At 35.8% G+C, this 57,671-nt stretch carries 45 protein-coding genes and 1 tRNA gene (1 of these 46 only partly in view); 12 read left to right on the forward strand and 34 right to left on the reverse strand.

The annotated features are described in order from the left end of the window. The 18 genes from E0F91_RS04960 to aspS form a co-directional block, all read right to left on the reverse strand. Positions 1-587 carry the 5' portion of a Gfo/Idh/MocA family protein gene (locus tag E0F91_RS04960; protein WP_132065240.1) on the reverse strand. The gene continues 397 nt to the left of window position 1, outside the view, so the window shows 587 of its 984 coding nt (coding positions 1-587); it begins with the start codon at positions 585-587; its stop codon lies off the left edge, out of view. Positions 588-726: 139 nt separating this feature from the next. After that, positions 727-1,443 carry a DsbA family oxidoreductase gene (locus E0F91_RS04965; RefSeq protein ID WP_132065241.1) on the reverse strand — a complete coding sequence of 239 codons (717 nt, stop codon included), beginning with the start codon at positions 1,441-1,443 and terminating at the stop codon, positions 727-729. Between the two features lie 178 nt (positions 1,444-1,621). Beyond that, positions 1,622-2,992, reverse strand: coding sequence for an NADH-quinone oxidoreductase subunit N (locus E0F91_RS04970; protein WP_132065242.1), 1,371 nt, complete (start codon positions 2,990-2,992; stop codon positions 1,622-1,624). A 13-nt stretch (positions 2,993-3,005) separates the two neighbouring features. Next, entirely contained in the window at positions 3,006-4,448 is a 1,443-nt protein-coding gene (locus E0F91_RS04975) for a complex I subunit 4 family protein (protein WP_132065243.1), read from the reverse strand. Between the two features lie 9 nt (positions 4,449-4,457). After that, positions 4,458-6,341, reverse strand: coding sequence for an NADH-quinone oxidoreductase subunit L (gene nuoL / locus E0F91_RS04980; protein WP_132065244.1), 1,884 nt, complete (start codon positions 6,339-6,341; stop codon positions 4,458-4,460). Between the two features lie 6 nt (positions 6,342-6,347). Then, the gene (gene nuoK / locus E0F91_RS04985) at positions 6,348-6,668 is read right to left on the reverse strand and encodes an NADH-quinone oxidoreductase subunit NuoK (RefSeq protein WP_066079401.1); all 321 of its coding nucleotides are present in this window, start codon (positions 6,666-6,668) and stop codon (positions 6,348-6,350) included. 1 nt (position 6,669) lies between these two features. Next, positions 6,670-7,182: an NADH-quinone oxidoreductase subunit J family protein gene (locus E0F91_RS04990; RefSeq protein WP_073352265.1), complete on the reverse strand. Its 513-nt coding sequence runs from the start codon at positions 7,180-7,182 to the stop codon at positions 6,670-6,672. Next, positions 7,182-7,727 carry a NuoI/complex I 23 kDa subunit family protein gene (locus tag E0F91_RS04995; RefSeq protein ID WP_073352267.1) on the reverse strand — a complete coding sequence of 182 codons (546 nt, stop codon included), beginning with the start codon at positions 7,725-7,727 and terminating at the stop codon, positions 7,182-7,184. Before E0F91_RS04995 ends, E0F91_RS04990 begins: the two co-directional genes overlap by 1 nt. 150 nt (positions 7,728-7,877) lie before the next feature. Further along, positions 7,878-8,930, reverse strand: coding sequence for an NADH-quinone oxidoreductase subunit NuoH (gene nuoH, locus E0F91_RS05000; RefSeq protein ID WP_132065245.1), 1,053 nt, complete (start codon positions 8,928-8,930; stop codon positions 7,878-7,880). Next, a complete protein-coding gene (locus tag E0F91_RS05005; RefSeq protein ID WP_073352270.1) occupies positions 8,923-9,972 on the reverse strand; it encodes an NADH-quinone oxidoreductase subunit G in 1,050 nt (349 codons plus the stop codon). The genes nuoH and E0F91_RS05005 overlap by 8 nt, the downstream gene beginning before the upstream one ends. Before the next feature lie 67 nt (positions 9,973-10,039). Continuing rightward, complete coding sequence (gene nuoF, locus E0F91_RS05010; protein ID WP_132065246.1) at positions 10,040-11,407, reverse strand: NADH-quinone oxidoreductase subunit NuoF; 1,368 nt, start codon at positions 11,405-11,407, stop codon at positions 10,040-10,042. Between the two features lies 1 nt (position 11,408). Beyond that, the gene (locus E0F91_RS05015) at positions 11,409-11,939 is read right to left on the reverse strand and encodes a complex I 24 kDa subunit family protein (protein ID WP_132065247.1); all 531 of its coding nucleotides are present in this window, start codon (positions 11,937-11,939) and stop codon (positions 11,409-11,411) included. 50 nt (positions 11,940-11,989) lie between these two features. Continuing rightward, positions 11,990-13,228 carry an NADH-quinone oxidoreductase subunit D gene (locus E0F91_RS05020; RefSeq protein ID WP_132065248.1) on the reverse strand — a complete coding sequence of 413 codons (1,239 nt, stop codon included), beginning with the start codon at positions 13,226-13,228 and terminating at the stop codon, positions 11,990-11,992. A 35-nt stretch (positions 13,229-13,263) separates the two neighbouring features. Continuing rightward, positions 13,264-13,785 (reverse strand): NADH-quinone oxidoreductase subunit C, encoded by a 522-nt coding sequence (locus E0F91_RS05025; RefSeq protein WP_132065249.1) that lies wholly within the window; start codon positions 13,783-13,785, stop codon positions 13,264-13,266. A 3-nt stretch (positions 13,786-13,788) separates the two neighbouring features. Continuing rightward, positions 13,789-14,337, reverse strand: coding sequence for an NADH-quinone oxidoreductase subunit B (locus tag E0F91_RS05030; RefSeq protein ID WP_066079375.1), 549 nt, complete (start codon positions 14,335-14,337; stop codon positions 13,789-13,791). Between the two features lie 85 nt (positions 14,338-14,422). Beyond that, the gene (locus E0F91_RS05035) at positions 14,423-14,788 is read right to left on the reverse strand and encodes an NADH-quinone oxidoreductase subunit A (RefSeq protein WP_132065250.1); all 366 of its coding nucleotides are present in this window, start codon (positions 14,786-14,788) and stop codon (positions 14,423-14,425) included. 291 nt (positions 14,789-15,079) lie between these two features. Beyond that, a complete protein-coding gene (locus tag E0F91_RS05040) occupies positions 15,080-15,274 on the reverse strand; it encodes a cold-shock protein (protein WP_007137066.1) in 195 nt (64 codons plus the stop codon). 132 nt (positions 15,275-15,406) lie between these two features. Continuing rightward, on the reverse strand, positions 15,407-17,152 hold the full coding sequence (gene aspS, locus E0F91_RS05045) for an aspartate--tRNA ligase (RefSeq protein WP_132065251.1): 1,746 nt from the start codon (positions 17,150-17,152) through the stop codon (positions 15,407-15,409). A 227-nt stretch (positions 17,153-17,379) separates the two neighbouring features. On the opposite strand from aspS, the gene E0F91_RS05050 reads away from it, so the two are divergent. Next, positions 17,380-17,724 carry a toxin-antitoxin system YwqK family antitoxin gene (locus E0F91_RS05050; RefSeq protein WP_113636409.1) on the forward strand — a complete coding sequence of 115 codons (345 nt, stop codon included), beginning with the start codon at positions 17,380-17,382 and terminating at the stop codon, positions 17,722-17,724. A gap of 265 nt (positions 17,725-17,989) precedes the next feature. On the opposite strand, the gene E0F91_RS05055 is transcribed toward E0F91_RS05050, so the two are convergent. The 7 genes from E0F91_RS05055 to E0F91_RS05085 all read right to left on the reverse strand — a co-directional run bounded on the left by E0F91_RS05055 (position 17,990) and on the right by E0F91_RS05085 (position 28,007). Continuing rightward, the gene (locus E0F91_RS05055; protein ID WP_132065252.1) at positions 17,990-19,654 is read right to left on the reverse strand and encodes a sodium/sugar symporter; all 1,665 of its coding nucleotides are present in this window, start codon (positions 19,652-19,654) and stop codon (positions 17,990-17,992) included. 247 nt (positions 19,655-19,901) lie between these two features. After that, on the reverse strand, positions 19,902-20,951 hold the full coding sequence (locus tag E0F91_RS05060) for a UDP-glucose--hexose-1-phosphate uridylyltransferase (RefSeq protein ID WP_132065253.1): 1,050 nt from the start codon (positions 20,949-20,951) through the stop codon (positions 19,902-19,904). After that, entirely contained in the window at positions 20,952-22,121 is a 1,170-nt protein-coding gene (galK, locus tag E0F91_RS05065; RefSeq protein ID WP_132065254.1) for a galactokinase, read from the reverse strand. It abuts the gene before it with no gap. Positions 22,122-22,177: 56 nt separating this feature from the next. Continuing rightward, on the reverse strand, positions 22,178-24,604 hold the full coding sequence (locus tag E0F91_RS05070) for a DUF4982 domain-containing protein (RefSeq protein ID WP_132065255.1): 2,427 nt from the start codon (positions 24,602-24,604) through the stop codon (positions 22,178-22,180). Between the two features lie 192 nt (positions 24,605-24,796). Continuing rightward, positions 24,797-25,846 carry a glycoside hydrolase family 53 protein gene (locus tag E0F91_RS05075; protein WP_132065256.1) on the reverse strand — a complete coding sequence of 350 codons (1,050 nt, stop codon included), beginning with the start codon at positions 25,844-25,846 and terminating at the stop codon, positions 24,797-24,799. 6 nt (positions 25,847-25,852) lie between these two features. Beyond that, positions 25,853-26,953: a glycoside hydrolase family 53 protein gene (locus tag E0F91_RS05080; RefSeq protein WP_132065257.1), complete on the reverse strand. Its 1,101-nt coding sequence runs from the start codon at positions 26,951-26,953 to the stop codon at positions 25,853-25,855. Position 26,954: 1 nt separating this feature from the next. Continuing rightward, positions 26,955-28,007 carry an aldose epimerase family protein gene (locus E0F91_RS05085; protein WP_132065258.1) on the reverse strand — a complete coding sequence of 351 codons (1,053 nt, stop codon included), beginning with the start codon at positions 28,005-28,007 and terminating at the stop codon, positions 26,955-26,957. Between the two features lie 103 nt (positions 28,008-28,110). On the opposite strand from E0F91_RS05085, the gene E0F91_RS05090 reads away from it, so the two are divergent. Together E0F91_RS05090 and E0F91_RS05095 are read left to right on the forward strand one after the other, a co-directional pair. Beyond that, the gene (locus E0F91_RS05090) at positions 28,111-29,109 is read left to right on the forward strand and encodes a GntR family transcriptional regulator (protein ID WP_132065259.1); all 999 of its coding nucleotides are present in this window, start codon (positions 28,111-28,113) and stop codon (positions 29,107-29,109) included. Between the two features lie 195 nt (positions 29,110-29,304). Then, the gene (locus tag E0F91_RS05095; protein WP_132065260.1) at positions 29,305-30,327 is read left to right on the forward strand and encodes a virulence RhuM family protein; all 1,023 of its coding nucleotides are present in this window, start codon (positions 29,305-29,307) and stop codon (positions 30,325-30,327) included. A gap of 104 nt (positions 30,328-30,431) precedes the next feature. Here the strand turns inward: E0F91_RS05095 and E0F91_RS05100 are convergent. Continuing rightward, positions 30,432-30,511, reverse strand: a tRNA-Leu gene (locus E0F91_RS05100). Positions 30,512-30,802: 291 nt separating this feature from the next. On the opposite strand from E0F91_RS05100, the gene E0F91_RS05105 reads away from it, so the two are divergent. The 7 genes from E0F91_RS05105 to bioB all read left to right on the forward strand — a co-directional run bounded on the left by E0F91_RS05105 (position 30,803) and on the right by bioB (position 38,468). After that, entirely contained in the window at positions 30,803-31,744 is a 942-nt protein-coding gene (locus E0F91_RS05105; protein ID WP_132065261.1) for a ribose-phosphate pyrophosphokinase, read from the forward strand. A 43-nt stretch (positions 31,745-31,787) separates the two neighbouring features. Further along, positions 31,788-32,399 carry a 50S ribosomal protein L25/general stress protein Ctc gene (locus E0F91_RS05110; protein WP_073205004.1) on the forward strand — a complete coding sequence of 204 codons (612 nt, stop codon included), beginning with the start codon at positions 31,788-31,790 and terminating at the stop codon, positions 32,397-32,399. A gap of 292 nt (positions 32,400-32,691) precedes the next feature. Next, positions 32,692-33,318 (forward strand): aminoacyl-tRNA hydrolase, encoded by a 627-nt coding sequence (gene pth / locus E0F91_RS05115; RefSeq protein ID WP_132065262.1) that lies wholly within the window; start codon positions 32,692-32,694, stop codon positions 33,316-33,318. 165 nt (positions 33,319-33,483) lie between these two features. Next, complete coding sequence (locus E0F91_RS17670; RefSeq protein ID WP_165930089.1) at positions 33,484-35,520, forward strand: M43 family zinc metalloprotease; 2,037 nt, start codon at positions 33,484-33,486, stop codon at positions 35,518-35,520. Positions 35,521-35,619: 99 nt separating this feature from the next. Then, positions 35,620-36,549: a bifunctional riboflavin kinase/FAD synthetase gene (locus tag E0F91_RS05125; RefSeq protein WP_132065331.1), complete on the forward strand. Its 930-nt coding sequence runs from the start codon at positions 35,620-35,622 to the stop codon at positions 36,547-36,549. Between the two features lie 116 nt (positions 36,550-36,665). After that, positions 36,666-37,121 carry a hypothetical protein gene (locus tag E0F91_RS05130; RefSeq protein ID WP_132065263.1) on the forward strand — a complete coding sequence of 152 codons (456 nt, stop codon included), beginning with the start codon at positions 36,666-36,668 and terminating at the stop codon, positions 37,119-37,121. A gap of 261 nt (positions 37,122-37,382) precedes the next feature. Then, positions 37,383-38,468 (forward strand): biotin synthase BioB, encoded by a 1,086-nt coding sequence (gene bioB, locus E0F91_RS05135; RefSeq protein ID WP_132065264.1) that lies wholly within the window; start codon positions 37,383-37,385, stop codon positions 38,466-38,468. A 63-nt stretch (positions 38,469-38,531) separates the two neighbouring features. On the opposite strand, the gene E0F91_RS05140 is transcribed toward bioB, so the two are convergent. The 3 genes from E0F91_RS05140 to E0F91_RS05150 all read right to left on the reverse strand — a co-directional run bounded on the left by E0F91_RS05140 (position 38,532) and on the right by E0F91_RS05150 (position 50,634). Beyond that, positions 38,532-42,389 (reverse strand): T9SS sorting signal type C domain-containing protein, encoded by a 3,858-nt coding sequence (locus tag E0F91_RS05140; RefSeq protein WP_243698841.1) that lies wholly within the window; start codon positions 42,387-42,389, stop codon positions 38,532-38,534. A 209-nt stretch (positions 42,390-42,598) separates the two neighbouring features. Next, a complete protein-coding gene (locus E0F91_RS05145; RefSeq protein WP_132065265.1) occupies positions 42,599-47,521 on the reverse strand; it encodes a T9SS sorting signal type C domain-containing protein in 4,923 nt (1,640 codons plus the stop codon). A gap of 254 nt (positions 47,522-47,775) precedes the next feature. Next, positions 47,776-50,634, reverse strand: coding sequence for a T9SS sorting signal type C domain-containing protein (locus tag E0F91_RS05150; protein ID WP_132065266.1), 2,859 nt, complete (start codon positions 50,632-50,634; stop codon positions 47,776-47,778). A 301-nt stretch (positions 50,635-50,935) separates the two neighbouring features. Between E0F91_RS05150 and E0F91_RS05155 the strand changes: the two genes are divergently transcribed. Next, positions 50,936-51,424, forward strand: coding sequence for a regulatory protein RecX (locus tag E0F91_RS05155; protein WP_132065267.1), 489 nt, complete (start codon positions 50,936-50,938; stop codon positions 51,422-51,424). Positions 51,425-51,495: 71 nt separating this feature from the next. On the opposite strand, the gene E0F91_RS05160 is transcribed toward E0F91_RS05155, so the two are convergent. The 5 genes from E0F91_RS05160 to E0F91_RS05180 all read right to left on the reverse strand — a co-directional run bounded on the left by E0F91_RS05160 (position 51,496) and on the right by E0F91_RS05180 (position 56,407). Beyond that, a complete protein-coding gene (locus tag E0F91_RS05160) occupies positions 51,496-52,653 on the reverse strand; it encodes a beta-ketoacyl synthase N-terminal-like domain-containing protein (RefSeq protein ID WP_132065268.1) in 1,158 nt (385 codons plus the stop codon). A gap of 155 nt (positions 52,654-52,808) precedes the next feature. Further along, positions 52,809-54,080 (reverse strand): adenosylmethionine--8-amino-7-oxononanoate transaminase, encoded by a 1,272-nt coding sequence (gene bioA / locus E0F91_RS05165; RefSeq protein WP_132065269.1) that lies wholly within the window; start codon positions 54,078-54,080, stop codon positions 52,809-52,811. A gap of 85 nt (positions 54,081-54,165) precedes the next feature. Continuing rightward, the gene (gene bioD / locus E0F91_RS05170; protein WP_132065270.1) at positions 54,166-54,783 is read right to left on the reverse strand and encodes a dethiobiotin synthase; all 618 of its coding nucleotides are present in this window, start codon (positions 54,781-54,783) and stop codon (positions 54,166-54,168) included. 49 nt (positions 54,784-54,832) lie between these two features. Beyond that, positions 54,833-55,219, reverse strand: coding sequence for a GxxExxY protein (locus E0F91_RS05175; RefSeq protein WP_073352315.1), 387 nt, complete (start codon positions 55,217-55,219; stop codon positions 54,833-54,835). Positions 55,220-55,267: 48 nt separating this feature from the next. Beyond that, the gene (locus E0F91_RS05180) at positions 55,268-56,407 is read right to left on the reverse strand and encodes an aminotransferase class I/II-fold pyridoxal phosphate-dependent enzyme (RefSeq protein ID WP_132065271.1); all 1,140 of its coding nucleotides are present in this window, start codon (positions 56,405-56,407) and stop codon (positions 55,268-55,270) included. Between the two features lie 295 nt (positions 56,408-56,702). Here E0F91_RS05180 and E0F91_RS05185 point away from each other — a divergent pair, with 295 nt between their 5' ends. Next, positions 56,703-57,242 (forward strand): hypothetical protein, encoded by a 540-nt coding sequence (locus tag E0F91_RS05185; protein WP_132065272.1) that lies wholly within the window; start codon positions 56,703-56,705, stop codon positions 57,240-57,242. Positions 57,243-57,671: the final 429 nt, after the last annotated feature.

Raw genomic sequence — 57,671 nt, forward strand, 5'->3', positions numbered from 1 at the left:
AATAGATCCAGACCATGACTTGCTAAATCATCAAAATAACCGCCTGAAGCAATAGCGGTATCAGTTCGCCAATTGTATTCTCCAGATAAATCTTTAGCATTTGCCGGTTTACTCAAATGCCATCGTATGTGTCTGATTTCACCAATGCAATCTGTATCAAGCCACGTTTTCACCTGTTCAAAACGAGGCAAAGAACGTCTGTAATAGGCAACAAACAGCGGAATATTTTTTGTTGCAAAAGCAGTACAAATGGCTAGACTGTCTTGGTAATTTGGAGCCAAAGGTTTTTCGATACAACAAATTTTACCAGCTGCAGCAACCTTGAGCCCGTAAAATTTATGAACATCGGGAGGTGTCGCAATGTAAATCGCATCAATTTCAGAATCATTGATTAAATCATCAGCATTTGTGTAATACTTATTAATTCCGTGTCTTTTAGCATAATCTGCAGCTTTGACTGCGTCTCTTCGCATTACTGCGACTACTTCAAAACCATCCGTGTTCTGGTATGCAGGACCACTTTTCAGTTCGGTAACAGCTCCACAGCCCAATATCCCCCAGCGGATTACTTTTGTACGTTCACTCATAATTAATGATTTTTCATTGCTGCTAACAATCAAGCGCTACTACAAATATTTCGCACTAAGAAGAACATTAAGAAATTATATTTCAGTTACACGTAACGCTTCCTGAAACATAATTTCTTAATGATTTATAATTCTATTTTTAATCACAACCATCTATTCCACAGCTTTCTGCATCGGGAGTATTCAGTACCGTAACTTTTGAATCAAATTTGCCTTCTTCCCATACTTTTTCCAATGTTTTCACAAAAGTTTCGACATGTTGCGCACCCGAAACTGCATATTTATTATCGAAAACAAAGAACGGAACACCTTGAACACCGATAGATTGCGCCTCATTAATATCCTGCTGTACTTCATCTGCGTAAGCATTAGAATGCAATACTTCATCAATGGATTCAGCGTGTAGTCCTACTTCCAGTCCCAATGCTCTCAATGTATCCAAATCATTAATATTCTTACCATCCGTTAAGTAGGCTTTAAACAACAACTCTTCTAAATCATTCGCCAAATTATATTTCTTCGCCAAATGCAACAAGCGATGCGCATGCAATGAATTAGCCATAACCGCTTTTTCAAAATGAAAATCCAATCCTGAATTTTTAGCATTTTGCGTCATATCATTAAGCATTCCTTGAGCCCAATCTGCATCTTTTCTATATTTTTCTGCTAAATGCTCGACCATATTATCTTCTGGAGAAGCAATAAAACTTGGGTCCAACTGAAAACTCTTCCATTCAATCTCGACTGCGTCTTTATGTTCAAAATTTTGTAAAGCACCTTCTATTCTTCTTTTTCCTATATAACAAAACGGACACATGATATCGGACCAGATTTGTATTTTTAATGTATTCTGCATCTTCTTTTATTTAATAATGATTAATCATTTGTATATACAAATTTACGAAAAACAAACAGAAAACGAGCATACATTGTATTTATATTATGAATAGACAAATTGGAATTAGTTTACAACAGAACATAAAAAAACCATCAACATTGCTATTGATGGTTTTTGAATTATCTTAAAATTTGGTTTATGCCAATAAATCTAGTACTAAAGAAGGAAACAATCCTAACGCGATATTCAAAACAATAGCTACGACAGCCACTGCATAAATTACAAATGGAGTTGGTTTTTTTTCTTCATTTGTCTCTTTGGAATACATTGCCAAAATCAATTTAAAATAGTAACCCACACTTATAATAGAGTTAACTACGGCTACAATTACTAACGCTAAATAACCCGCTTCAATCGTTTGGCTAAATAAAACCAACTTGGCGAAGAATCCAGCAAAAATAGGAATACCTGCCATAGAAAGTAAAGAAGCAGTAAGAATAGCCGCTAACAAAGGATTCGTTTTTCCTAAACCATGAAAATTTACAACATCTTCATTATCTCTATTTTTACAAACGTATAAGATTACACTAAAAGCAGCGATTCCAGATAGCGAATACGCTGAAGCATAATACAACAAACTTCCTGCTGAAGTGGATAGGCTAAGTAAAGTCATTAACATGAATCCTGCATGTGAAATACCGGAGAAAGCCAACATCCTTTTTACATTTGTTTGTCTCAATGCCATAATATTTCCTACGGTCATCGACGCCATAGAAATCACTACAACGACAATTTTGAATGACTCTGACACATCAGCGTTCATAACAGATAATAATTTGTACAAAGTAGCCATCGCAACTACTTTAGCCAAGGTACTCATTAATGCAGTTGTCAATGCTGGAGAACCTTCATATACGTCTGGTGCCCAAAAGTGAAATGGAACTGCAGCCACTTTAAACAACATACCTATTGTTACTAACACGATTCCAATAGGAAACCATACCGGCAACTCCGCTGATTGTGACAACTCACTGATTTCAGTAACATCAAAACTCCCCATTGCTCCATAAATCAAACAGATACCAAAAAGAATGATTCCAGAAGCAAAGGATCCCATTAAGAAATACTTCATTCCCGCCTCGTTACTTTTAAGACTCATACGATCACTAGCAGCAAGTACATAGAGCGAAATAGACAATACTTCGATTCCTAAAAAGAACATGGCTAAGTTTCCAAAAGAAACCATTGCCACCGCCCCAGCCAATAAAAATATTTTTATGGCAATATAATCAGAGATTTTAGATTGGTGATTTTCGTAAAAATTATGTCCTAAAGTCACTAAGAAAATAGTTAGAACAATAAACAAAGACGAAAAAGTAGTCGAAAATTTACTCACAACAATCATATTGTTATAGTAACTTTCTGTTGAATTAAATTCAGAGATAGTCAAACCAAGAACTCCTAACAATCCAATAATTGTAAGTGGCACAATGGCTTTTCGTAAATTAAAAATTTCAAATAAAAGGCATAAAACACCTAATCCTATTATAGCTATTAATGTATTCATTTTTTTACTTGACTTAGTTTATTCGGTTTATTTGAATTAAAATTTCTTCAAGACTTGGTGTGATCAAATCTATAATCGGTTTTGGATACATTCCAAAAAAGAATAACACGGCGATTATTAGTACCAAAGTTATCCCTTCGTTGCTAGTTACATCCGTAAATATTCGTGTATTAGTTTCACCTAACATGGCCTGCTGAAACATTTTCAACATATAATAGGCTCCTAAAATTATCGTGGTTCCTCCTAATATGGCAAACCAAATATTAATTTGCGAAAGACTGTACAAAACGGTAAATTCTCCAACAAAGTTAAACGTAGATGGCAACGCAACTGAAGCCAAAACTAAGATTAAAAACATGGAGGTGAATTTTGGTGTCTGCGAACGAATACCTCCCATTTCAGCAATTACTCTAGTTTCATATCTTCTGAAAATGATCTCCGCAATATAAAACAATCCAACAACTACAAATCCATGAGCAATCATTTGTAAAACTGCTCCACGTAATCCGTCTAGCGTCAAAGTATAGCTACCTGCAGCAATTAAACCCACGTGCGCTAAGGACGAATAGGCCAATAATTTCTTTAAATCTTTTTGTTTTAAAGCCACGATAGATCCGTAAATCACACCTGCAATCCCAAGTCCAATAAAAATATACATATATTCTTTGGCTGCTAATGGCGCCAAAGGCAATTGCCAACGAATAACGCTATACAATCCCATTTTTAACATGATCCCAGATAAAAGCATCGTTCCAACGGTCGGTGCTTTTTGGTACACATTGGCTTGCCAAGTGTGAAATGGAATTAATGGAATCTTTATGGCATACGCCAAGAAAAAAGCTAAGAATATCCATAACTGTTCTGCAGCAGATAAATTTACTTTGTACAAGTCCTCTAATAAAAAGCTTCCCGCTTTTTGATACAAATAAACAAATGCTACTAGCATGAACAAGGAACCTGCTAGGGTGTAAATAAAGAATTTAACAACTGCTTTTTTACGTTCTTCTGCATCTCCGTTACCCCAAATCAAAGCGATGAAGTAAATAGGTATTAAAGATAATTCCCAAAAAATATAATACAATAAACCGTCTGATGCTAAGAATGTCCCCGCCATAGCAAAAGACATAAACAAAATCAAAGCATAAAATGATTTGGAATTTTTAAATTCATTTCCAAAAGAAGAAAATATAATGATAGGAGTTAAAACAGTAGTCAGCAAAACCATAGCCAATGACAATCCATCTGCTTTCAGCGCAAAAGATATATTGGGTTGTGTGATCCACTGATTGATGAAACTAATATTTTCACCTAAATTATAGTGATTTAATAATACAATAGAAGCGCCTGCAGCAGCTAAGCCAAACAACAATGCTACTTTTGAAGCTAGTTTATCACCCGCGAGAAAGGTTGCAAAAGCACCAACTAAAAGAATAATTAAAATAAGAGATACGTTCATAATGAAAAATTATTGAGCTAAAAATAAATAAGAAACAATGGCACAAAGTCCTAAAACAAAGGCAAAAAGATAAAGACCTATACTTCCGTTTTGTACTTTCTTTCCTTGATAACTTATTTCGTTGGTCAGTTTTCCGAATCCGAAAACCAAAGCTGATAAACCTAATTCTACTGTATCTCTGAAAAAACGAGACAAGAAATTAATCGGTTTGACAAAAATAGCATCATAAAATTCATCAACATAATATTTATTGTAAAGCACTTTAGAAAATCCTGTAATCATTGCATCTTCACTTGGGACAGCATTTTGTTTTATGTATTTGGCGTAAGCAATACCAATCCCAACTAATCCGCCAATAATAGCAATAGCCATCAAGATATATTCAGTAGTTCCTAAATGGTGTTCAGCGGTTGCTAACTTAGGTAAAATAGGAGTTAAATACTCATTCAACCAACTATTACCAGGCAAACTAATCAATCCACCGATAGTAGCTAAAAAGGCTAGAACAATCAACGGAATGGTGATTAACGGAGAACTTTCGTGCAAATGGTGTTTTTGTTCCGCAGTTCCTCTAAATTCTTTAAAGAACGTCAAGAACATTAAACGGAACATATAAAAAGCAGTCATTATAGAGGCAATAGAAGCCACAACCCATAACGGTATGTTGTGATGAAACGCCACTAATAAGATTTCATCCTTAGAGAAAAAACCAGAAAACAATGGAACTCCAGAAATAGCTAATGACGCAATAAGCATAGTCGCAAATGTAATTGGCATTGCTTTTTTCAAACCACCCATGTTGCGCATATCTTGTTCTCCGTGCAACGCGTGAATAACGGAACCGGATCCTAAGAACAGACAAGCTTTGAAGAAAGCGTGAGTGATCACATGGAAAACAGCCACTTCATAAGCGCCTAATCCCAAAGCCAAGAACATTAATCCCAATTGTGAAACGGTAGAATAAGCTAATACTTTTTTAATGTCATTTTGAACTAAACCAATTGTTGCCGCTACTAAAGCCGTAACAGCTCCCACTATGGCAATTATATTTTGAACATCAGGAGTCAAATCAAACAAGAAATTTAATCTCGTAATCATAAAAATCCCTGCAGTAACCATCGTTGCTGCGTGGATCAATGCCGAAACTGGCGTTGGACCTGCCATCGCATCCGGCAACCAAGTATATAAGGGTATTTGTGCGGACTTACCACAAGCTCCAATAAACAAAGCAAATGCAGCTACCGAAAGCCAATACATATTAAGGTCCGTTGCACCAGAAATAGCCGTTTTCAATGTGGCAAAATCTAAAGTAGAAAATAACATTCCTAAAATAAAAATCCCAATCAACAACCCTAAATCACCAATACGATTCATAATGAATGCCTTTTTTGCCGCATCATTAAATTCTTGGTTTTTATGCCAGAATCCAATCAACAAATAGGAACAAAGACCAACGCCTTCCCATCCTATAAACATTACTAATAAGTTGCTTCCAATTACTAGTGTAATCATGAAAAATACAAACAGATTCAAATAGGCAAAATATTTATGCATATTCTCATCATCATGCATGTAATTGATCGAATACAAATGAATCAATGAACCAATTCCAGTAACAAATAGCAGCCATAAAACAGATAATTGGTCCAATTGAAATCCAAAATCAACTTTAAAATTACTGATTTGAATCCATTCAAAAAGTGAAATATGAATCCCTTCTGGTATTGCAGCAATTGCTCCAAAGAAATAAAATGTGACCGCAAATGAAACAGCAACAGCAATTGTCCCGATTACTCCGGACAATGTTTTTCCCAAACGCGAACCAAAGAAAATATTTAATAAAAATCCTAAAAAAGGAGCTAATAATAAGAGTAAAGCTAAATTCGTATTCATTATAGTTTATCCTTTTAAGTTTTTTAAATTATCGATAGTAATGGAGCCTAAGTTTCTAAAAATAGAAACTAAAATTGCTAATCCCACGGCAACTTCTGCGGCAGCAACTGCCATCGAGAAAAACACAAAAACTTGTCCTTGCGCATCTTGATGATAAGTCGAAAATGCGACGAACAAAAGATTCACGGCATTCAGCATTATTTCTATCGACATAAATACGATTATGGCATTTCTTCTGTACAATACTCCGAAAACACCAATACAAAAAAGTATTACGCTTAGGAATATATAATTTTCAATACCAATGTGGTTTAAAATATTGTTCATCTTATTTTTGCAATTTTTCTTTTTTAGACAATAATACCGTTCCAATCATAGCCACTAAAAGTAGAATAGAAGCAAATTCAAAAGGAACCATATATTCATTCAATAGTACTTTACCCAATACTTTTATAGACTGATAATCTTCGCCAGTAGTTACATATTCACCAACAATAGGTTTTGAGTTAATGAAGATTGCGATCAATATTAAACAAATTAAGCAAAAAGAAACAATTGCTCCTAAGCGCGTAATCCTAGGTCGGTGCACTTCTTTTTCTTCATTCAAATTCATCAACATAATGGTAAACAGGAATAAAATCATAATGGCTCCAGAATACACAATAATATGAACAATAGCTAAAAACTGGGAGTTTAATAAAAGATAATGACCTGCTATCGAAAAGAAACAAATCACTAAATAAATAGCACTATGAATTGGATTTCTACTGAAGATTGTCAAAAAAGCGGTTGCTAAAGTTACCGCGGATAGTACGCAAAAAATTATAAGTATCGTAGACATTAATTAGCGTTTTTAAGTTGAGCATTTTTCATTGCGATATCTAAAGGCATCACTAATTTATCTTTTCCAAAAATAAAATCTTCTCTTTCGTAACTCGAAGGAACTAATACTTTGGAGGTAGTCAAATAAATTGCATCTTTAGGACAAGCCTCTTCACACAATCCACAAAAAATACAACGCAACATATTAATTTCATAAATAGAAGCATATTTTTCTTCTCTATACAAATGTTTTTCATCGGCTTTGCGTTCTTCCGCCTTCATCGTAATTGCTTCCGCTGGACAAGACAACGCACACAAACCACAAGCCGTGCAATTTTCCCGACCTTCTTCATCACGTTTCAACATGTGTTGACCGCGATAAACAGGACTCATTTCACGTACCTGCTCTGGATATTGAATCGTTACTTTTCTAGTAAACAAATGCTGAATTGTAATTATTAATCCTTTGACAATCGCAACAAGATACATTCTTTCCCAAAAAGTCATCTCCTTGTTAGAGACTAGCTTTTTTCTTCCCGATAAGGATATACTTTCTATACTCATTTTTTATTTTATTTGAAGCTGTTTCCTGCTATCCGTTTCAATCTTTTAATCGCTGCGGCGATTAAAAGGATTTTCACTACTATCAGGGCTAGGGCTTTTTCTGTCTCAATTCTATTTTATCTTGCTATTTCTTGCTCTCCATTTGGATTGTTAAAAACCAAAATACGCCGCAATATCCGATCTTAACATAACAATTCCAGTAATTATAATATTTACAATCGATAATGGAATTAGTATCCTCCAACCCAAATGCATCAATTGATCGTACCTAAATCTTGGAATAGTCCATCGAACCCACATAAAGAAAAATATAAACCCACACAATTTGATAAACAAAGCACCAAATCCCATTATATTGGCAATATTTACACCCCAATTTTCAACAACCCAACTCATTCCCGGATAATTATACCCCCCAAAGAATAAAACTGCTAAAATGGTAGAGGAGATAAACATATTGGCATATTCAGCAAATAAATAGAATCCCATTTTCATCGATGAATATTCCGTGTGGTATCCTCCAATTAATTCTGTTTCACATTCCGCTAAATCAAAAGGTGTTCTGTTGGCTTCTGCGAAAGCACAAATTAAAAAGATAATAAAAGATAAGGGTTGGTAAAAAACATTCCAATCCATCCCCGCTTGTTGCGCCGAAATTTCTCTTAAACTTAAAGTCCCAGTCATCATCAATAAGGCAATCAAGGAAAGTCCCATGGCCACTTCATAAGAAACCATTTGCGAAGCAGCACGAACCGCCCCAATCAAAGAGAATTTATTATTTGAAGCCCAACCCCCAATCATAATTCCATAAACTCCCACGGATACAACTCCAATAAAATACAATAAACCTATATTCAAATCGGTGGCTTGTAATAAAATATCTCTTCCAAACAAGTGCAATCTGTCTCCCCAGGGAATCACAGCACTTGTCATCAAAGCCGTACTCATTGCAATGGCAGGACCTACAAAAAACAAAAAACGATTTGGTGTATTCGGTTCAAATTCCTCTTTCGAGAATAATTTTAAACCATCAGCTAGCGGTTGAAACAATCCAAAAGGACCGGCTCTGTTAGGTCCAACACGATCTTGAAGCCAAGCGGCCACCTTACGTTCCGCCCAAGTGGAATACATTGCCATCAACATTGTTAAAGCAAAAACCGCTACAATAATGACACCTTTTTCTATGATAATAGTACTATCCATTATTGCCCAAACTTTTTTGATTTATAATATCTTCTTCGGTCAATGGAAATTCAGCCATACTGATTTTTTTACGATCTTCTTCTCTACCAATAAGGATATGCGATTCAGTAGCTATTTCAACTTTTTCTAACTTTCTGTTGTATTTGTTTTGATTGATAACCGAGTCTTTTTCAAAAGCTCTTGGCCCTTCAATAATCCAGTCTTTCACTTCTTTGTGATCAAAACGACAACCATTACAAATAAACTCATCTACTTCATGGTATTCGTCTTTTCTTCCAGTAACACGTTGAATTTCGTCACCAAACATCCAAACGGTCGTTTTTCCAGAACAAGTAGGGCAATCTCTGTGTGCGTTATACGGCTTACTGAACCAAACTCTAGATTTAAATCGAAACGTTTTATCAGTCAATGCGCCTACCGGGCATACATCAATCATATTTCCAGAAAACTCATTGTCAACTGCTTTTGAAATACAAGTCGAAATATTAGAATGATCTCCTCTATCCATAACTCCGTGCACACGATCATCCGTTAATTGGTCTGCAACCATCACACAACGGTAGCAAAGAATACAACGATTCATGTGCAACTGAATATTTGGACCAATGTTCTCTGGTTCAAAAGTTCTCTTTTCCTCAATAAAACGAGTTTCTGATTTTCCGTGCTCAAAGCTTAGGTTTTGCAAATCGCATTCTCCTGCTTGATCACAAACTGGGCAGTCTAGCGGGTGATTGATCAACAAAAATTCAGTTACTGATTTCCTTGCTTCTTGCACTCGAGGCGAGGATTTACTATTCACTTCCATTCCGTCCATGCAACCGGTTACACAGGAAGCCATTAATTTTGGCATTGGTCTTGGATCCGCTTCACTTCCTTTAGCAACTTCCACTAAACAACAACGGCATTTTCCACCGCTCCCTTTTAGTTTAGAATAATAACACATTGCTGGCGGAACTACTTCTCCACCTATCATACGTGCAGCCTGCAGGATGGTTGTTCCTGGTTCAACTTCTATTGAATGTCCGTCTATTGTTACTTTCATTATTTAACTCTATTTAACTCCTACGGAGTATCTTATTTCTGAAATCAAAAATCGTTAATCAGCAATCTTAAATCAATTCCTTCGCTACTAAATGCTTTACTTTTTCAAAAGGTTCAGCAACAAAATGATCTCTATTCTTTATTTTTTCTGGGAAGCGAATGTGGTATTCAAATTCTTCTCTAAAGTGACGAATTGCGGCTGCTACGGGCCAAGCTGCTGCGTCACCTAATGGACAAATTGTATTTCCTTCAATTTTACTTTGAATACTCAAAAGCAAATCGATATCTTCTTCACGACCATGACCATTTTCTATTCGGTGCAATACTTTTTCCATCCATCCAGTACCTTCACGACAAGGGGAACATTGTCCACAGCTTTCATGGTGGTAAAAACGAGAGAAATTCCAAGTATTCCTTACGATGCACGAAGTATCATTGTAAACGATAAATCCACCTGATCCTAACATAGAACCTGTAGCAAATCCACCGTCACTCAAGGATTCGTATGACATTAAACGATCCTCACCGTTAGCTGTTTTATAAATTAAATGAGCGGGTAAAACAGGAACAGAACTTCCTCCTGGCACAAATGCTTTCAAAGGTCTGTCAGAACTCATTCCACCTAAATATTCATCAGAATTCATGAATTCATAGACACTTAAACCCAATTCAATTTCGTAAACACCAGGATTTTTAATATGTCCTGAAGCTGAAATTAACTTGGTTCCTGTAGAACGACCAATACCTATTTTAGCATATTCAGCACCTGAATTATTTACAATCCAAGGCACTGCGGCAATAGTCTCTACATTATTCACAACCGTTGGGTTTGACCAAAGTCCTGAAATTGCAGGAAAGGGTGGTTTGATACGAGGATTTCCTCTTTTCCCTTCCAAAGATTCAATCAATGCAGTTTCTTCGCCACAAATATAAGCTCCAGCACCACAATGAACATAAAGTTCTAAATCATAGCCTGAACCCAATATGTTTTTTCCCAAAAACCCAGCAGCTTTTGCTTCGTTTATGGCTCTTTCTAATATTTTATAAACCCACATGTATTCTCCACGAATGTAGATGTAGGAAAGGTTTGCACCCAAAGCATAACTAGAAGTGATCATTCCCTCGATCAATAAATGAGGAATAAATTCCATCAAATAACGATCCTTGAAAGTTCCTGGCTCTGACTCATCCGCATTACAAACTAAGTGTCTTGGTTTTCCTGATTTTTTATCAATAAAACTCCATTTCATTCCAGCTGGAAATCCAGCTCCACCACGACCGCGCAATCCAGAAGTTTTTACTTCCTCAACTACTTCATCCGGTGTTAATGTTTTCAGGGCTTTTTCTACCGATGCATAACCTCCGTTTGCACGGTACACTTCATAGGTTTTAATACCCGGAATATTTACTTTATCTAATAATATTTTTTGTGACATATTATTTATCGTGTAGTATTATTGTATGATTTTTGCAATCTTCTATTAACTGGTCTACTTTTTCTTTAGTCAAATGCTCTTTGTAAAAGTCGCCTAATTGCATCATTGGAGCGTACCCACAAGCACCTAAACATTCAACACCTCTAACTTCAAAAAGACCATCTGCAGTAGGCTCACCCACTTTTACACCTAATTTTTCACAGGTATAATCCATAAGATCCTCTACACCATTCAGACAACATGGAGAAGTTTGGCAAAATTCGAACATGTATTTTCCAATTGGTCTTTGGTTGTACATCGTGTAAAACGATACTACTTCATACACTTCAATTGGCTTAATCAAAAGGATTTCAGCAACCTTATCCATTAATTCTATACTCAACCAATTTTCATGAGCATCTTGAACTTCATGTAAAACAGGCAATAATGCCGATTTTCTTTTGTCTTCAGGATAATAACTAATTAATTCATTAATGCGGGACATCAATGCTTCAGTTATATTTATTTCTTGTTTGTAATGTGTTCTTTCCATTTTTCTTTTCAATCTGAAATCTAAAATCGTTAATCAGCAATCTTAATTCGTTAAGCGTCTAGCTCTCCTGCAATAACATTTAAACTCGACAAAATAACAATCGCATCTGAGAGCAAAGCTCCTTTAATCATTTCTGGATACGCTTGATAGTAAATAAAACAAGGTCTACGGAAATGCAATCTATAAGGTGTTCTACTTCCGTCAGTAACTAGATAAAAACCTAATTCTCCATTTCCACCTTCTACAGGATGATAAACTTCGGCCACTGGAACTGGAACTTCACCCATAACAATTTTGAAATGGTAAATCAACGATTCCATACTCGTGTAAACATCTTCTTTTGGAGGAAGGTAATAATCCGGAACATCAGCATGAAAGTCATTTCCTTCCGGCATTTTAGCTAGCGCTTGTCGAATGATACTCAAGCTCTCCCAAACCTCTGCATTTCGAACACAAAAACGGTCGTAGGTATCACCCGATTTCCCTACAGGAACAATAAAGTCAAAATCTTCATAAGAAGAGTAGGGTTGCGATACTCGAACATCATAATCAACTCCCGCAGCACGTAAATTTGGGCCAGTAAAACCATAAGCCATAGCTTGCTCAGCGGATATTGCTCCTACATTTACCGTTCTATCAATAAATATTCTATTTCTTTCGAATAAGTTTTCAAATTCCTTCCAAGCAGCTGGAAATTCTTCTAAAAACGTATTTAGTAATTCAAATGCTTTTGGCGACCAATCTCTTTCGAAACCACCGATTCGACCCATATTAGTAGTCAAACGTGCTCCACAAATTTCTTCGTAAATTTCGTATACTTTTTCTCTAAATTGGAACACATATAAAAACCCAGTATAGGCTCCCGTATCCACACCAAGGATAGAATTACAGATGATATGATCCGTGATTCTTGCCAATTCCATTACTATAACTCTTAAATATTGCGCTCTTTTAGGAACTTCAATATCCAACAATTTTTCTAATGTCATCCACCAACCCATGTTGTTTATAGGTGATGAACAATAATTCATCCTGTCCGTAAGTGGCGTGATTTGGTAAAAAGGACGGTTTTCAGCAATTTTTTCGAAAGCTCTATGAATGTAACCAATAGTTGGTTCCGCTTCCAGAATTCTTTCACCATCCATCAGCAGGATATTTTGAAAAATACCATGTGTAGCTGGGTGTGTTGGTCCTAAATTCAAGATAGAAAGCTCGCTTCCGTCTTGATTTAGTTGTTCTTTGATTCTTTTAGCATAGCGATGCTCTGGTGGTAATAATAGTTCTGACATTTATTTAATGTGAAAAATTATAATAGTGTGTGTTTTTAATAATTGTCGGTTGTTCTTCCAAAGAAACGATCGTCTTTATCTGTTCTTCCGCTATCTTCCATTGGAAATTCCTTTCGCATTGGAAAAGAAATCATTTCATCCATATTCAAAATACGCTTCAATTGCGGATGACCTATGAAGTTTATTCCATAAAAATCATACGCTTCTCTTTCCATCCAATTGGAGCTTAAGAAAATAGTTGATATTGATTTTATTTCTGGATTTTCACCGTTTATATAAGCTTTAATCTTGATTCTTTTGTTTTCATACCAATTGTGTAAATGATAGACCACTGCAAATTGATGCTCTTCATCATTGTCCGGATAATGAATCCCGCATAAATCTGTTAAAAAATGAAAACGTAATGTTGGATCATTTTTCAAAAAAAGAATCACTGCAGTTATTTTATCCGCAGCGACTTCAAATGAAAATATATCTCTTTCTTGCTTGAATTCAAAAACAGCCGAATCAAATGTTTCAACTAATTTCTCTTGGATTTGTATCGTTTCTAGCGCCATTATTTATTTGATATTATAAGAAGCTAATAATTCTTGGTATTCTGGAGAACTTCTTCTTCTTACCGATTCTGTTCTCACCAACTCTTGCAATTTCATAACACCATCTACAATTTGTTCCGGTCTTGGTGGACAACCTGGAACATAAACATCAACCGGAATCACTTTATCAATCCCTTGCAAAACCGAATACGTGTCAAAGATTCCACCAGATGAAGCACATGCTCCAACTGCGATTACCCAACGAGGTTCTGACATCTGTTCGTAAACCTGGCGTAAAATGGGCGCCATTTTCTTTGAAATCGTTCCCATTACCATTAACATATCTGCTTGACGAGGAGAAAAACTTACTCTTTCAGAACCAAATCGTGCCAAATCGTAATGCGAAGCCATTGTTGCCATAAATTCAATTCCGCAACAAGAAGTAGCGAAAGGCAAAGGCCACAATGAATTTGCACGAGCCATTCCCACTACGTCATTAAGTTTTGTAGCAAAGAAACCTTCACCAACAACACCCTCTGGAGGGGCAACCATATTTATATTTGAATCACTCATTTTTTGTTATTTAGAATTAAAAATTCTGAATTATAAATTATAAAAAACTTTTTATAATTTATAATACAACATTTAAATTAAATTTTTACTCCCACTCCAACGCTTTCTTTTTGATGATATAGAAAAAACCAACCAAAAGCAACAGCATAAAAATCACCATTTTTACCATTCCTTCCATTCCCAACTCCTTGAAATTTATAGCCCAAGGGTAAAGAAAAATAACCTCAACATCAAACAAAACAAATAAAATAGCAACAAGGAAGTATTTTACTGAAAATGGTATTCTAGCATTTCCAACGGACTCAATACCGCATTCGAAGTTTTTATCTTTGTTTTCAGAAGAACGTTTAGGACCTAATTTTCCTGAAACTAATATCGTTCCTACGACAAATCCTACAGCTAAAACAAACTGCATTAAAATAGGAATATAATTTAATTGATCGGATTGCATATGATGGGTTTTTTTGAATAAGAATAAGCGACAAAGATAACTTTCAAATTATTAAATAACAATTAAAACTTAGAAATACATCGCCACTACATCGATGTAAATTTACAATTTTTATTTATTATAAATAACAAACGACGGTTCTATTAAGATGTGTTTAACGTTTAGAGAATTTAACAAAAATAACACATTGCAAGTTTGTGGACTTTTTAGGATAGAAATAAAACAAAAAAAAACGTTTCGAAATAAATCGAAACGTTTTACACATTCTTAGACAAAAAATAAATTTTTTGCTTAGATAACTGCTACTTTCGCAGCAACTTTTCCTTTTCTTCCTTCTTCTTCTTCATAGCTAACTCTATCACCTTCGCGCAATTCTTCCGCGTTGATTCCTGATGCATGAACAAAAATGTCTTTTCCTGTTTCTTCGTCTGTAATGAATCCGTAACCTTTAGATTCATTGAAAAATTTAACTGTACCTGTACGCATTGTAATTGTAATAATAATTTATAATGAGGCAAATGTAATATTTAATATAATACGAAGTACTATCTTATGTTTTTATTTTGTAAAAATATTGATTTTCAACGTTTTCTAACAAATTTAAACGACAAACTACAATTAAACTAATTTAATATGAAGCTCTTTCAGCTGCGATTCATCTATTTTAGATGGAGCATCAATCATAACATCTCTTCCAGAATTATTTTTTGGAAAGGCAATAAAATCTCGAATAGTTTCTTGTCCACCTAAAATTGCGACTAACCTGTCCAGTCCGAAAGCTAAACCACCGTGAGGTGGCGCACCAAATTGGAACGCATCCATTAAAAATCCGAATTGTGCTTTTGCATCTTCTTCGGTGAAACCTAAATATTTGAACATTAACTGTTGTGTGGCTTTATCGTGAATACGAATTGATCCACCACCAATTTCATTTCCATTTAAAACCATATCATACGCATTGGCACGAACTCTACCAGGATCTGTTTCTAATAAGTGCATGTCTTCCGGTTTTGGGGAGGTAAACGGGTGATGCATAGCATGGTAACGACCACTTTCATCATCAAACTCTAATAACGGAAAATCAACTACCCAAAGCGGAGCAAATTCAGCTGGATTTCTCAAGCCTAAGCGAGTTGCTAATTCCATTCGCAATGCGCTCAACTGAGTTCTTGTTTTATCCGTAGGACCAGAAAGCACAAAAATCATATCTCCAGGTTTTGCACCGGTAATTTTTGCCCACTGCGCTAAATCATCTTGATCGTAGAATTTATCAACGGATGATTTATAGGTCCCGTCTTCATTGCATTTTACATAAACCATTCCGGATGCACCTACTTGAGGACGTTTTACCCAGTCAATTAATCCATCTATTTCCTTACGAGTATAGTTTCCAACTCCCGGAACTGCAATACCAACTACAAATTCAGCAGCATTAAAAACAGGGAATTCTTTGTGTTGTGTTACTTCATTTAATTCCCCAAATTCCATTCCGAAACGGATATCCGGTTTGTCATTTCCGTATGTTTTCATCGCATATTCGTAGGTAATTCTTGGGAATTTTTCTACTTCGATGCCTTTTATTTCTTTTAACAAATGTCTTGTCAATCCTTCAAAAACATTCAAAATATCTTCTTGCTCCACAAAAGCCATTTCACAATCGATTTGTGTAAATTCCGGCTGTCTGTCTGCACGTAAATCTTCGTCACGGAAACATTTAACGATTTGGAAATACTTATCCATTCCACCTACCATCAATAATTGCTTGAACGTTTGTGGCGATTGTGGTAATGCATAAAACTGACCTTCATTCATTCTGGAAGGCACCACAAAATCTCTAGCTCCTTCTGGAGTAGATTTAATCAAATAAGGCGTTTCTACTTCACAGAAATCTAAATCTGAAAGATATTTACGCACTTCCATGGCTACTTTATGACGAAACATCAAACTGTTTTTTACCGGATTTCTTCGAATGTCAAGGTAACGGTATTTCATTCGGATGTCTTCCCCACCATCCGTTTCATCCTCGATCGTAAAAGGTGGCGTAAGCGAAGCGTTTAGAATTGTAAGTTCTGATACTAAAATTTCAATTTCACCAGTTGTCATGTTTTTGTTTTTGGCTTCACGCTCAATAACAGTCCCTTTAACTTGGATAACGAATTCACGACCCAATGTTTTAGCCAGTTCAAAAACTGATTTTTCCGAACGACCTTCGTCAAAAATTAACTGCGTAACTCCATAACGGTCGCGTAAATCAACCCAATTCATAAATCCTTTATCACGTGATTTTTGTACCCATCCCGCAAGTGTTACTTCAGTATTAATGTGTGAGGCATTCAATTCGCCACAGTTATGACTTCTATACATGTTCTAAATTTTTGATTATTTTGCCCTTTGGACACCGCTGCAAATTTAGGACTAATTATGAATAATGAATTGAGAAATAAGAAATTTTAGTGATTGGTTTATCAGCAAACTTTATTTCCAATGTTAAGTTTTACTTCAATGTTACCAAATTGTTAACTTAAAGTTTTTTTATTGTAAAATGTTTTATACATTTGTTAAGCTAATATGAATTTAAAAATCCAAACGACATGAAAAAATATATAATATTAACCGCACTACTTTTCTCAGGAATAGCATTCGCTCAAGAAAACAATCCAAAACTAGAAGCTGTAGGTGAATTAGTTAAAACAACCTACTACTTTGAAAACGGAAAAGTACAACAAGAAGGTTTCTTTAAAAACGGAAAATTGGAAGGAGTTTGGACTTCATACGATACAAATGGTAATAAACAATCTGTTGCCACTTATAAAGATGGAGAAAAGACTGGAAAATGGTTTTTCTGGAATGGAAATAACCTAAGTGAAGTAGATTATTCTAATAGTAGAATTGCTTCTGTAAAAACTTGGAAACAAGATGCGTTGGTCAACAACTAAAAAATAAATTAAAATACCACTAAAGCTTTCGTTATTCGAAGGCTTTTTTTGTGACTTCTATTTTTTTGGCCAAGCTATACTTTATAAGATTATTGCGTTCAAAAAAACACTATTTGTAATTCAAAAATAAACCTATTATAAAATCATATAAGTTTTACAGTAGGTTCTTGGTATCATCTAAACTACAAATAGCTACATTATTTTATAAAAAAAGTGAAACTAAACGAATTTAATTTCACTTTTTTCATATTAAACTACAGCCGGTTTATTTCCAGAAAACTGCATAAACCACCACCAATACAATCATTAATGCAAATGAACAGATAGTATAAAGAGGACTCGTTTTGAACAATTCTTTCGTTAATGGAATTCCTTTAGCATCGTTATTCCCTTTATTTTGAATTAAACTAATGGCAACAATTAACAACATCGTTAAAATAGCAGTATAACCCATTTGGTCCATCCATGGCAATGTTGGAAAAACAGATTCAAAATTACTTCCCGCTGCCCATGATTTTGGACCAACTTTAAAGAACATCGCAATTGGGATAGAAACTAATGCACCCCAAATAGCTGCTTTATTAGTTGTTTTTTTCCAAAACAATCCTAATACGAACACAGCTAAAATACCAGGACTTACCACGCCAGTATATTCTTGAATAAATTGAAACGCTTGATCAATTCCACCTAAAAGTGGCGCCATAATTACTGCTATTAACAGTGCAATTCCTCCAGAGATTCGACCTACATTCACCGTCTTTCTATCGTTTGCATTTTTATCAATATACTGTTTGTAAATATCCATCGTAAAAATGGTCGAAGTCGAGTTTAACATCGATGCTAAAGAGGATACAATAGCAGCTGCCAATGCAGCAAACGCCAAACCTTTGAAACCTGCCGGTAAGAAATGCAACAACCACGGGTATGCTTTGTCGGCAGTACCAAAACCAGGCATATTGTCTGCCGCTGCCGCTCCCAATCGAGCCATTATCGCAGGGTCATTTACCATTACATACGCTGCAATTCCTGGAATGACAACAATAAAAGGAATAAGCATTTTTAAAAATGCAGCCAGTAATATCCCTTTTTGGGCTTCACCCAATGATTTGGCAGCTAATGTTCTTTGAATAATATATTGATTAAATCCCCAGTAGTAAATATTAGCAACCCAAAGACCACCAACCAAAACACCAATACCTGGTAGGTTCATATATTCTGGATTAGATTTATCTAAAATCATTACAAAACGATCTGGAGCAGCATAATAAACCGTTTTCATTCCCTCCCATACTCCAGCACCATCGGAAACCGTGTTTAATGCGATATACGTTGTAACCAAACCACCTAATACCAAGAATATAACTTGAATAACATCTGTCCAAGCCACAGCAGAAAGACCACCATATAAAGAATATGCCGCAGCAAAAAGTGCTAATCCTACAACTGCATACATCATGTCAATACCCAATATGGCCTCTATGGCTAAACCTCCTAGATACAAAACCGTAGTAAGATTGACAAAAACATATAAAGCAATCCAAAAAACCGCCAAAATTGTTTTAAGATTTGTTGAAAATCGTTTTTCTACAAATTCAGGAATAGTATAAATCCCTTTTTCGATAAAAATGGGGAGGAAATACTTCCCTACAATGATAAGCGTGAAAGCCGCCATCCACTCGTAAGATGCAATCGCTAATCCTAATGCGAAACCAGAACCTGACATACCGATAAATTGCTCTGCAGAAATATTAGCCGCAATCAATGAAGACCCAATGGCCCACCAAGGCAATGATTTACTTGCCAGGAAATAATCCTCAGCATTTTTTTGGTGACCGTCTTTTTCGCGAGAGACCCATAACCCAACGCCTAAAATAAGTACTGCATAGGCAGTAAAAACTAAATAATCGATAAACCCAAATTCTGTTGTCATACTATTGTATTAATATTAATGAAGTATTTCAAATTAATAATTAGGCTAAGCCCTAATCCTCTGCACCCATTTCCGAGTAGCTGTAATCATTTATTAAAGAGCTTATTGTGTTTTTTAACCAAGAACCGTATCGGCATTATCCCAAATTACAGAAGCCTAAATAACGTTTCGTTCTCATCTTTCAACAATGATATATGCTAATTTTTGTCTGCTATTTTTCAAAAGCGTACATCATCTCTTGTAACTATTATTTATTTTTATAGTGTGTAATGGATAGCCCTCTTAAAATAGCAGCACTTTTCTCTGCTGTAATATCACGCTGTGATTCACCCATCATTTCATAACCTACCATAAATTTCTTTATAGTTGCCGAGCGCAACAATGGCGGATAAAAATGCATGTGAAAATGCCATTCTGGATGCAATTTACCGTCTGTAGGCGACTGATGAATTCCGGATGAATACGGAAATGACGTTTCAAAAAGATTATCGTATTTAGTGGTTAACTGTTTTAAAATAACAGCAAAATCAGTCACTTCCGTTTCCGTGAAATCAGTTATTTTACTCACATTTCGCTTGCTGACAATGATCGTTTCATACGGCCAAATGGCCCAAAAAGGAACTAATGCCACAAAATGTTCATTCTCAATAACAATGCGTTCGTCCAGTTTCAACTCTTCTTTTACATAATCTTCTAAAAGTGTTTTGTTGTGTGTATCAAAATACGTTTTCAGATTATTTTGCGTTTTCTCAACTTCAGTTGGCAAAGAGGATTGCGCCCAAATTTGTCCATGCGGATGCGGATTGCTGCAACCCATCACACTTCCTTTGTTTTCAAAAATCTGAACATGGTTGATGTAATCCACATTACCTAAATCCGTGTATTCTTTTTGCCAGGTATGAATGATATTTTCAATCGCTTCGACTGGCATTTCTGGCAAGGTCAAATTGTGTTTTGGCGAAAAGCAAACCACTCTTGAAATTCCTCTTTCTGGTTTTGCCCTAAAAAAAGTTTCGTTCCTATTTTCTTCAAAAGCTATTTCTTCTTGCTTTAAAGCGGCAAAATCATTTTCAAATACGAATGAATTTTCATAATCCGGGTTGACCATTCCATTCGCTCGAACATTTCCCGGACACAAGTAACAAGTCGGGTCATATTCCGGCAATGCATCCGAAGTTACTGTTTCATTTTGCCCTTGCCAAGGTCGTTTGGAACGGTGTGGAGAAACCAAAACCCATTCGTTAATTAACGGATTATAACGTCTGTGAGGATCTTCGTTGATGTCAAAATTTTTCATTTATTTCGCTATATAAAGTGATGTTCCGTTTCCAATTTTGACATCATAAATTTTTAATTCTATTCCAAATTCGTCCTGATACAACTTTGACAATTTGTTTTTCAAGGCTTCTTCTTGTCCTTTTTTGATCAAATTAATAGTACAGCCGCCAAAACCCCCGCCCATTAATCGCGAACCTATCACTGATGTATCTTCTTTAACGGTTTTTACTAAAAAATCTAATTCGGCACAACTTACTTCATAATCCACTGATAAACCTTCGTGCGTTTCGAACATTAATTGTCCTAAAATTTCAATATTTCCAGCATCCAAAGCATCACAAGCCAGTTTCACGCGATTAATTTCTTTCACCACAAAAAGGCTCCTTTTGAAAACATTCGCCGTCATTTTGTCTTTCAAACTTAAAATTTGCTCTTCGTTGCAATCTCTAAAACTACTAATTTCTGGGAAATTAGCACTAATTATCGAAATTCCTTCTTCACATTCTTCTCTTCTAGTATTGTAAGCCGAGCTAAATAAGGAATGCTTAACATTACTATCAAATAAAACTAAGGAATAATCATTAAAATTAGCATCATGATATTCGAATTCCAGTGTCTTGCAATCAATTTTTATGACTTTATTTTCTAAACCCATCACACTGGAAAACTGGTCCATAATTCCGCAATTGATTCCTACCCAATGTTCCGCTTTTTGTCCCATTAGCGCAATATCAATGGGTTTAATTTTCAAATCGAAGAGTTCATTTAAACCAAATAAAAAACCACATTCTAAAGCCGCTGAAGAAGACAAACCAGATCCCACCGGAATGTTACTACTGAAAACACAATTGAAACCCTCTACGGAATAACCATTCATTTTCAGCTGATTCAAAACACCACGCAAGTAATTTGTCCAAACACTTTCCGACTGCTTTTGATCCTCGTTTAAATCAACTTGGAACTCATCATTTAAATCGATAGCCACAATTTTAGCTGTATCCGAATTGTTTTTTTCGAAAGTAAAACAAATGATTTTATCGATAGCTGCTGGCAAAACATAGCCGTCATTATAATCGATATGTTCTCCAATAATATTGATTCTACCTGGAGAAAGAACTATTTTTGATGGTTCTGAGCCAAAAGTCTGCTGAAAAAAATCAGTTGTTTTGTGTATTAAAATGTCATTCATGATTTTAAAATTATCCATTCCCTTTTTAGGAACTCGCTGTTATTGTTGTTTTTATACTATTTCTTGGCATTCAAGATCAATTTACCGCTCTTAAGGCCAGAACCATTTACTTCAAGTTTTATATCGCCTGCAGTTAAAGTCGATTTTACGAGCACTACCAATTTACCGCTAAACAATTTCATGCTGTCTTTATGAAACATTTCAAGCGAAGTGGCATCGCCATTGCAGGCAGCTCTGTAAGTACCCGCTCCTGAAACTTTAAATTTCAATTGGTTGGTTGCTGTTGGACAAAGAATTCCATTTTTATCCACTACAGATACGGTTACAAAAGAAATATCTTCTCCGTTGGCACTGATGGTTTTTCGATCTGCTTCTAAAACAATTTGGTACGGTTTTCCAGCGGTTTTAACCTCTTCTTCAGCAACAGCTTTACCATTGTCATCATAAGCCACAACTTTTACTGTCCCAGGCTCATATTTTACATCCATCCACATCAAACGATAGCGATTTTGTGGCGTGTTCTTATTTTTTGTCTTCACGCCCATGCTTTTTCCATTAATAAAAAGTTCGGCGCTGCTGTAGCTCGTGTAAACAAAAACGGGAGTTGTTTCTCCTTCACGGCCTTCCCAGTTCCAATGTGGTAAGATGTGTAGCGTTGATTCTTTGGTATTCCAACGGCTTCGGTATAAATAATAACGGTCTTTAGGTAAACCCGCTAAATCGTTTATTCCAAAATAAGAACTTCGAGACGGCCAGCTTTCATCATAAGGTGTAGGTTCTCCTAAATAATCAAAACCCGTCCAAACAAACTCGCCAATGACCCAAGGTTTTTCATCTTGAAGCACAAAATCTTCATCAGGTACATTCGACCAACTGCAGGCTTCCAAATCATACGAAGAAGATTGAAAATCTGGATATTGCTTGTTTTTTTCTTGAACCACAGGGAATTTATAAATCCCTCTAGAACTAACCGTTGAAGCCGTTTCCGAACCCAAAATAAATCCTTGCGGAAATTTTTTATAGGCTTCATCGTATAAATGTACGCGGTAATTCAGTCCCGGAATATCAAGCAAAGCACCAAAACCAGATTCAATAGTTGCTTTTACTTGATCCATTCCCACCGTTACGGGACGTGTTGGATCTTCTCTATGGAATAGCTCTTGCAGCCATTTGGCACGTTTCACTCCTTCTTCGCCCCATTGATCAGGCACTTCGTTACCGGAACTCCACATCACAATTGAAGGATGATTTCTTGTGGCCTGTACTAAATTAACGATGTCTTTTTCCGCATAATCCTCAAAAAAACGATGGTATCCATTTTCAACTTTTGGCTTTGCCCATTCATCAAAACTCTCTGCTAAAAATAGAAATCCCATTTCATCCGCTAGTTCCAATTGCTCAAAAGAAGGCATGTTATGCGAACTGCGAATCGCATTACAACCCATGTCTTTTAATATCGTCATTTGCCTGCGCAACGCCGCTTTATTTACCGCAACGCCAAGCGGACCCAAATCATGGTGCAGACACACGCCTTTAAATTTGGTTATCTTTCCATTAAGACTGAAGCCTTTATTAGCCTCATATTTTATTTCCCGAATTCCAAAACGTGTTGTGATTTCATCTTTGAGTTCTGTTCCAGCATACAATTGCGAAACTGCTTTATACAAATAAGGCGTTTCAGGGCTCCATAGTTTTGGGTTTGCTACTTTTATATTTTGGTCAAATTCATTTCCGAATTGTTGCGTCGACTCTTCTGAACTTAGTTGACGTCCTTCGGAATCAAAAACAGTCGTGACTAAACGCGTGTTTTCACCCGATGCTTTTGTCTTTATATTTACTTTAGCCACTTCCTCACTAATAAAAGGTGTCGTTATAAACTGTCCCCATTGATCGATGCTTTCGTTGTTTTTTATAATAACACTTACATTTCGATACAAACCTGTACCAGGATACCAGCGGGACGCAAATTCTTTATTGGTTAGTTTTACTGACAAAGTATTGGCACCTTCATGAGCGAATTGGGAAACATCAAAATAGAAATAACTATAACCATACGCCCATTCTCCCACTTTTTTTCCGTTTAAATAGATTTGAGGCTCGCTCATCGCACCTTCAAAAAGTAATAGTATTTTTTTATCTTTTGAATCTTTAGGCAACGTAAATGTATTGCGGTACCACGCTGTTCCTATATGAGGTAGCGCGCCTGTTCGTCCTGTTTTTTCGGTAGCTATTGTTTCTCCGTTTTGAACAATGGCAACCTTCTGTATGTCTACATTTTTATCAAAAGGTCCATAAATTGCCCAATCGTGTGGTACGGTTACGGATTCCCATTTCGAGTCATTAAAATTTACTTTAGATGCCTCTTCAAAATCACCTTTTTGAAATTTCCAATTGGCATTAAGCACTTTAACTTCTCTTGATTGAGAGAAAGCTACTGGTGTAAATGCTAAAATTGCAAACAGAAAACATATCAATTTCTTCATTTTTATAATAAATTAGAATTTATTTTTTTGAAACATATAAGTCATTTAAGCTTTTAATTTGAATAATTAAAGTGAAAATCATAATGCATTTAAGTACTATCTGATGGCTTTGTAAAGAATAATATCGGTCTATACTCTCTTTTACCTTTGACATAACTCAACTGTTTTTAAACACTTAAATGACTTAAATGTTTACAATTCTTTAAATGCATCTAAAGCAGGCGAAGGTTTTCCGTCTTTTTGCCAAGCGCTCAAGGAATAACCGCTCCAAGATTTGGCTCCTTGCGGTTCCCAATACAAAACGCCTAAACCTTTATTATTAGGAACTGCTCTCACGGCTTTGATAGTTGCAGCGAGCAGTTCTTTAGTGTTTTGCACTTCTTCATCAATGCCGCCAACCTCTACAATCATCACTTCTTTGTTGTATCTAGCAACCATATCATTAAGATTATAAGCTAAATCCGCAATGGTTTCTGTGTAATCTTTTTTAATCCAAAAAGGATAATACGATAATCCAATCACATCGTATTTTACATTATTTGCTGTAGCATTATCAAAAAACCAACGAAATTTTTCGTTATTGTTCCCCTCATCAACGTGTACAATTACTTTGATTTTAGCATCAATAGCTTTTGTAGCTTCATACCCTTTGTTAAGTAATTGTGCCAATTGGTTCCAATTTTTCGTGCTTCCTTCCGGCCACAACATTCCTCCTGGAATTTCATTTCCTACTTGAACCCATTCTGGAGTAACTCCAACTGCTTTTAAAGCACTCAAAACGTCAAAAGTATGGTCGTACACATCCGTCATCAACTCCGAAAAGGTATGATTTTCCCAGGCTTTTGGTTTAAATTGTTTAGCAGGATCAGCCCATGAATCGCTATAATGAAAATCGATCATGATGCGCATTCCCATTTTTTGCGCACGCAAAGCCATGACAACCGTTTCTTCCTTGCTGCAATGTCCACTCGCTTTATCATCATTTGGATTGACCCAAACTCTTAGACGAATAGTATTCATTCCTCTATCTTTCAGTAACTGCAAACAATCTTTTTCGGTGCCATCGGTATCATAAAATTTATATCCTGTGGCTTCCATTTGCGGCAACCATCCTACATCAGCTCCTTTTGAAAAAGAATTCTTAGCAGTTGCTTGCACATTTTTAGTTGTACTGCAAGAAAAAAGTAGTGAAACCAGTACAGAAGTAACAACGAATCGGAAGTGTATCGGTAAGTTTTTCATTTTAAATTATCTATTAAACGCCTGAAAAACAGGCAATGCTTTATTATTAAAATCATAAAATGCCTGGTTTTCAAAAGTGGAACCATTTGCGGCTTGATTCCCTTTGAAAGAAATCCATTCTCCTCCCCAATACGCAAATCCCAAACCGTACTCTGACTCTTTAACGAGTGTTTTTATTGCCAAAACAAAGTTTTTTTGTCCATCAGGAGTCGCTGGATAACCCGAAACGAGTTGCGAATCTAAACCCACTATATTATTCGTCCAGTCATTATAACCTAAAGTAAAAGGATAAGCGGTTTCAGCAATAATCACTTTTTTACTGTATGTTTTTCCTAATGTATTAATGGCAGTTTTTATAACTTCTAAATCTTTTCCGTGCCAAATAGGATAATACGACAGCCCAATGTAATCGTAATCTACACTTTTAATTTTGTTAAAAAACCAATTCGTGTCCGAAGCTTTCACACCTGCATAATGAATCATGATTTTAGTGTTTGGTGCTTTGGTGCGAATAGTTGCGCTGGCAGTTGCCAATAAAGAAATGCTTTGTACTTCCTGATTGATTAAATTTCCTTGCGGCCAAAGGAATCCGCTATTAATTTCGTTCCCAATCTGGATAATATCTGGATTAATTTCCGTGAGAATTGTCGACGTGTAATTAGCCACCGCCGATTTTAAATCGGTAAACGACAAATTTTTCCATTCTGCTGGCGTCGTTTGGGCCGCAGGATCAGCCCAAGTATCCGAGTAATGTACTGTTAACCAAACTTTCAGTCCAGCTTGTTTGACGCGTTGCGAAAGCGCCTTAACTTCGGCCATTCCAGAACGTCCATTTGCTGGATTTTTCCAAAGACGGATGCGCACCGTGTTACAACCAGCATTTTTCAGAGTTGTAATCATATCTTCTGCTTGGTTGTTGCTGTTGTATAAAACCGTACCTGATGTTTCTATTTCCGGTAAAAAAGAAAGATCAGCAGCTCTAATAAAAGAATCTACGGCAACCGGCGGCTCCACTGCTGGAGTTTCACCTGTCTCATTACTAGTAGAACAGGAAATAAAAAATACGAAAAGGGATAAAAACCCTGAAATTAAAATGTTTCTTTTCATCTTAAAAAGATTGAAATTTATAAATGGTTTTATGATAATATAACTCTCCTTTTCTCAAAACAGAAGACGGAAAATGTTCGTGATTGGGCGCATCAGGGAAATTTTGGGTCTCAAAACAAATGCCGCTTGTGGGATGATAACTAGCATTTTCTTTCCCCTTTATTGTATTAAAGCAATTTCCGCCAACATAGATGTGAACTGCGGGCTGATTCGTATAAACAGACATTTTCAAAGTTTTGTCACTATTAAATAGAGATGCTGCGTATTCTTTTTCCTTATTTAAAATAAAAGTAGTGTCAATTTTTGACGGACAGGTTCTCGCCGCGGTAAAATCAAAAGGACAATTAGCAACATTGAGAAACCGTCCTGTTGGAATTCCCGAAGCTGTGGTTTCTAATATTCGTTGAGAATTTACACGCATTTCCTGATTTACAACGCTGGATTGATGCCCATCAAGATTGAAATAACTATGGTGCGTTAAGTTTATAATAGTATCTTCTGTTGTGCTGGCAATGTATTCTATGATTAATTCATTCTCGTCTGAGAGCATATAAGTCAAATCAACCGACAGTTCACCCGGAAAATGCTCCTCATCATCCGCACTTACGCACGTAAAAGTTACGGAAGGATTTTTGCCTTCACTGTATTTTTTTAATTTCCAATTTTTTTGGCTAAAGCCAATCGATCCGCCATGCAATGAATTCCCGTTGTTGTTTTTATTAAGGGAAATTGTTTTTCCGTTCAGTTTGAATTCACCTTCATTTATTCTTCCGGCAAATCGTCCTACGGTTGCGCCCAGATAAGGCGCACTCTCTAAATTAAAGGACTGCATATAGGCGTCCAAAGTGTCAAAACCTAAAACTACATCTACAAAATCTCCGTTTTTCAATGGAACTTTTAAGGAAGTAAGTGTAGCGCCAAAACCCATCACTTTCATTTGAATACCATTTTTATTTGCAAGTTCACAAATAGAAACCTCTTCCCCATCTGGCATGAAACCAAATGATTCCATTGCAGAATTGGATTTAAAATGTGATATGTGTTTTATTTTCATGATTTAATTATGAAATGTGAAAAACCAAAAGTAAATTAATTGCTATTATTAACATACCAGTACCTACCAGTTTTTTGTATATTGCCAAGAAATTCACTGCTGTATGAAAATAATTTCGATTCAGAACAACCTTGGAGTTCCTAAATACCGACAAATAATTAGTTCCGTCGAGAAGGCAATAGAAGATGAAAACCTACAAAAAGGAGACAAACTCCCCTCCGTAAACAAAGTTTGCCTTGAATTCTCCTTGTCCCGTGATACGGTTTTGCAAGCCTATGAAGAATTGAAAAAAAGAGGAATAATTTATGCTATTCCCGGTAAAGGATATTATGTAAAAAGCGTTGAAATCACCATAAAACAAAGGATATTTTTACTTTTTGACGAATTAAATATTTTCAAGGAAGACTTATATAATTCTTTTCTGGAAAACATTGGAAATAATGTTCAAGTTGACATTTTCTTTCATCATTTTAATACGCCCGTTTTCCAAAAACTAATTAATGACAGTAACGGAAATTACACTAAATACATTATTATGCCAACCAATTTAGCCGAGGCAGCATCAGCTATAAAAACCCTACCAGTTAACGAAGTATACATATTAGATCAAACCAATCCCGAACTAAAATCGTATCCGGCCGTATATCAGAATTTCGTAAAAGACATTTATGACGGATTATTGAAAGGAAAATCCAAGCTGAACAAATATGAAAAACTAATTATGATATTCCCGGGATTCCGCGAACCGCTAGGAATGAAAATTGGCTTTCATAATTTTTGTAAAGACTATGATTTTAGTTGTGATATTATTACCGAGTTTAGAAACAGGGAAATCAAGAAAGGGGAAGTTTACATCATTCCGAGCGATAGAGATTTAGTACGCGTTATTGAAAAAGCAAAGATTCAAAAACTACAATTAGGCAGTGATTACGGTATTATCTCATACAATGAAACACCACTAAAAAAAGTAGTTGAAAACGGAATCACAACAATTTCAACCAATTTTGAGGTAATGGGAAAGGTATTGGCAGAAATGATTTTAAAAGGCAAAAAAGAACAAATTGAGAACAAAAGCGCTTTGATTATTAGGAATTCGCTGTGACATAAAACCAAAAAAACCGCTTCGAAAGAGCTGTTTTTGTAACCGGAGCCGAAGAAATATATAATCCAAATTACTTTATTTTCAAAACTACATCGATTAATGGATATGTAGCAATAATACCCTATTTTTACCTAACTTTTTAAATTAGAGAATTCCAAGGTTGAAGAATAAAAGTAAAATCTAAAATGTACTTTCGTGAGTGAATTAACACCAAATAATAATAACTTTATCTTATATACTGCACCAAATGGCAGTATAAAAATAGAGGCATTTATTCAAGGAGAAACCATTTGGCTAACACAACAGAAAATAGCTGATTTATTTGACGTGGATAGGACAGTCGTGACCAAACACTTGAAAAACATTTTTCAAGAGAATGAATTACTAAAAGAGGCAACAAGTGCAAAATTTGCACAAGTTCAAACAGAAGGTGACAGAGAAGTAAAACGCAATATTGAATACTACAATTTAGATGCAATTATTTCAGTTGGATACCGTGTAAACTCAAGCAAAGCAACCCAGTTTCGTATTTGGGCAACAAACACCCTTAAAGAGTACATCATCAAAGGGTTTGCCATGGATGATGAACGTTTAAAGCAAGGGACTAGTACTTTTGACAAAGATTATTTTAAAGAACTACTGGATAGAGTTCGTTCTATTCGAACAAGTGAACGTAGAATATACCAACAAATCACTGATATATTTGCAGAATGTAGCATAGATTACAACCCAAAAGCAGAAGTAACCAAGAACTTTTACGCTACCATTCAAAACAAATTCCATTTTGCTATTACAGGGAAAACAGCAGCCGAAATCATTTATATAAAAGCGGATAGTTCAAAACCACAAATGGGATTGACAACTTTCAAAAATTCCCCAAACGGAAGAATTTTAAAATTGGACACTGGAATAGCCAAAAACTATCTCGAAGAAAAAGAAATTAAACAACTGGAACGTACCGTTTCTGGGTATTTTGATTACATCGAAAATCTTATTGAACGAAGAAACACCTTTACAATGGCAGCCTTAGCAGAAAGCGTGAACAAGTTCCTAAGTTTTAACGAATATAAAGTTTTAGAAGGTTTGGGAACAATTTCGCACCAACAAGCGATAAATAGAGCATCCAACGAATACGATAATTTTAATAAAACACAAAAAATAAACTCTGATTTTGATAAGCAGATTAAAGGTTTGGATAATTTGGATAAAAGGAATTAAAGAGTGAGTTTGTAAAATTTTGAGAAACAATAAAACTCAGCAACCTTTTAGCCACCCTTAAAAAGCAAAAAGCCTCTTAATCAAATGATTAAGAAGCTTTTAAGTACCCGGAGCCGGAGTCGAACCGGCACGGTTTCCCACAGGTGTTTGAGACCAGCGCGTCTACCAATTCCGCCATCCGGGCTTAGCAGACATGAAATAACAACAGTTATTTCAACGCAATAAAAGATGTGATTGTGTTTAAATCAACCATCAATTCCTTTAACACGGTGCAAATGTAAAAAATAATATTAAATGTTCAACTAAAAATACTTAATTTTTTCCTTTCAGAGTTGAATAAATTTTATAAATTTGCACCTCGTTAAAACGACACACACACAACTAACTACACCCGAGGCTAATACAAACATAAAGCTATTGACAAATCAAATAGCCGAACTGTATGGAGTGCAGCGGAATAAAAACAACAAATTAAATGTCACACCTAGAACCAGAAGCTAAAATTTTTGCTTGTTCACAAAGTGTCTATCTTGCTGAGAAAATAGCAAAGGAATACGGAATCCCATTAGGGAAAATCACCATGTCAAAATACAGCGACGGTGAGTTTCAACCTTCTTATGAAGAGTCTATCAGAGGATTGCGCGTATTTATTGTATGTTCGACTTTTCCAACGGCAGATAATTTGATGGAAATGTTACTAATGATTGATGCTGCAAAACGTGCTTCGGCAAGACACATTACAGCAGTAATTCCTTACTTTGGTTGGGCAAGACAAGATAGAAAAGACAAGCCAAGAGTTCCGATAGGAGCTAAACTAGTAGCTAATTTATTAGATGCAGCAGGCGCAACAAGAGTAATGACCATGGATTTGCACGCCGATCAAATTCAAGGATTCTTTGAAAAACCGGTAGACCATCTTTTTGCCTCAACCATCTTTTTGCCTTATGTGAAAAGTTTAGGTTTAGACAATTTGACTATTGCTTCTCCAGATATGGGAGGTTCAAAAAGAGCATATGCGTATTCTAAATTTTTAGAATCGGATGTGGTAATTTGCTACAAACAAAGAAAAGAAGCCAACATTATCGACACCATGGAATTAATTGGTGAGGTAAAAGGTAGAAATGTAATCTTAGTAGATGACATGATTGATACCGGAGGCACTTTGGCGAAAGCCGCAGATTTAATGATCGAAAAAGGAGCATTGAGCGTAAGAGCGATTTGTACCCACGCGATTTTATCTGGCGATGCTTACGAAAAAATAGAAAATTCTAAATTATTAGAATTAATCGTTACCGATTCTATTCCGTTAAAGAAAGAATCTAACAAAATAAGAGTGTTGAGTTGTGCGCCACTTTTTGCTGAAGTTATGCACATGGTACATCATAACAATTCCATTAGTGGAAAGTTTATAATGTAACTCCAAACAAGTAATATTATTTAATAACTATATTTTTTTTACAATGAAATCGATTACAATTAAAGGATCAGAAAGAGAAAGCGTGGGTAAAGTTGCGACTAAAGCCCTACGTAATGCTGGATTGGTTCCTTGCGTATTATACGGAGGAAATCAGGCAGTTCATTTCTCAGCAGAAGTTATGGCTTTCAAAAACTTGGTTTACACTCCAAACGCTCACACAGTTGAGATCGATCTTGGAAAAGGAAAATCATTTAACGCTATTTTACAAGATATCCAGGTTCACCCGGTATCTGACAAGATTTTACACATTGACTTCTTTCAATTATTTGATGACAAAGAAATCACTATGGAAGTTCCTGTAAAAGTAGTTGGAACATCTAAAGGAGTTCTTGCAGGTGGTGTTTTGCGTTTGAACACGCGTAAACTTAAAGTAAAAGCTTTACCAAAAAATCTTCCTGATTTTATTGAAGCTGACATTACTCCACTTGAAATGGGGAACAAATTGTACGTTACTAAATTAGTTAACGAAAACTACAAATTGATTCACCCTGACAACACTGTTGTTGCTCAAGTAAGAATCTCTCGTGCAGCTATGAAAGCAGCTCAAGAAGCAGCAAAAGCAGCGAAAGCTCCTGCAAAAGGAAAGAAAAAATAATCTTTTTTCAATCAAATTTAAAAGCATCAGTTGTAAAACTGGTGCTTTTTTTATGATTTTTAATGGCTACTTATTTTGCATTTTTAGGAGCAACACTCCTAAGATATTACACCCTAATCGTCCCGCTTTTCGTTGCAATCTTTTTGCACGCTAAAAAGCGAGCAATAAGGATTTTCACTACAATCTGGGCTACTCTACACTTTTATTATTCTTTATATAATTCCTCCCTAACATATGGAAATTATCTAAATATGTAATAGTCAAATCATGTAATTAAGTTTACTTTTGCAATATGATAAAATGGATTTCAAATTTAATCTCATCACCCAAAATAGAAGACAATACAGCTAATATGAAGAAATTTTTAATAGTTGGACTTGGTAATATAGGCGCTGAATACGTCAATACAAGACACAACATCGGATTTAAAATAGTGGATTTCTTGGCTAAGAAAGAAGGAATCAATTTCGAAACCGTAAAACTAGGTGCACTTGCGGAATACAAATTCAAAGGAAGAACTTTTCTGCTTTTGAAACCCAACACTTATATGAATTTAAGCGGAAAAGCCGTGCAATACTGGATGGACAAGGAAAATATTCCGCTTGAAAACATTCTGGTAATTACCGATGATTTAAATCTTTCTTTTGGAACCATTCGCATCCGACAAAAAGGAAGTGATGGCGGACACAACGGACTCAAAAACATCAACTTAGTACTGAACACACAAACCTACGCCCGATTCCGTTTTGGCATCAGCGATGAATTCAAAAAAGGAAAACAAGTAGATTACGTTCTTGGCGACTGGGATGATACAGAAAAAACAGCACTTCCGGAACGACTAGAAGTTGGATCAGAGATTATAAAATCTTTTGGAACCGCAGGTTTAGAAAACACCATGACTGCTTATAATGGAAAATAAAAACGCCTAATGTTAATCCAAGAGAAAAATTATTTAATTTTACACAAGAGTACTAATTAAACTCAAACAATCAACTACTTACATAGAAAATTACAGCCAGAATCCCATTAAGAGATCACACCAATAATTCCGCTGATTTCCTTAAATTCAAAAAATACTGACACCATGAAAAAAATTACTTTTCTTTTATTATCAACACTCCTTTTTATGGTCAACGCTACCTTTGCCCAGGTCAGTAACACGCAAGAGGTTGTGCTTTTTGGTAAAAAGAAAGTAATCAAAGAAGGATCCATAATTCGTTGTGCCACCACGGAATATGAAGAATATTTAAAATCTAAAAATCCTAACCGATTGTCTACCATTGAATTTGAAAAATGGATTGCTCCAAAAGTTAACTTGGAGAAAAACAAACCAGTAAATTCGCCTAAAGAATTTAAAACAAATGCTGTTATAACCATTCCTGTAGTTGTGCACGTGATTCACAACGGAGACTTATTAGGTGCAGATGAAAATATATTTGATGAGCAAGTAATTTCTCAAATTCAAGTACTAAATGAAGACTTTAGAAAAAAACTAAACACTCCGGGCTATAACACCAATCCCGTAGGAGCCGATGTAGAAATTGAATTCGCTCTAGCAAAACGAGATCCTGCAGGCGTTTTATCAAACGGAATAAACCATGTGAATTTAGAGCAAGAAAACTGGTCTACCGACGACATTAATACTATTGTAAAACCACAAACACAGTGGGATCCTGAAAAATACTTAAACATTTGGGTAGTAAAATTTACGAGTACAGAACTTTTGGGGTATGCTCAGTTCCCAAGTGCATCTGGACTTTCTGGCATAAGCGCAGATCCTGGGACAGCTGCTACCGATGGGGTCGTGATTGGATATGCTTTTTTTGGATCCTCCAGCTACTTTCCTGGTGGAACTTATGTAACAAATTATGACAAAGGAAGAACTACTTCACATGAAGTAGGACATTGGCTCGGCTTAAGACATATTTGGGGAGACGGAGGATGTGATATTGATGATTTTTGTAATGACACACCCAATGCGGGTCAAGCAAATGAAGGCTGCCCAACAGGTGTTGATTCCTGCCCCACTTCGCCTGGCTTAGACATGATTGAAAATTATATGGACTACACCAATGATGCTTGTATGAACATATTTACGGCAGATCAAAAAACGCGTATGATCACCGTTATGAATAATTCTGTAAGAAGAGTAGCTTTAAAAACTTCTGATGCGCTTATTCCAGGCGTTGTATTTGCAAATGATGCGGCTACAACTGTTGTAAACTTGAACATTAGTCCTTGTAGTAATTCTTTTCTACCAGTTATCAAAATAGTGAACAAAGGAAGCTCAAGATTAACTGCGGCTTCAATCTCTTATGGAGTTGACAATATAAACTTGCAAACGTATAACTGGACCGGCAATCTTGCCAACAACGAATCCCAAAACATCACCTTAAACAACGTGACTACAAGTGGAGGAAATCATAATTTTACTGCAACAATCATTAGCGCAAATGCAACTACAGATCAAAATTCGAATAACAATAGCAACACAGTAAATTTTGATATTACCAAAAACTATGCTACCAACACGGTGACTTTTTCTTTACAATTAGACCGTTTTGGAACAGAAACCACCTGGGAACTTACTAATGCAACAGGAACTAAACTGTATCAAGGTGGCCCATATACTGATACGCCAACAAACAGTCCACTTCCCGCACCTATAAACACTAGTTTCAACCTACCAAATAATGGCTGTTATACCCTTACTATTTTTGATACTGAAATGGATGGTCTTTGTTGTGATTACGGAATTGGTTCATATACGCTATCAACGCCATCAGACGAAATTATTGCTACTGGCGGGCAATTTGGCGAAGTAGAATCTAGGAGTTTTATAATTGGATCACTAGCTACAGCCGACTTAACAAACTCAAAATCTGTCTATCTGTATCCCAATCCTACATCAAATATATTGAATCTTGTTATTGAAAATAAATTAGAAACTCCAGAATCCTATACCATTATCAATAGTTTAGGTCAAATCATAAAAACAAAAAAGATAGAAACAGAGGAGGATCTACGCATAAACGTTTCTACTTTGTCTCAAGGCATTTATTTTTTAAAATTATCTAAAAATCAAACCGAAACAAGCACAGTTAAGTTCATTAAGAAATAAAATAACCCCTAATTAACTAAAAAAGGATTGAAGTTTTCAATCCTTTTTTAGTTATATCAAATGGATACCTTAAATTTGCGGTATTATAAAACACTTGCTTTGAATATTTTTCATTCTATAAACGATTTCAGTTCCACAAAAAAAACAATTATTACGTTAGGAACCTTTGACGGAGTTCACATTGGCCACAAAAAAATTCTGGAAAGAGTAATTCAAAACACGGATAATGAAAAATACGAAAGCCTAGTGCTTACTTTTTTTCCGCATCCCCGAATGGTTTTACAAGAACATTCAGACATACAGTTGCTCAACACCATCGATGAAAAAATAGATTTACTAAGAGAAATAGGCCTTGAAAATTTAGTCATCCATCCTTTTGACGAAACATTTTCAAGATTGACTGCCGAGGAATTTGTAAAGACGATTCTTGTCGACCGCTTTAAAATCCACAAAATCATTATCGGTCATGACCATAGATTTGGTAGAAATCGAACAGCAAACATTGATGATCTGATTGCTTTTGGTGAACAATATGATTTTGAAGTTGAACAAATATCTGTTCAAGAAATTAACGATATATCGGTAAGTTCTACAAAAATCAGAAATGCCCTATTGGAAGGAAATATGGCTTTGGCCAATGAATATTTAGGATACAATTACTTTCTTACCGGAACTATTATCAAAGGCAAACAATTAGGTAGAACGATCGGATTCCCAACCGCAAACTTAAAAATTGAAGAAAACTACAAACTGATTCCTAAAAATGGAGCATATATTGTAAAAAGCATTTTGGAACAAAAGACTGTTTTTGGAATAATGAATATTGGATTTAATCCAACAGTTAACGGACAAGTTCAGTCTATTGAAATCCATTATTTAGATTTTGATGAAGATATTTATAACGAACCTATTTGTGTTTCTATACTGCAAAGAATTCGTTCAGAACAAAAATTTGAATCGGTTGATCTCTTGAAAGAACAACTTGAAAAAGACAAAAAAAGTGCACTTACCTTCGTGAGCAATTTATAATTTCACAATAAATTCTTTCTTTTTTTGATAAAAAATTCCCTTTTTTTCTTTAATTTTGAGTGTCATACATTTTTTATCTAAAAAAATATGATTTGTAAACTTTTAAAATTAGTGATATGAAACTTCCAAAAGAATTAATAAACGGAATTATTATAATAGTAGGCATTGGACTTTATTTCTTAGCTATGGAACTACTTGGCCTTGCAGATATTTATTTTCTACGTGTGTTTAATGTATTGTTTATTTTCTACGGGACCAATAGAACTCTAAATTCAAATTATGTTGAAGGAAAAACAAGTTTAGCTACAAATGCTGTTGCTGGACTTTTTACCGCATTAACAGGCGTCCTTTTGAGCATTGCTGCATTAATTATTTACAGTTATGCCAGAGGGGGTGAAGCTTATATAGCATCACTATCTAAAACATTCTTATTTGGCGGCGAACCCTCAGTAATGACCTATTCCATCTCCTTGTTGTTTGAAGGAATTTCTTCAGCTGTTATTGTGACCTTTATGTTATTATTGTATTGGGATAACCGTTTTTCGCCAAATAAAAACGGCGCCAAGTCTTAAATTATCAATAGAAATGAAGCCTTTTTATTTTAAAACCGTACAAATGCAAGCCTTGTATTAAATTGCTGTAAACAACCGCATTTAAAAATCTGTACTGTTGGTTAGAAAACTAAGTAAAGAATCTATACCAGCGAATTCTTTCAGTAATACAATAGTCTTTCATAAAATATAGCTTCTGCATTTACCCTAGTGTTTTCAATTGTTTAACATTGGTTCTTTAGAACAATTTAACTACTTTTGACACATTATAAAATCGTATCAATGAGCATTACAAAACACAATTGGACCAAAGAAGAAATTATTGCACTATATAACAAACCTATGATGGACTTGCTTTACGAGGCAGCTTCAATTCATAGAGAGCATCACGATCCTAACGTGGTTCAAGTTTCGACTTTATTGTCAATAAAAACAGGTGGCTGTCCAGAAGATTGCGGGTATTGTCCGCAAGCGGCACGGTACCATACTGACATTGAAGGAAATGATTTAATGTCTGTTAGTCAAGTAAAAGCACAAGCTTTACGTGCAAAATCAAGTGGTTCGTCCCGCGTTTGTATGGGAGCAGCATGGAGAAACGTAAAAGATGGTCCTGAATTTGATCAAGTTTTAGAGATGGTTCGTACCATTAACAAACTAGATATGGAAGTGTGTTGTACCCTTGGGATGATCACGGAAAACCAAGCACACCGTTTGGCTGAAGCAGGCTTGTATGCCTATAATCATAATTTAGACACCTCTGAAGAATATTATAAAGAAGTTATTTCGACACGCGGATTTGAAGACCGCTTGCAAACCATAGCCAATGTTCGTAAAACGAACGTTACCGTTTGTAGCGGTGGAATCATTGGAATGGGCGAAAGCATTGAAGACAGAGCAGGAATGCTAGTGGCGCTTTCTACATTAAATCCACAACCTGAATCAGTTCCAATTAACGCTTTGGTAGCCGTAGAAGGAACTCCAATGGAAGAAGAAAAACCAGTTGAAATATGGGAAATGATCCGAATGGTAGCTACTACCAGAATTATCATGCCAGAAACCCAAGTTCGTTTATCTGCTGGCAGAATGAACATGAGTCGCGAAGGTCAGGCTATGTGTTTCTTTGCTGGTGCCAACTCCATTTTTGCCGGAGACAAACTGTTGACAACTCCAAATCCTGACGTAAACGAAGACATGAAAATGTTTGAAATGTTAGGTTTAAATCCTCAAAAACCGTTTACAAAAGTTTCTCAACCACAAACCGTTGAGGCTGAAAACTCTCAATTTGCTCCACTTGGTGAAAAACCAAAATGGTCAAGACCTGGACATACTATCGAAAAAAACATTGAGGCTTCTGGTAAAGAAAAATAATAGTTTTTTTTAAATCAATACTAAAAACCATCTTGTTGAAGCAAGATGGTTTTTTTATGAAAATTAGTAGCGCACTTTCTTAGTAACAGACCGCCCGTTTTGCAAAACTATTTTTACCATTACTATTTGATGAGTCACAAACCAATTAGTTATAGAATAATCGGTCTTATTTATACCGTTTTTGTGGTATATTTTTTTTCCTTCTAAACTATAAATTGTAATCTCCTTGATGAGTTCCTTTGTTGAATTTACTCGCAATTCTTTGTTTTTACTCGAAACAAAAATGGACTCTGTATCCTTTTCAGCATCATTTACAGTCAAGGTTTTATCTCTAAAAAGTAAAACAAAACGATCATCAAAAGTCCCAATTGCAGTGGTAAAAATATAACTTGCCTCGTTTAGGCCCTTAACAGTATTACTCCACTTATCTTCTATAAAAACATTTTGATTTTTCAAAAGCCCATCAGTTTCATCGATTTCAATTGTAAAGTTCCCCGCCAGTGCACTAGTGAATCCCAATTTAATTTCATCTGTTGTATCAAAGGGTAAAGTCCTGCCTTGTATCACTAAATTCTTCTCTTGATTAATGCTGTAAAAATCTAAATACTGATTCCCATCAAAACTTTCTCCATCAATAGAAGGATCAAAATCATTTGTAGCTCCAGCTGCATACCCAATCAAAATTTGTTTGAAAGCTCCTTCGCTATTCGATAAATTGAGCCAAATACGATGTTTTTCCATCTCACTGGATTTCTTTATTTTTGGTGCACTAAATTTAAAAAAATTAGTATTTTGACCCACAAGTCGCATGGTATTATTAAAAACAACATTCCCGCCACCATTACTACTTGTGATAAAAAAAGATTGTCCAGAAGCTATTTTTCCGTCCGGCTTAGCATTATTAATACCAGAATTTATGGCTGCACTTGTACCTACACCTCCCAATAAATTATAAACCGCATAATCATTAGAAGTATAAACATTTTTAGTAATTGCAGTATTATGTGTCCAAAGATAGATAGTCCCATCCATAATATCTTTATTCCTATTTATGAACGAATCTGCGTTTATGGCTGAAGGATACGGATTTCCTATAAGATTTGATGTGTCTGTTACACTAATTGGAGCGAATACGTCGCCATTATTTGGAACTCCGACAAAAAACGCTTCATGCCTTGCCGCGACAGTTTCTGAAAAAGTGTTGGGACCACGAATAATATAGCCTTTACCTACTGTCATACTTGTCGTTGGAGTCTCATTCAACCAAGAATTATTAGCTGCATCAAAAGAATAAAACTTGTCCGATGGCGTATTAGGAGAAACATCCATTAATTTTTGACTTGATACTGATGCTGACCAATAGGTATAATCTGTTGATAGTATTGGAGTTGTTTTTCTTTTCAGATGAATAATTCCAGAGTTCGTAACCTGATCTTCGGATTGATACAAGGCTGCGTTATTCTCTAAAATTAAGGTACCTGAGCCAGAATAGTCAAATACCAAACCCAACGTATTGCCTTCGGGAATTGTAACTGTTTTTCCAGAACTAATTGTACAGGAACACGAATTTACCGTTGTAAGTGCCGGATAATTTTCGTTGAAAAGAAGTGACTTTTCAGCGGAAGGTGTTCCGTTAGTCCAAGAAATTCCATTCCAATTAGAGCTATTGGTACAAAGCTTAATACGAGCCAAACGATGCTTCGCTACACCAGAAACAGAATTAAAATTACCTCCAATCATCACTTTATTACTTGGTGTAAAACAAATACTAAATAACGTATTGTTTAAATTCACACTAAAGGTAGCATCATAGATTCCAGTGGAAAGAAGACGCACCATTCGCCTGACTGTCGTTCCATTATAATTCCCAGCAAACGTTCCTCCAATCAACAATCGGTCATCCGGCTGGACAAGAATTGCCCTAATTTCTCCGCTACTAAAACCAGTTCCGGTTGTAAATGACGTATCTAAACTAGCGTCACTGTTCAATCTCAGGATTCTTTTGGCGGAAACGCCTTTGTAATTTAAAAATACGCCACCCACAATTAGCTTGTTATCTGATTGTAATGCAATTGTGTAGACATTTTTATCAAAACCAACACCTATTGAAAATCCCGAATCTATACTTCCATCTGTATTCAACCGAACCATCCTATTGTGAGACAACCCATTAAAAAGAGTAAACTGGCCACCCAAAACAATTTTTCCGTCTGGTTGTAACAAAATACAGTCTACAATAGCATCCGCACCAGAACCAATGGCAAAACCAGAATCCAAAGTTCCATCAGGTAATAATCGAACAATTCTATTGATTAAAATACCATTATAACTGGTGAAATTTCCCGATACAATTATTTTACCATCCGGCTGTAACGCCAAAGCATATACCTGATTATTGAAACCCGCACCAATCGCAAAAGCCGCATCAATTTCTCCATTCGCTTGAATTCTGACAATTCTATTTCTTACGACATCATTGTAATTTGTAAAAACACCGGCAATAACAATTTTGCCATCAGGCTGCACTACAGCAGTTTTTATAGAATTATTGGCTCCCGCAGCAGCAGTATTAAAAGAAGAATCAAGAATTCCTTGTTCGGACAACCGCATTACTCTGTTGCAAATGGCTCCATTGAATTTAGTGAAATTCCCAAAAACCATCGTTTTATTATCTGCTATAGCAATTACTTTTAAAACCGAATTATTAAAACCCACTCCAGCGGTAAGGTAACCGATATCTAAAGTTCCAAAACCATCAATTCTAGCTAGACGCCCTTGAGTTTGGGAATCAAAAACTAAAAACGAACCACCAATATACCACGAGTTTGCTACATCCTCTGTAATCGCATTCACTGTGCCAGTTGAGGGTCCAGATCCAATATCGAATGCTGGATTTATCACTCCATTAGCCTCTAACAAGATGATCTTATTAACATCAGTTCCATTATAAGAGTCATTTAACGAGCCTCCAATCATTATAGCACCGGCGGCGCTTACATTAATAATTTCAACTGTACCGCTACTAAATCCTGATCCGGAAATAAAAGAACTGTCGACCGATCCGTTGAAGTTCAACCGAATTATTTTATTAGCCGTAACACCATTAAAATTTAAAAAGGAACCTCCTACCAAAATCTTTCCATCCGTTTGCGTTGTAAGTGCTGATACGTTGGCATCAAAACCCGTTCCTACAACAAAAGTAGCATCAACAGAACCATTGGCGTTCAATCGCATTATTCTACCACAGGCAACACCATTAAACGAAGTAAAGGAACCGCCCAAAAGAATTTTTCCGTCTTGCTGTATATGGACTTCCTCTACCAATGAGCTGGCACCAACTCCCATTGCGAATGTTAGATCGAAATTTCCATTTGGTAAAATTCTAGCCATTCGGTTTGCAGTAGCTGAACCATACTTTGTAAAGCTACCAACTATGATAATACTACCATCAGACTGTAGAGCTAAGTCATACACTATTCCTGTGCCTACTGCAATCGCAGTATCAAAAGTAGGATCCCGAGAGCCATCAGGATTCAATCGGATTATTTTTCCGGCGCTAGATCCATTAAAAGCTGTAAAGTTCCCCCCTACAATTATTTTCCCATCCGGTTGTATTAAACTACAATACACATTAGCCTGAAAACCGGTACTCAATGTAAAGGAAGGATCTTTAGAACCATCCGGCAGTAATCGACATAAATAGGGAGTTGCACCTCCATTAAAATTCAAAAAATCGCCTCCCACAATCAGTTTTCCATCAGCCTGCAACGCCGTTGTTCTGACTGTTCCATCAAAACCGTCGCCCTGTAAACCGTCATCATAGGTATTGAATGCTGCATCTACCTTTCCTTGTTGAGAATAAGCGAGATTTAAGGTCGAATAGAGAAATGCAATCACGAAGTAAAGTAGTTTTGTTTTCAAATTTAGAGTGGCTTTAAAAATCTATTAGCAATAGCGATAGTATCAGAACTAAAGTATTTTTAATAAAAGTAAAGACAATCTTTCCTATTCACAATACCCACATTTAGTGATATTTACATTTAAATAAAAAGAATTTTTGTACAAAAAAAACCCATTCTGTACAAAACAAAATGGGATACCTATTTGACTTTAAAAATAATTTATACCTGTTAAAAAATAACTTTTTTTGTGGTCACTTGACCGTTACTTAAGGTTACTTTGACAATGCCGGCTTGTTTGCTTAAAGGAATATTTGAGGTGCGGAATTCCTGGCTATTTACAGCTTTTTTCTCAAATATTTTTCTGCCTAGTAAATCAAAAACAGCAATTTGAGAAACATTCTCAGTAACAGACTTTACTTTTAATTCATTTCGATCTTTAGCGATAAAAACACCACTCTCATTTAATTCAAAATCAGCCGATGCTAATGTTTTATCCGTATAACGCAATACAAAACGCTCATTGAAAGTTCCTTTTTCAGTTTCGAAAGTATAAGGATCTTCTTTTAAATTATGAATTACATCTAACACTTTATCTTCTAAATAAATGTTTTGATTGTCTGAAAACAGTCCATCTACTTTATCGATGCTTATTGTTGTAGTCCCTGAGGCATTTGTACTGTATCCGATAGGAATCCTATCGGTATCTACAAAAGGCAAACTTTTACTTTGAATAGCCATTTTAGACAATCCAATAAAACTATACAATGCAAATACTTGATCTTCGTCATACACATAACTATCATAGCCTGGGTCAAAATCATCAGTAGAATTAGACCCATAACCAACTAATGTACCCGTTACATCTCCGACACCTTTTTGTAATTTTAGCCAAATTCTATGACTTTCTTCTGCTGTATTTTTAGTCTTCTTCTGTCTGTAAAAATTAGTATTGTTAGCTACAATTCGCATACTATTATCAAAAGTCACATTACCTGCCACATCATTTTCAATAAAGAAACCTTGACCAGATGCAATATATTGACTTGGATCCGTCAAATTACCTGTTCCAGAACCTACTCCAACTCCTCCAAATAAATTATAGGTAGCATAATCCGATGCTAAATAATCATTACCCAACAGCGTATGATTGTGTGTCCAAAAATATAAAGTTCCTGTAATAGTTTGGTTAATTGTTCCAGTCCCTAAAAGATTGGCATTGATAAATGCATCAGCATCAATTGCCGAAGGATAAGGATTTCCTATTAATCTTTCTCCAACACCATCCGAGGCTCTCACCGTAACTGGAATATCAATTGTACCGTTGTTAGGGACTCCGATAAATCGTAAGGAATCATCCACTGCTGGCATTCCAGGCGGAATTAGCGTTCCTTCTGCTCGAATCGCATATCCTATTCCCGGTGCAAAAACAGTGGTGGCTGCATTCACATTAGCCCAATCATTATTGTAATCAAAATACTTATCGAGTTGGGTATTAGGCGAAAAATCAAGTAATGTTTGTGTACCCTTTGTTGGCGATGACCAATATGTAAAATCATCTACCACAATAGGAGTAGTATTTCTTTGTACGGTAATGCGCCCTGCATTAGTTCCCGTAAAAGTGGTTTGTACCAAACTTGCATTGTTTTTTAACATCATTGTACCTGGAAGAACTACAGTAATGGCATCATCAAGGTTTAAGGAAACGGAATCGTCTACAGTTAAATCCCCATTGTTTACGTTAAATTTATTAGCTACATCTATATCGCTTACAATAGTATAACTTCCTGCAATTCCAGAAAAAAGAAGATTGTAATAATTTCCGCCCGCTACAGTTTGACCTACACCATAATAATCTATAGTTCCAGAAGGGAATGATAATCCATTTGAAGCGCCCGAAAAACGTATTGTACCATCCATCGCGTCAACAATAGTATATGCCAAAGTTCCGTTTTTCATATCTAGTACAGCTTCTGCTTCGGTAATATTTAAAATCGTGGATGTTAAATTAAAACCATTCATGTTGAATATCGCCGTGCCAGCAGTTGTAATATTTAATTTATTACCGGTAGTAATATTTCCTGATGCTGTTTGAGTTCCAGAAGTGTTTTGCAATTCTAAGGAAGGAATACCATTATACGTTCCAGCAACAATGGTTTGACCTCCCAAAGGATTATTAAAAACTACTGTAGAATTCCAAGTTTTCGCAACAGGAATTGGCAATACAGTAGTATTGGCCGTTAGAATTTGTCCGCTACCTGAATTTGAAAAAGCCCCTCCGCCAGTCAATACAAAACTGGACATATCAAGCACCGATGATGGATTGCTTATGTTTAGCAAATTATTGACTGTGATTCCTATTACGGCTGTAACAGTTGCAATTGCGTTTGAATTAGTCAAATCATGAAAAGTAGAAGCTGTTGTTCCTCCAATAAGTTGCGGTAAAGTGCCATTAAAATTTACGGTACTGCTGTTAGGTACAAACGTTCCTTCATTGTCCCAATTGCCGCTTACGCTTAATGTGGTTGTCCCAGTTAAAGATAAAGTTGCGCCATTAGAAATAGTTACATTTCGAACGCTCCCATTAGCTCCTAATGCTGGTTGATTCACTGAGGCCGATGTAATTGTGACATCAGTGGTAACGGATGGTAGTATTCCTCCACACCAATTTGCGGGTGTATTCCAATTAGAACTGATACTGCCAATCCAAGTCCCTTCTATACAAGAAACGTTCACATTCAAAATACCAGTTGTTGTAGAACCAAATCGGACCCCATTACTATTTGTTGCTTCCGATACAGTACCACCCCAAGATCCTGTACTCTGTAATACGGTCCCAAAAGTCAAGGATTGCGAGGAAGAAAATCCAGAGGAAAACAAGGCAACAGCTGAGCCAGTAATTTTTAAATCTCCCAATATAGTTGTGGCTGCAGGGAAGGTTTTATTTCCAGCACCACTAAGAGTCAAGTGTCCGTAGGTAAGCGTTGCAACTGTTTGAGCATTTCCAGCATATTCCACCGTACTTAAAGCTGCTAAATTAGTATTCGTAAACGAAGGTAATGTGCTTGTAGCAGTAGCTCTTAATAATCCACCATTATTTACAGTAAGTAAAGAACCTCCGGACAATTCAAAACCACCATTGTCCAAAGTCGCCCCAGTTGCAATTGTAAGAGGCGATGAAGCGCCAAAAACTTTTGCACCGTTTACTGTTATGATTCCTGTATTCAAAACCGAAACTCCACCCGTTGCTGCAAATGGAGTTCTCCATTCTAATCCTGAAACCTGTGAGACTGTTCTATTGTATTGTAGCGTAGCTGCAGAGCCATAATTTGGTATTGCCGAAACCGTAGCAGTTCCTTCCATTGAAAGTACGCCATTGACTGTAGGAATACCATTTAGCGTTTTTAATCCAGAATTTGAAAATATCAAATTAGTAAACGTTGATGCAGTTGCCAATGTCTGTGCCACTCCACCAAAATTTACTGTTCCTGTTCCAGAAACAAAATTTGTACCGGTACCATTCCAAGCAGTAGTACTAGTTGCATTTACATTAAGCCTGCTGGAACCACCGTTTACTATTCCGTTTGATAAGGTTACAATACCCGACACAGAATGAATCAACCCTGAACCTAAGTTTAAAGTTCCTCCAATTCCATTGATTGTTAGTGGACCACCGCTGACAGGACCAGTAAAAGTTGCTGTACCGGCTGTTTTTACCATAGCTATTGTTCCTGTTGTTGTGAAAGAGCCAATGTTTTGCCCTACTGTCCCAGCAATTGTAACGCCACCTGCAGTTCCAGTAACACTACCACCGTTATTGATAAGATCTCCATTTAAAGTCAACAATATATTAGATAAAAGTAGTTTACCGCCACTGTTTACGGTCAATGGAACTGAATTATTAAACGTTTTGGGCGCATTCAGTGTTAAATTTTGTGTAGTGTTAATCACAACTCCTCCCGAAGCAGTAAACGGGCTAACCCATTCCTCTGAGGTTACTGGTCTAGCATTTGTGGTATTGTATTCTAATGTTGCAGTAGGACCGTACGTTACAACTCCCGCTCCTGTTACAAAAATAGTTGCTATTCCTGCTAACGTAAGCTTTCCATTTACCGTAGGTGTCGTTGCAAATGTTTTTCTGCCTGTACCTGATACTATTAAATTGTTATAAACGAGGGCTGCAGCGGTTTGATTGCCATTTCTGTAATATTCTACAGTTCCAGTTCCTGCGATAAATGTCCCTCCTGTTCCTGAAATACCTCCCCCTATTCTTAATATACTAGAACCGCAATTCAATATTCCGCTTCCTGCTGATCTTGTCCAAGTTCCTGAAAAGGTATGCGTTCCAGATACTAAATCTAAAGTTCCGCCAGATCCGTTAATAGTTAATCCACCTCCACTGACATTTCCAGTAAATGTCGCTACACCACCCGTTTTTAACATGCTTACAACTCCCGTGGTTGTAAATCCTTGTATCGTTTGGTTTGCAGTACCTGTAAACTGAACTAATGAACTGTTTAATACTACCGACCCAGAAGTACTATAATTTCCTCCCAACAACAATCTTCCCGCACCAGTTAAAGTAAAATTTCCAGAATTATTGAAATTTCCAGATGCAATCGTTAAGCGACCAGTAGTCAGCGTAAAACTACCTGAATTTGTAAAATTACCTGTCAACGCTACAATCCCAGATGTTCCTGTCACCGTTCCGTTATTTATAAAAAACCCAGTAGTCGTAAGTGTTCTATTGGCTATGTTTAAAGTTGCTCCGGCATTTATAGTAACATTTACAATGCTAGTGCTTGTTCCAACTGTAACTACATTTGCTCCTGTAGTTGCAATAACAACATCATCGCCGGAAACTGGCGCAACACCGCCAATCCATGTAGAACCTGTAGACCATGTTCCGCCTGTAGCGGTACTCGTTCTAGTGGCAGCATTTATAAATGAAAAAGTAAAAAACAAAACAGCAACAAATGCTAGTTTCCTATTGTTTTTACTACCAATTTTTGCTAAAAACAAAAGACTTAATGATTGCGAAGTATCGATTGAAGTATGCCGATGAACCGTATTATTTATGCAATTTTTATTTTGGAAAGAAATTAGATTTGGTATCAAAAAAAAAGAAAAATGAGGCAATAACTTCTTGATCATGGTTTAATTTGGAGATTAAATGAAAAATCTTTCTTAAAATGGTATTTAGAAAAAGATCATTCTCACAAAAACACACAAAATTATCATGAAAACAAAATTAAGGCGTTAAAAAGCAATTATATTCGTTGAAATACATCTTTTAGGGGTCAAACAGCACATAAACTCTTCCCAAGATTAAAATTTAAGAAAATGAACAAAAAAAACCCATTTTGATTTAACAAAATGGGTTTGTAAATTACCACAACGATGTGATTTTAATAAATCAATTTTGTCGTTACTGTCTGACCATTTTGCAATTGTGTTTTTACAATTAAAACCTGCTCACTAGACCCTAAATTTGGAATTACTAATTCCGTTGCATCAACATTTTTGTTCGCATATATTTGTTTACCAAGCACATCATAAATCAAGACTTTATCGATAGATTCTACTGCGGAATTAATCTTAATTTGCTTATTTTTTATCGATACCAAAACCTGCATTGAGGTATCATCAAAATCTCCAACACTTAACGTTTTATCCGCATATCGCAATACAAAACGATCATCAAAAGTTCCTGTAGAAGTTTGAAAAGTATAGCCCGATTTCTTAAGATCATGAATACTGCTGTTTAGTTTATCTTCCAAGTAAATGTTTTGAGACGTGAATAATCCATCTACCTCGTCAATACTGATAGTAAAACTACCTTCAATTGCGGAACTGTATCCTAATGGCACAACATCATTTTCTTCAAATGGCAATGCTCGTCCTTGTATGGTTAACGTTTCATCATCAGTGATACTATAAAAATCGACAAATTCATTTCCATTAAAACTTACTCCATCAAAAAACGGATCATATGCATTTGTAGCCCCTGTAATATAACCGACTAATAGTTGTTTGAAAGCACCTTGCGAATTAGTAAGATTCAACCATACTCGGTGATTTTCGTAAGCATTTGTTACATCAGATTTACTGCTCGCTGTTCTAAAAAACTGACTATTATCCCCTGTTAGAGTTCCAACACCTACTCGCATACTGTTTTCAAATTTTACTGTACCAGCAACTGAATTAATCCCTGCAAAAAAAGATTGGCCTGAGGCAATTTTTCCTGATGGCTTACTTCCTGCTTTAGTATGGTCTGTCACAATATTTGTAGTAGAAACTACCGTAACACCTCCAGTCAAATTATAGGTAGCATAGTCATCAGAGGTGTAAGCTAAAGCTCCAGATCCTTGCGAACCATTTGTAATATTTCCCACATCTTGAATTGCAGTATTGTGCGTCCAAAAATATAACGTTCCTTCTAAAATCGAACTATTACCCCTTAAAAACTCATTGGCATCTAATGCTGATGGATAGGGGTTACCCAAGAGCGCTGACGACTCAGAATTTGCAGGTGTAGCAGGGATTGGAACAGTAATTAAACCATTATTTGGAACCCCAAAGAAAGACGCCTGATGAAGTCCTGGCGGCGTAGGTGATACATAATCAGCCCCTCGTATTATATAACCAACTCCATTCATCATGGGTAAATTTGGATCTTCCTGCTTCCAGTCATAAGAAGCTACATCAAAAGAATAAAATTTATCTAAAGGTGTTTGTGGAGAAACATCTCGTAATTTCTGACCTAGGACGGGTGAAGACCAATAGATATAATCAAATGGTTTGTAGGGTGAGGCTTGCCGTTGATAGGTGATTTTACCTGAATTTGTATTTGTTATACTATTTGCTGTTTGAACTAGACTTGCATTATTTTCAAAAGTCAATTTACCAGACCCTAAAACTTTAACATCATTTGTTACAGTCAAAGTATGCCCCAAAGTAGGATTTATATATTTGAATACAACGCTTGCTCCACTATTAACTGTACAGTCACAACCAATCACATCTTTTGTAGAATTATAATTTCCCGCAAAAATAATCCTTGAAGTAATGCTTGGTTCTCCATTTAACCAACCACTACCGTTCCATGTGGTTGAGGATTTATCTACTATCGTAACAACAGGTGAAATCACAGATTCACAGGTCCCATTATTCACTGCGAAATAATAATCGCCCGCTACTAAATCAGATATTGTCATTGTTGTAGCCGTGATTGGATAAGATTTAGTAATATATCCTGTTTGCTTCAAGGTTCCTGAAGATGGTAAACCACTCAATACAACACTACCTGATGGAATAGTACAAGTGAGTTGAGTTTTAGTCTCAAATTTAGGAGTAGCTGGCACAGGATTTACAACTACTGTAATTGTTTTAGAATTAGTGAATAAAGCGTTCCCAAAATAAGTTGCGCACGTAAGCGTAACCGAGTAATTACCTGATAAGCTCGCAGTAAAATTTGGATTTTGAGCAGAGCTTGTAGTAATAACATTATTAGGATCCTTGATTGACCAAGAATAATTCACTCCTAAAGTTGAACCTACTGACGTTGTATTTCCTGATTTTCCGGAATAAGAGCCAAGTAAATTAATAGTGTTATTTTTACAAACTGGAGAATTTGATGTTGGAATCGCATACAAAGTTCCTCCTGAATTATTTACTTCCTCAAAAGTGAACAAAGCTCCATTACCAGTACAAACACCATATTCAACTTCTCCTATAAAAATATTGACATTATTATTGCAATTACCAGGCCCACCTACTTTTGCTAATCCTCCAAGAGGGTCAATTAATATCCCCGTACTTGCAGGCAAATATAAAGAACCTTTATTATCTGTAAATTGTAAAAGTCCATATTTACTAATTACAACGTCAAGAGTATTTAATTGAAAATCACCTCCTATAGAAAAATTTCCAAAAAATGTAGTTGTAGCTGTTAAACTCTCACCAATAATTAACGCAGTAAATCTATTTGTAATATTAGCATTTAGGGTAATACTATTCCCATTTCTAATTGTCACGGTACCCGCGCCTGCAAACTGCCCAGGATAACCTTGAGGAGAAATTCCTGACGGAGTTACCCATGCAGTTCCATTATAATATTGCCAACTTGAAAGAGTAGTCCAATTTCCTGCTCCTACAGAACGATAATCCCCAGAAGTAGTTTGCGCAAATAATAAATTTGCGAAAAACAAACTCAGAAACAAAAAAACAACAGTATAAAACGTAGGATTAGGCAAAGGTCTTTTCATAAAAGTATGCGTGTAAATTCAGGAACAAAATCTATTTTACAGTAGGTCTTTCTAAAAGAAAAAACTTACTTCTAACAAAACAATGAAAATAAAATTTATAAACAGAATAAAGTCGTTAATATGCCTTTTTAGTCGATGTAATACCACTTTGAGAGGATTTGAAAAACTACAAGTTATAAAATGACTTATGCCCTTTAGATAGTAAAATAGGATTTGAATACTGATAGCTATTATTTTCATGCTAAACGATTTCATTATACCGATTATAAATGCTTAAATTTCCAGCTACAAAAATTAACCCATGAATCCAGTTTTTTCCATAAAAGAAGCCATACACAAAATAGAACATTTTTGTGCTTATCAAGAACGCTGTCACGAAGAGGTAGTCCAAAAATTACGCTCTATGAAAATGGATGCTGATGAAATTGACACCATTCTAGTACATCTAATCAAAGATAATTTCCTGAATGAAAGTCGGTTTGCCTGTAGTTTCGCCCGAGGAAAACACCGCATCAAATTTTGGGGAAAAATAAGAATTGTGAACGAATTAAAATTTCGGAAAATCACGCAATACAACATCAATCTGGCACTTAAAGAAATCTCAGCAGAAGAGTATTTAGCTACTTTCCATACCGTCGCAGAAAGAAACTGGGAATCTGTACGAGAAACTAATTTGCTAAAAAAACGTAAAAAATGCTGTGATTACCTGCTTCGCAAAGGCTTTGAAAGTACTTTAGTTTACGAAAAAGTAAAGGAGCTGGAGGATTCAAATACTGATCGCACCCAATAACAGCTATTTAAACCATTCAGATTCGTGACAATTTTTAAATGATTTCGCTATAACACAGCCATAAAGTGGCTTTACAAACTCAAAAGAATACTCACTGCATTCCCACCAAAACCTACGGCGTTAATCAATACTTTCCTGATCGGATTGGTTTGGATTTGTGCTTTCGCAAAAGGAACTCCGATAAACGTATTGTGTTGCATCATCAATATAGCGAATTCCAGACTCAAAATTCCTGATGCGCCAAAAGTGTGGCCTATTTTCCATTTATTGGTCGTTAATAAAGGCAGGTTTTCTCCAAAAACTTTTTCTATCGCTTTGTATTCTGTCAAATCGCCTTTTATGGTTCCAGGTGCATGCATAACAATGACGTCAACATCTGATAAATCAGTATTTTGCAATGCCATTCTCATTGATTTCTGGAAACAAGTCGCTTCCGCCGAAATAGAAATGTTGTGTTCCAGAATCTCCGTAGCATAGCCAATTCCTTCAATATGAGCCAAAGCATTTTCGGTCGCACCAATTTCGAGACAACAAACCCCGGCACCTTCACCAAGAATCATAGTATTTTGCTTTTTTTCCAAATCGAGAGCGCGATTAGGATAATATTCTTCTCTATTGGAATAAATTTTCAAAGCGCGCATTTGGGCAATCGTAAAATCAGTTAATGGCGCTTCACTTCCACCCACTAAAAACTTATCCGCCATTCCAGCTCGAAGCCAAGCCACGCCGTTTAATACCGAGTGTAAAGCAGTAGAACATGTGATTGAATGTGAAATTTCAGGGCCAGAACTTTGTAAATCATGAGCAACCCAAGAAGAAATATTCCCTAAAGTAGTCGTAGGCGAAGCCAAAGTTTGTGCTTTCCCAGTTTTTAAATACTCCTGATAATGCTTTTCGAATAAATCAGTAGCACCACGAGAGGATCCAATATTGATTCCAAAAACATCATTGTTACTCCAACCCGCATTTTGTATCGCTTTTCGCGAAGCTGCCATCGCATACAAAACGGATTTATCTAGCGATTTATATTTGCTGTCTGATGCTGTTAAGTCAGCAATCGCTTGTTCAGAATCACTGTCCAACTTAGCAACAAACGTTTTCTTATGATCTAAAATATGTTCCGTAAAACAATGAGCTTGCTTGAGATAATTTTCCCAAATTGTTTTTGAATTAATACCCAATGGAGAAATAGAAGCTATGGCGGTTATGGAGATTGTTTGTTGTTGCAAGTGGATAATTTTTTATTTTGTTTCACGAAAATTCATAAAGAAAACTCTAAGATGCGCTACGTTTTACTATTATTAAAGAAAATTTTCAATTCTCTTTCTTTGTGAATCTCTGCGTCTTCTTTGTGAATCTTTGTGTAATAACTTTGGAGGCAAAATTAAACTATTTCTAAAGCATTTTCTACCACTTGATACACTTTTTGCAACTGCTCATCAGTAATAACATACGGTGGCAAAATGTAGACAATATTACCAACTGGACGCAAAATCACTCCGTTTTCGATAAAAAAATCGTAGAGTTTATTCCGCAGTGTTCCATAATAACTGGCAGCACTTTCGGTTTTTATTTCTAATGCAAAAATAACTCCCAGTACTCGGGTTGTGACTACTTTCGGATGATTTCTAACGCGCTCCTGAAACTCCAAATGACTGTGATTAACTCGCGCTATATTGGCTTGCATTTCATCCGTTTGCAACAAGTCTAAACTGGCTAATGCTGCCGCACAACCCGTAGGATTTGCTGTAAAAGTATGGCCATGAAACAATGCTTTGTTAATGTCGTCATCGTAAAAAGCGTCAAATAAATCCTGTGTAAAAGTCGTAATCGCCATAGGAATAGTTCCTCCAGTCAACGCTTTGGACAAACACATCATATCTGGTTTTTCAACCAAATAATCTGTTGCAAACGTTTTCCCCGTTTTTCCAAAGCCTGTCATCACTTCATCAGCAATGGTCAATACATTATTCTCTTGGCAAATTCGCATCAATTGATCTAAAGCTTCCGGTTCGTACATCACCATTCCTGCGGCTCCTTGAACGAGAGGTTCAAAAATAAAACCTGCACAGTTGTTGTTTTTTAGTACCGCTTGCAACGCATCATAACTTTCTTGCTCTTGTCCTTTTACTGGAACCGGAATCCGAACCACATTAATAAACATTCCTTCAAAAGCTTCGACAAAAAAAGAAATTCCACTTGCTGCCATCGCACCAAAAGTGTCGCCATGAAAAGCATTTTCGAAAGCAATTATCGTCGTTCTCTTTTCTCCTTTATTGAAAAAATACTGCAAGGCGACTTTAATTGCGACTTCAACAGCCGTAGAACCATTATCAGAAAAGAATATCTTCTGTTGGTTTTTTGGTAAAATTTCCATCAGCTTCTCGGCTACCAAAATAGCGGGCTCATGTGTAAATCCACCAAACAACACGTGTTCTAATGTGGTGAGTTGTTTGTAAATGGCATCGGCAATAAATGTGTTGGAATGTCCGTACGGATTGACCCACCACGAAGCTATGGCGTCAATATATTCTTTATCATTTTCGTCCCAAAGCAAAGCACCTTTTCCTCTTTTGATGGCAATAGGCAAAGCTGCAGTTTTATGTTGGGTATACGGATGCCAAAGATATTGGCCGTCTCTTTCTGTTAAGTTCATTTTGCAAAGATAAAAGAAGCAAGATACAAGAAGCGAGAAAAACGCAAAAAACAAGTCTTGATTGTTTCTTCTTGATTCTCAATTTTTATAGATTCAATAGCTGTTCCCGAAACAAATCAGCGTATTCTTTGATTACATTTTGATCAAAATAAGGTTCTTGTTCTATTCGACCAATGCATTTAACTCCTGTTTTAGATAAAATGATAAATTCAGTAGCTTTATTTTCATCACCAGAAAAAACAATTCCCGCTATACTAATTTTTCTGTTTTGCAATGCTTCAATAGTCAACAAAGTATGATTAATGCTGCCCAAATAATGACGGGAAACCACCACAACTTTATAATCCGGCTTTATCAAATCGATGACAGAATCACTTGAATTTAATGGAACAAAAACACCTCCTGCACCTTCAATTACTAAATGATTAGCTGTTTCCGGTTCGATAATTTTCTTTAAATCAATAGTAATTTTGTCTATTTCAGCAGCAAGATGTGGACTTGCCGGCGTATTCAACGCATAACTATTGGGATGTACGACGGTCTTTGTATTCGATAAAAACGATTTGACTTTGTGACTGTCGGAATTATCTAAATCTCCCGCTTGTATGGGTTTCCAATAATCAGCTTCTAAAGCTTCTGTAATGATGGATGATGCAATGGTTTTACCAACATCGGTTCCAATTCCTGTTATAAATAGTTTCATAGATATTTGGCCACGGATGACACGGATTAAACGGATTTATATAGATTCTTTAATTTTTTCTATTATTTGTGAAAATCAGTCTTTTAATTTCTGGTTTTTCTCCAAAGTTTAATAACAAACCTATTTCAATATTTGTAGCTTTTAGATAATTTAAAGTTTGAACATAATGCGCCTTTACCAAACTCTCACAAGCCTTTAATTCTAAAATTATAACACCATTAATTAATAAATCAGCAAAAAAGTCACCAACAAGTTCGTTTTTATAATATACTTTAATTTGCTTTTGAGGTTCCACTTTAAAACCTTGCGATTTTAATTCCAAATACATTGCATTTTGATACACCTTTTCAAGAAAACCATACCCCAATTCATTGTAAACTTCATAAAAAACTTTCAAAATAGATTCCGACAATTCTTTGTGCAAAATTTCAGTCATTTTTTACTATTTAAAAGTTAAAATCCGTTCAATCCGTGTCATCTGTGGCTAAAAAACAAAAGTACTCAACAATCGCAACACTTCGGATATTTCTTCTTGCGAATTATAACTGTGCAAACAAAAACGCAATCGTTCCTGACCTTCTGGAACCGTAGGCGAAAGAATCGCTTTCACATCAAATCCTTTTTCTTGAAGCTGGTTGGCAATTGCTTTCACTTTTTCATTTCCTGGAACAATAGCCGATTGTATCGCGGATTTACTCCGAACAAAAAGCGGCTTTAATCCCAACATATTCTTTTCTTGATTGAAATGAATGATATTTTCTCGAAGTACTTCTATATTTTTTTTATCTTTTTCTAAAAATTGATAGGCAATCAAAATCGTGGCTACCGAATGAGGCGAAAGCCCTGTGGTATAAATAAAACTTCGGGCAAAATTCACTAAATAATCCCTCAATTCAACTGAACCTAAAATCGCGGCTCCATGACATCCCAATCCTTTCCCGAAAGTCATAATTCGAGCAAAAACGTGCTCTTGCAATCCCAGCATTTGAACGAATCCTTCTCCTGACGAACCAAAAACTCCCAAAGCATGCGCTTCATCAACAACAAGATAACAATTATGCTTATTTGAAATCGAAACCAATTCTTCCAGATTTGGACAATCGCCATCCATAGAAAAAACAGATTCGGTGACAATATAAATAACGGTGTCTGGATTCCGTAAAATTAACTTTTCTAAATCTTCAAAATCATTGTGATTGAATTTATAGGCTTTGGCATTTGATAATTGAATTCCGTCCCGAATAGAAGCATGGCACAATTCATCGTATAAAATCAAATCGCCTTTTTGTGGAACGGCACTAAAAAAACCAACATTGGCATCATAACCCGAATTGAAAATTAAGGCAGTTTCTGATTGATGGAACGTAGCGATAGCGTCTTCTGTTTCCTCAAATAAACTATGATTCCCTGACAACAGTCGGGAGCCAGTCGCACCGTTTTGAATACACTTTTTATCTATTAAATACTGATGTGTTTTATGAAAAATACATTCCGACTTCGCTAATCCAAGATAATCATTCGAAGCAAAATCAATTAAATTACTTGAAATGGGTAACTTTCGTAAAGCATTAGCTTGTTTTCGAATTTGAAGTTTGCCTGTTAGATTCTCTGGAAATTGTTTCATAGTCTGCAAAAATAAGCATCTTTTTTGTTTTATGAATTCTCTGTGTTATTTGTTTCGCTTTTAAGTAAAATTTCAAAAAAAATCTGTTTTTATTGATGAATAAAAATTATTTCCGTTTTCATAAAGCAATAATTTAATTATGATTTAACAATTACAATAAAAGAATAGATAAATATTCTACAATTTTTTACGAAAACGGTTTCGATTTTCAAATTTCATGAAAATGTGTTAAAAAAAACTTAAAATAAATAATAGAGCTGTTAACGTATTGAATAGTTTTTTACTTTCGACGACAATGAAACGAATTGCATCACTTTTCTTACTCGTAACTTTATTCTACAATGCGATGGGTTACTATCTTATGTTTGCTTATCAAGAAGAGCAAGCGTGGGTAGCTGCTATGGAAAAAAGACAGGATTCAGAGTTTCAAGTCATCGAGTTGAACGCCACTTTATACTCATTTATCGAAGACACTGATTTTGAGTATGTCAATGAAGATGTTGTCATCAACAATAAAAGCTACCATATTTTCAAGAAAAGAATTCAAAACAACATACTTAGTTTGTACTACCTGCGCAATTCACATCAAGATGCGATCAGTCAAGATTTAAAAGACATTGTAGACAATCAATTATTCAACGGATCTTCATCAAAAGAGTCTCCGGTTAAAAAACTCATGAAGTCTTTTCTTCAAGATTATATTCCAAACACTACTGTTTGCCTGGATTTTTCTCCAAAAACAGCCCTACATTCAATTGAATCTATCATTACGCCAAACCAGGCGACAAATTCCGGGTACTATTCGGTGTCATATTCACCACCCGATTTCGCTTAAATCCTCTTTCATTTTAGTGAAATCATTCGCTTTGATCTGGCATTTGCAGAGCCAAGATACTTCACGATTGCTTTTTGGCTAAAGCTGTACATTTATCAAACCTTTCATTAGAAATTAAGCCTGCAAAAAATACGAAATAAACTTTTGTGTTTTCTGATTTCATTTTTTTTTAGATGATTTCATCTGCATACTATATTTCAATTCTGGTTTGTTTTGTACCACTAGCTTGCAGCATCCTGAATTAAATTGATAGCAAATTTAGATTTTGAACAGCGTCACTATTTCACAAAAATGCTTTAATTCATCAAATTTCCATTTAAACAACAAGTACATTTTTGGCGAAAGCCAACAGTGATTCTTGTTTTAAAGCGACACTTTTCATCAACAAACAACTATTTTAAAAAATGACTTCCTTTCTGGAAGAAGTTG

It is taken from the genome of Flavobacterium sandaracinum (assembly GCF_004349135.1).
Taxonomy (GTDB): Bacteria; Bacteroidota; Bacteroidia; order Flavobacteriales; family Flavobacteriaceae; genus Flavobacterium; species Flavobacterium sandaracinum.

What these genes read in the sequence shown, in the direction of transcription:
- E0F91_RS04965 (WP_132065241.1), bottom strand. Translation starts at nt 1,443, where the DNA reads ATGCAGAATACATTAAAAATACAAATCTGGTCCGATATCATGTGTCCG.
- E0F91_RS04970 (WP_132065242.1), bottom strand. Translation starts at nt 2,992, where the DNA reads ATGAATACATTAATAGCTATAATAGGATTAGGTGTTTTATGCCTTTTA.
- E0F91_RS04975 (WP_132065243.1), bottom strand. Translation starts at nt 4,448, where the DNA reads ATGAACGTATCTCTTATTTTAATTATTCTTTTAGTTGGTGCTTTTGCA.
- nuoL (WP_132065244.1), bottom strand. Translation starts at nt 6,341, where the DNA reads ATGAATACGAATTTAGCTTTACTCTTATTATTAGCTCCTTTTTTAGGA.
- nuoK (WP_066079401.1), bottom strand. Translation starts at nt 6,668, where the DNA reads ATGAACAATATTTTAAACCACATTGGTATTGAAAATTATATATTCCTA.
- E0F91_RS04990 (WP_073352265.1), bottom strand. Translation starts at nt 7,182, where the DNA reads ATGTCTACGATACTTATAATTTTTTGCGTACTATCCGCGGTAACTTTA.
- E0F91_RS04995 (WP_073352267.1), bottom strand. Translation starts at nt 7,727, where the DNA reads ATGAGTATAGAAAGTATATCCTTATCGGGAAGAAAAAAGCTAGTCTCT.
- nuoH (WP_132065245.1), bottom strand. Translation starts at nt 8,930, where the DNA reads ATGGATAGTACTATTATCATAGAAAAAGGTGTCATTATTGTAGCGGTT.
- E0F91_RS05005 (WP_073352270.1), bottom strand. Translation starts at nt 9,972, where the DNA reads ATGAAAGTAACAATAGACGGACATTCAATAGAAGTTGAACCAGGAACA.
- nuoF (WP_132065246.1), bottom strand. Translation starts at nt 11,407, where the DNA reads ATGTCACAAAAAATATTATTAGATAAAGTAAATATTCCGGGTATTAAA.
- E0F91_RS05015 (WP_132065247.1), bottom strand. Translation starts at nt 11,939, where the DNA reads ATGGAAAGAACACATTACAAACAAGAAATAAATATAACTGAAGCATTG.
- E0F91_RS05020 (WP_132065248.1), bottom strand. Translation starts at nt 13,228, where the DNA reads ATGTCAGAACTATTATTACCACCAGAGCATCGCTATGCTAAAAGAATC.
- E0F91_RS05025 (WP_132065249.1), bottom strand. Translation starts at nt 13,785, where the DNA reads ATGGCGCTAGAAACGATACAAATCCAAGAGAAATTAGTTGAAACATTT.
- E0F91_RS05030 (WP_066079375.1), bottom strand. Translation starts at nt 14,337, where the DNA reads ATGAGTGATTCAAATATAAATATGGTTGCCCCTCCAGAGGGTGTTGTT.
- E0F91_RS05035 (WP_132065250.1), bottom strand. Translation starts at nt 14,788, where the DNA reads ATGCAATCCGATCAATTAAATTATATTCCTATTTTAATGCAGTTTGTT.
- E0F91_RS05040 (WP_007137066.1), bottom strand. Translation starts at nt 15,274, where the DNA reads ATGCGTACAGGTACAGTTAAATTTTTCAATGAATCTAAAGGTTACGGA.
- aspS (WP_132065251.1), bottom strand. Translation starts at nt 17,152, where the DNA reads ATGTATAGAAGTCATAACTGTGGCGAATTGAATGCCTCACACATTAAT.
- E0F91_RS05050 (WP_113636409.1), top strand. Translation starts at nt 17,380, where the DNA reads ATGAAAAAATATATAATATTAACCGCACTACTTTTCTCAGGAATAGCA.
- E0F91_RS05055 (WP_132065252.1), bottom strand. Translation starts at nt 19,654, where the DNA reads ATGACAACAGAATTTGGGTTTATCGATTATTTAGTTTTTACTGCCTAT.
- E0F91_RS05060 (WP_132065253.1), bottom strand. Translation starts at nt 20,951, where the DNA reads ATGAAAAATTTTGACATCAACGAAGATCCTCACAGACGTTATAATCCG.
- galK (WP_132065254.1), bottom strand. Translation starts at nt 22,121, where the DNA reads ATGAATGACATTTTAATACACAAAACAACTGATTTTTTTCAGCAGACT.
- E0F91_RS05070 (WP_132065255.1), bottom strand. Translation starts at nt 24,604, where the DNA reads ATGAAGAAATTGATATGTTTTCTGTTTGCAATTTTAGCATTTACACCA.
- E0F91_RS05075 (WP_132065256.1), bottom strand. Translation starts at nt 25,846, where the DNA reads ATGAAAAACTTACCGATACACTTCCGATTCGTTGTTACTTCTGTACTG.
- E0F91_RS05080 (WP_132065257.1), bottom strand. Translation starts at nt 26,953, where the DNA reads ATGAAAAGAAACATTTTAATTTCAGGGTTTTTATCCCTTTTCGTATTT.
- E0F91_RS05085 (WP_132065258.1), bottom strand. Translation starts at nt 28,007, where the DNA reads ATGAAAATAAAACACATATCACATTTTAAATCCAATTCTGCAATGGAA.
- E0F91_RS05090 (WP_132065259.1), top strand. Translation starts at nt 28,111, where the DNA reads ATGAAAATAATTTCGATTCAGAACAACCTTGGAGTTCCTAAATACCGA.
- E0F91_RS05105 (WP_132065261.1), top strand. Translation starts at nt 30,803, where the DNA reads ATGTCACACCTAGAACCAGAAGCTAAAATTTTTGCTTGTTCACAAAGT.
- E0F91_RS05110 (WP_073205004.1), top strand. Translation starts at nt 31,788, where the DNA reads ATGAAATCGATTACAATTAAAGGATCAGAAAGAGAAAGCGTGGGTAAA.
- pth (WP_132065262.1), top strand. Translation starts at nt 32,692, where the DNA reads ATGATAAAATGGATTTCAAATTTAATCTCATCACCCAAAATAGAAGAC.
- E0F91_RS17670 (WP_165930089.1), top strand. Translation starts at nt 33,484, where the DNA reads ATGAAAAAAATTACTTTTCTTTTATTATCAACACTCCTTTTTATGGTC.
- E0F91_RS05130 (WP_132065263.1), top strand. Translation starts at nt 36,666, where the DNA reads ATGAAACTTCCAAAAGAATTAATAAACGGAATTATTATAATAGTAGGC.
- bioB (WP_132065264.1), top strand. Translation starts at nt 37,383, where the DNA reads ATGAGCATTACAAAACACAATTGGACCAAAGAAGAAATTATTGCACTA.
- E0F91_RS05145 (WP_132065265.1), bottom strand. Translation starts at nt 47,521, where the DNA reads ATGATCAAGAAGTTATTGCCTCATTTTTCTTTTTTTTTGATACCAAAT.
- E0F91_RS05150 (WP_132065266.1), bottom strand. Translation starts at nt 50,634, where the DNA reads ATGAAAAGACCTTTGCCTAATCCTACGTTTTATACTGTTGTTTTTTTG.
- E0F91_RS05155 (WP_132065267.1), top strand. Translation starts at nt 50,936, where the DNA reads ATGAATCCAGTTTTTTCCATAAAAGAAGCCATACACAAAATAGAACAT.
- bioA (WP_132065269.1), bottom strand. Translation starts at nt 54,080, where the DNA reads ATGAACTTAACAGAAAGAGACGGCCAATATCTTTGGCATCCGTATACC.
- bioD (WP_132065270.1), bottom strand. Translation starts at nt 54,783, where the DNA reads ATGAAACTATTTATAACAGGAATTGGAACCGATGTTGGTAAAACCATT.
- E0F91_RS05175 (WP_073352315.1), bottom strand. Translation starts at nt 55,219, where the DNA reads ATGACTGAAATTTTGCACAAAGAATTGTCGGAATCTATTTTGAAAGTT.
- E0F91_RS05180 (WP_132065271.1), bottom strand. Translation starts at nt 56,407, where the DNA reads ATGAAACAATTTCCAGAGAATCTAACAGGCAAACTTCAAATTCGAAAA.
- E0F91_RS05185 (WP_132065272.1), top strand. Translation starts at nt 56,703, where the DNA reads ATGAAACGAATTGCATCACTTTTCTTACTCGTAACTTTATTCTACAAT.